52 protein-coding genes, 2 pseudogenes and 4 riboswitches (1 of these 58 running past the window's edge) are annotated in these 57,671 nt (G+C 39.9%); of the genes and pseudogenes, 38 read left to right on the top strand and 16 right to left on the bottom strand.

Annotation, left to right across the window (positions count from 1 at the left end):
* A riboswitch (PreQ1 riboswitch) is annotated at positions 1–2 on the bottom strand (it extends 43 nt beyond the left edge of the window).
* Positions 3–430: 428 nt separating this feature from the next.
* Positions 431–1,270 carry an SDR family oxidoreductase gene (locus tag J2S17_RS22705; protein ID WP_307478281.1) on the top strand — a complete coding sequence of 280 codons (840 nt, stop codon included), beginning with the start codon at positions 431–433 and terminating at the stop codon, positions 1,268–1,270.
* A gap of 49 nt (positions 1,271–1,319) precedes the next feature.
* On the opposite strand, the gene J2S17_RS22700 is transcribed toward J2S17_RS22705, so the two are convergent.
* Positions 1,320–2,213: a LysR family transcriptional regulator gene (locus J2S17_RS22700; RefSeq protein ID WP_307478280.1), complete on the bottom strand. Its 894-nt coding sequence runs from the start codon at positions 2,211–2,213 to the stop codon at positions 1,320–1,322.
* Between the two features lie 126 nt (positions 2,214–2,339).
* On the opposite strand from J2S17_RS22700, the gene J2S17_RS22695 reads away from it, so the two are divergent.
* From J2S17_RS22695 to J2S17_RS22685, 3 genes are all read left to right on the top strand, one after another.
* Complete coding sequence (locus J2S17_RS22695; protein ID WP_307478279.1) at positions 2,340–2,891, top strand: flavodoxin family protein; 552 nt, start codon at positions 2,340–2,342, stop codon at positions 2,889–2,891.
* A gap of 103 nt (positions 2,892–2,994) precedes the next feature.
* On the top strand, positions 2,995–3,420 hold the full coding sequence (locus tag J2S17_RS22690; RefSeq protein ID WP_307478278.1) for a UPF0715 family protein: 426 nt from the start codon (positions 2,995–2,997) through the stop codon (positions 3,418–3,420).
* 10 nt (positions 3,421–3,430) lie between these two features.
* The gene (locus J2S17_RS22685; protein ID WP_307478276.1) at positions 3,431–3,712 is read left to right on the top strand and encodes a MerR family transcriptional regulator; all 282 of its coding nucleotides are present in this window, start codon (positions 3,431–3,433) and stop codon (positions 3,710–3,712) included.
* 133 nt (positions 3,713–3,845) lie between these two features.
* Here J2S17_RS22685 and mgtE read toward each other — a convergent pair whose 3' ends face one another.
* A complete protein-coding gene (mgtE, locus tag J2S17_RS22680) occupies positions 3,846–5,192 on the bottom strand; it encodes a magnesium transporter (protein WP_307478275.1) in 1,347 nt (448 codons plus the stop codon).
* Between the two features lie 129 nt (positions 5,193–5,321).
* On the opposite strand from mgtE, the gene J2S17_RS22675 reads away from it, so the two are divergent.
* The 5 genes from J2S17_RS22675 (at position 5,322) to J2S17_RS22655 (ending at position 9,024) form a co-directional block, all read left to right on the top strand.
* Positions 5,322–5,696 carry a VOC family protein gene (locus J2S17_RS22675; protein ID WP_307478273.1) on the top strand — a complete coding sequence of 125 codons (375 nt, stop codon included), beginning with the start codon at positions 5,322–5,324 and terminating at the stop codon, positions 5,694–5,696.
* 36 nt (positions 5,697–5,732) lie between these two features.
* Positions 5,733–6,725 (top strand): acrylyl-CoA reductase family protein, encoded by a 993-nt coding sequence (locus J2S17_RS22670; protein ID WP_307478271.1) that lies wholly within the window; start codon positions 5,733–5,735, stop codon positions 6,723–6,725.
* A 481-nt stretch (positions 6,726–7,206) separates the two neighbouring features.
* On the top strand, positions 7,207–7,782 hold the full coding sequence (locus J2S17_RS22665) for a GNAT family N-acetyltransferase (protein ID WP_307478296.1): 576 nt from the start codon (positions 7,207–7,209) through the stop codon (positions 7,780–7,782).
* A gap of 39 nt (positions 7,783–7,821) precedes the next feature.
* Positions 7,822–8,340 (top strand): GNAT family N-acetyltransferase, encoded by a 519-nt coding sequence (locus J2S17_RS22660; RefSeq protein WP_307478269.1) that lies wholly within the window; start codon positions 7,822–7,824, stop codon positions 8,338–8,340.
* 39 nt (positions 8,341–8,379) lie between these two features.
* The gene (locus J2S17_RS22655) at positions 8,380–9,024 is read left to right on the top strand and encodes a hypothetical protein (RefSeq protein ID WP_307478267.1); all 645 of its coding nucleotides are present in this window, start codon (positions 8,380–8,382) and stop codon (positions 9,022–9,024) included.
* Positions 9,025–9,206: 182 nt separating this feature from the next.
* Here the strand turns inward: J2S17_RS22655 and mtnD are convergent, their stop codons facing one another.
* The 4 genes from mtnD to mtnW are packed head-to-tail and all read right to left on the bottom strand — an operon-like array spanning position 9,207 to position 12,236.
* On the bottom strand, positions 9,207–9,740 hold the full coding sequence (mtnD, locus tag J2S17_RS22650) for an acireductone dioxygenase (protein WP_307478266.1): 534 nt from the start codon (positions 9,738–9,740) through the stop codon (positions 9,207–9,209).
* A 2-nt stretch (positions 9,741–9,742) separates the two neighbouring features.
* Complete coding sequence (locus J2S17_RS22645) at positions 9,743–10,357, bottom strand: methylthioribulose 1-phosphate dehydratase (protein ID WP_307478264.1); 615 nt, start codon at positions 10,355–10,357, stop codon at positions 9,743–9,745.
* On the bottom strand, positions 10,354–11,016 hold the full coding sequence (locus J2S17_RS22640) for a 2-hydroxy-3-keto-5-methylthiopentenyl-1-phosphate phosphatase (protein WP_307478262.1): 663 nt from the start codon (positions 11,014–11,016) through the stop codon (positions 10,354–10,356). The genes J2S17_RS22645 and J2S17_RS22640 overlap by 4 nt, the downstream gene beginning before the upstream one ends.
* Entirely contained in the window at positions 11,016–12,236 is a 1,221-nt protein-coding gene (gene mtnW, locus J2S17_RS22635) for a 2,3-diketo-5-methylthiopentyl-1-phosphate enolase (protein ID WP_307478260.1), read from the bottom strand. Before mtnW ends, J2S17_RS22640 begins: the two co-directional genes overlap by 1 nt.
* Before the next feature lie 95 nt (positions 12,237–12,331).
* A riboswitch (SAM riboswitch) is annotated at positions 12,332–12,434 on the bottom strand.
* Positions 12,435–12,610: 176 nt separating this feature from the next.
* Positions 12,611–12,763: riboswitch (SAM riboswitch) on the top strand.
* Between the two features lie 190 nt (positions 12,764–12,953).
* Here mtnW and mtnK point away from each other — a divergent pair.
* From mtnK to J2S17_RS22565, 14 genes and pseudogenes are all read left to right on the top strand, one after another.
* The gene (gene mtnK / locus J2S17_RS22630; protein ID WP_307478258.1) at positions 12,954–14,144 is read left to right on the top strand and encodes an S-methyl-5-thioribose kinase; all 1,191 of its coding nucleotides are present in this window, start codon (positions 12,954–12,956) and stop codon (positions 14,142–14,144) included.
* Positions 14,141–15,202, top strand: coding sequence for an S-methyl-5-thioribose-1-phosphate isomerase (mtnA, locus tag J2S17_RS22625; protein ID WP_307478257.1), 1,062 nt, complete (start codon positions 14,141–14,143; stop codon positions 15,200–15,202). Before mtnK ends, mtnA begins: the two co-directional genes overlap by 4 nt.
* Positions 15,199–16,275 (top strand): sugar ABC transporter substrate-binding protein, encoded by a 1,077-nt coding sequence (locus tag J2S17_RS22620; protein ID WP_307478255.1) that lies wholly within the window; start codon positions 15,199–15,201, stop codon positions 16,273–16,275. The genes mtnA and J2S17_RS22620 overlap by 4 nt, the downstream gene beginning before the upstream one ends.
* 148 nt (positions 16,276–16,423) lie before the next feature.
* Entirely contained in the window at positions 16,424–17,965 is a 1,542-nt protein-coding gene (locus J2S17_RS22615; protein ID WP_307478253.1) for a sugar ABC transporter ATP-binding protein, read from the top strand.
* Positions 17,934–18,932, top strand: a complete 999-nt coding sequence (locus J2S17_RS22610) for an ABC transporter permease (protein ID WP_307478252.1) — start codon at positions 17,934–17,936, stop codon at positions 18,930–18,932. The genes J2S17_RS22615 and J2S17_RS22610 overlap by 32 nt, the downstream gene beginning before the upstream one ends.
* A gap of 215 nt (positions 18,933–19,147) precedes the next feature.
* A pseudogene (locus J2S17_RS22605) lies at positions 19,148–19,587 on the top strand (NUDIX domain-containing protein).
* 206 nt (positions 19,588–19,793) lie between these two features.
* On the top strand, positions 19,794–21,530 hold the full coding sequence (locus tag J2S17_RS22600; RefSeq protein ID WP_307478251.1) for a sigma-54 interaction domain-containing protein: 1,737 nt from the start codon (positions 19,794–19,796) through the stop codon (positions 21,528–21,530).
* 207 nt (positions 21,531–21,737) lie between these two features.
* Complete coding sequence (locus tag J2S17_RS22595; RefSeq protein WP_307478250.1) at positions 21,738–22,826, top strand: S-methyl thiohydantoin desulfurase family protein; 1,089 nt, start codon at positions 21,738–21,740, stop codon at positions 22,824–22,826.
* A gap of 1 nt (position 22,827) precedes the next feature.
* Positions 22,828–24,384 carry a hydantoinase/oxoprolinase N-terminal domain-containing protein gene (locus tag J2S17_RS22590; protein ID WP_307478249.1) on the top strand — a complete coding sequence of 519 codons (1,557 nt, stop codon included), beginning with the start codon at positions 22,828–22,830 and terminating at the stop codon, positions 24,382–24,384.
* 50 nt (positions 24,385–24,434) lie between these two features.
* Positions 24,435–24,608, top strand: coding sequence for a hypothetical protein (locus J2S17_RS22585; protein ID WP_307478248.1), 174 nt, complete (start codon positions 24,435–24,437; stop codon positions 24,606–24,608).
* Positions 24,593–25,156, top strand: a complete 564-nt coding sequence (locus J2S17_RS22580; RefSeq protein WP_307478295.1) for an aspartate/glutamate racemase family protein — start codon at positions 24,593–24,595, stop codon at positions 25,154–25,156. The genes J2S17_RS22585 and J2S17_RS22580 overlap by 16 nt, the downstream gene beginning before the upstream one ends.
* Before the next feature lie 58 nt (positions 25,157–25,214).
* The gene (locus tag J2S17_RS22575) at positions 25,215–26,525 is read left to right on the top strand and encodes a purine-cytosine permease family protein (protein ID WP_307478246.1); all 1,311 of its coding nucleotides are present in this window, start codon (positions 25,215–25,217) and stop codon (positions 26,523–26,525) included.
* 32 nt (positions 26,526–26,557) lie between these two features.
* Positions 26,558–27,652 carry an S-methyl thiohydantoin desulfurase family protein gene (locus J2S17_RS22570; RefSeq protein ID WP_307478245.1) on the top strand — a complete coding sequence of 365 codons (1,095 nt, stop codon included), beginning with the start codon at positions 26,558–26,560 and terminating at the stop codon, positions 27,650–27,652.
* Positions 27,652–29,235 (top strand): ROK family protein, encoded by a 1,584-nt coding sequence (locus J2S17_RS22565; RefSeq protein WP_307478244.1) that lies wholly within the window; start codon positions 27,652–27,654, stop codon positions 29,233–29,235. Before J2S17_RS22570 ends, J2S17_RS22565 begins: the two co-directional genes overlap by 1 nt.
* Positions 29,236–29,389: 154 nt before the next feature.
* Here the strand turns inward: J2S17_RS22565 and J2S17_RS22560 are convergent, their stop codons facing one another.
* The 3 genes from J2S17_RS22560 to sigV form a co-directional block, all read right to left on the bottom strand.
* A complete protein-coding gene (locus J2S17_RS22560; RefSeq protein ID WP_307478242.1) occupies positions 29,390–31,279 on the bottom strand; it encodes an acyltransferase family protein in 1,890 nt (629 codons plus the stop codon).
* A 346-nt stretch (positions 31,280–31,625) separates the two neighbouring features.
* Entirely contained in the window at positions 31,626–32,462 is an 837-nt protein-coding gene (rsiV, locus tag J2S17_RS22555; RefSeq protein WP_307478240.1) for an anti-sigma-V factor RsiV, read from the bottom strand.
* Positions 32,455–32,958, bottom strand: a complete 504-nt coding sequence (gene sigV / locus J2S17_RS22550) for an RNA polymerase sigma factor SigV (RefSeq protein ID WP_307478239.1) — start codon at positions 32,956–32,958, stop codon at positions 32,455–32,457. The genes rsiV and sigV overlap by 8 nt, the downstream gene beginning before the upstream one ends.
* Positions 32,959–33,122: 164 nt before the next feature.
* Between sigV and J2S17_RS22545 the strand changes: the two genes are divergently transcribed.
* From J2S17_RS22545 to J2S17_RS22535, 3 genes are read left to right on the top strand one after another with little or no spacing between them, the layout of a single operon-like run.
* On the top strand, positions 33,123–33,767 hold the full coding sequence (locus tag J2S17_RS22545; protein WP_307478238.1) for a Type 1 glutamine amidotransferase-like domain-containing protein: 645 nt from the start codon (positions 33,123–33,125) through the stop codon (positions 33,765–33,767).
* Between the two features lie 17 nt (positions 33,768–33,784).
* Positions 33,785–34,285 carry a GNAT family N-acetyltransferase gene (locus tag J2S17_RS22540; protein WP_307478237.1) on the top strand — a complete coding sequence of 167 codons (501 nt, stop codon included), beginning with the start codon at positions 33,785–33,787 and terminating at the stop codon, positions 34,283–34,285.
* 36 nt (positions 34,286–34,321) lie between these two features.
* The gene (locus J2S17_RS22535; RefSeq protein ID WP_307478235.1) at positions 34,322–34,975 is read left to right on the top strand and encodes a hypothetical protein; all 654 of its coding nucleotides are present in this window, start codon (positions 34,322–34,324) and stop codon (positions 34,973–34,975) included.
* Positions 34,976–35,773: 798 nt separating this feature from the next.
* Here the strand turns inward: J2S17_RS22535 and J2S17_RS22530 are convergent.
* From J2S17_RS22530 to J2S17_RS22520, 3 genes are all read right to left on the bottom strand, one after another.
* Positions 35,774–36,325, bottom strand: a complete 552-nt coding sequence (locus J2S17_RS22530; protein ID WP_307478234.1) for a YdhK family protein — start codon at positions 36,323–36,325, stop codon at positions 35,774–35,776.
* Between the two features lie 179 nt (positions 36,326–36,504).
* Positions 36,505–37,176, bottom strand: coding sequence for a response regulator transcription factor (locus tag J2S17_RS22525; protein ID WP_307478232.1), 672 nt, complete (start codon positions 37,174–37,176; stop codon positions 36,505–36,507).
* Positions 37,151–38,542: a sensor histidine kinase gene (locus tag J2S17_RS22520; RefSeq protein WP_307478230.1), complete on the bottom strand. Its 1,392-nt coding sequence runs from the start codon at positions 38,540–38,542 to the stop codon at positions 37,151–37,153. Before J2S17_RS22520 ends, J2S17_RS22525 begins: the two co-directional genes overlap by 26 nt.
* Positions 38,543–38,685: 143 nt before the next feature.
* On the opposite strand from J2S17_RS22520, the gene J2S17_RS22515 reads away from it, so the two are divergent.
* The 6 genes from J2S17_RS22515 to J2S17_RS22490 all read left to right on the top strand — a co-directional run bounded on the left by J2S17_RS22515 (position 38,686) and on the right by J2S17_RS22490 (position 44,284).
* Entirely contained in the window at positions 38,686–38,874 is a 189-nt protein-coding gene (locus J2S17_RS22515) for a hypothetical protein (protein ID WP_307478228.1), read from the top strand.
* Positions 38,875–39,032: 158 nt separating this feature from the next.
* Positions 39,033–39,815, top strand: coding sequence for a tyrosine-protein phosphatase (locus J2S17_RS22510; RefSeq protein WP_307478226.1), 783 nt, complete (start codon positions 39,033–39,035; stop codon positions 39,813–39,815).
* Positions 39,816–39,975: 160 nt separating this feature from the next.
* Positions 39,976–40,806 carry a glycerophosphodiester phosphodiesterase gene (locus tag J2S17_RS22505; RefSeq protein ID WP_307478224.1) on the top strand — a complete coding sequence of 277 codons (831 nt, stop codon included), beginning with the start codon at positions 39,976–39,978 and terminating at the stop codon, positions 40,804–40,806.
* Positions 40,807–40,879: 73 nt separating this feature from the next.
* Positions 40,880–42,172: a phytoene desaturase family protein gene (locus tag J2S17_RS22500; protein ID WP_307478223.1), complete on the top strand. Its 1,293-nt coding sequence runs from the start codon at positions 40,880–40,882 to the stop codon at positions 42,170–42,172.
* Positions 42,173–42,176: 4 nt separating this feature from the next.
* Positions 42,177–43,052 carry an RNA polymerase sigma-70 factor gene (locus J2S17_RS22495; protein WP_307478221.1) on the top strand — a complete coding sequence of 292 codons (876 nt, stop codon included), beginning with the start codon at positions 42,177–42,179 and terminating at the stop codon, positions 43,050–43,052.
* A 362-nt stretch (positions 43,053–43,414) separates the two neighbouring features.
* A complete protein-coding gene (locus J2S17_RS22490; RefSeq protein ID WP_307478219.1) occupies positions 43,415–44,284 on the top strand; it encodes a cation diffusion facilitator family transporter in 870 nt (289 codons plus the stop codon).
* A gap of 22 nt (positions 44,285–44,306) precedes the next feature.
* Here the strand turns inward: J2S17_RS22490 and J2S17_RS22485 are convergent.
* A pseudogene (locus J2S17_RS22485) lies at positions 44,307–44,882 on the bottom strand (DJ-1/PfpI family protein).
* 262 nt (positions 44,883–45,144) lie between these two features.
* A riboswitch (cyclic di-AMP (ydaO/yuaA leader) is annotated at positions 45,145–45,294 on the top strand.
* A 126-nt stretch (positions 45,295–45,420) separates the two neighbouring features.
* On the opposite strand from J2S17_RS22485, the gene J2S17_RS22480 reads away from it, so the two are divergent.
* The 3 genes from J2S17_RS22480 (at position 45,421) to J2S17_RS22470 (ending at position 50,381) form a co-directional block, all read left to right on the top strand.
* A complete protein-coding gene (locus tag J2S17_RS22480; protein WP_307478217.1) occupies positions 45,421–46,677 on the top strand; it encodes a cation:dicarboxylate symporter family transporter in 1,257 nt (418 codons plus the stop codon).
* A gap of 153 nt (positions 46,678–46,830) precedes the next feature.
* Positions 46,831–48,561, top strand: coding sequence for an ABC transporter ATP-binding protein (locus tag J2S17_RS22475; protein ID WP_307478216.1), 1,731 nt, complete (start codon positions 46,831–46,833; stop codon positions 48,559–48,561).
* On the top strand, positions 48,558–50,381 hold the full coding sequence (locus J2S17_RS22470) for an ABC transporter ATP-binding protein (RefSeq protein ID WP_307478214.1): 1,824 nt from the start codon (positions 48,558–48,560) through the stop codon (positions 50,379–50,381). Before J2S17_RS22475 ends, J2S17_RS22470 begins: the two co-directional genes overlap by 4 nt.
* Before the next feature lie 245 nt (positions 50,382–50,626).
* On the opposite strand, the gene J2S17_RS22465 is transcribed toward J2S17_RS22470, so the two are convergent.
* Positions 50,627–51,445, bottom strand: coding sequence for a cytochrome c oxidase assembly protein (locus J2S17_RS22465; protein ID WP_307478213.1), 819 nt, complete (start codon positions 51,443–51,445; stop codon positions 50,627–50,629).
* A complete protein-coding gene (locus J2S17_RS22460) occupies positions 51,432–51,944 on the bottom strand; it encodes a DUF2243 domain-containing protein (protein ID WP_307478212.1) in 513 nt (170 codons plus the stop codon). Before J2S17_RS22460 ends, J2S17_RS22465 begins: the two co-directional genes overlap by 14 nt.
* Before the next feature lie 153 nt (positions 51,945–52,097).
* On the opposite strand from J2S17_RS22460, the gene J2S17_RS22455 reads away from it, so the two are divergent.
* From J2S17_RS22455 to J2S17_RS22445, 3 genes are read left to right on the top strand one after another with little or no spacing between them, the layout of a single operon-like run.
* The gene (locus J2S17_RS22455) at positions 52,098–52,550 is read left to right on the top strand and encodes a MerR family transcriptional regulator (protein WP_370875103.1); all 453 of its coding nucleotides are present in this window, start codon (positions 52,098–52,100) and stop codon (positions 52,548–52,550) included.
* Positions 52,543–54,048 carry a class I adenylate-forming enzyme family protein gene (locus J2S17_RS22450; protein ID WP_307478211.1) on the top strand — a complete coding sequence of 502 codons (1,506 nt, stop codon included), beginning with the start codon at positions 52,543–52,545 and terminating at the stop codon, positions 54,046–54,048. Before J2S17_RS22455 ends, J2S17_RS22450 begins: the two co-directional genes overlap by 8 nt.
* Positions 54,045–55,721, top strand: coding sequence for an acyl-CoA dehydrogenase family protein (locus tag J2S17_RS22445; RefSeq protein WP_307478210.1), 1,677 nt, complete (start codon positions 54,045–54,047; stop codon positions 55,719–55,721). Before J2S17_RS22450 ends, J2S17_RS22445 begins: the two co-directional genes overlap by 4 nt.
* Before the next feature lie 211 nt (positions 55,722–55,932).
* On the opposite strand, the gene J2S17_RS22440 is transcribed toward J2S17_RS22445, so the two are convergent.
* The gene (locus J2S17_RS22440) at positions 55,933–57,387 is read right to left on the bottom strand and encodes a sigma-54 interaction domain-containing protein (RefSeq protein ID WP_307478209.1); all 1,455 of its coding nucleotides are present in this window, start codon (positions 57,385–57,387) and stop codon (positions 55,933–55,935) included.
* Positions 57,388–57,671 lie beyond the last annotated feature (284 nt).

Here is a 57,671-nt window from a genome sequence, read left to right as displayed (position 1 = left end):
GCAATGCGGAATTTTCTATGCAATTCGGATGTAATTATATCACAAATAAGGAGCAGTCGTAACCAAGATATATCTGAGTGATTCTCTATTACTGCTAATATATGAGAGTATGAAATTCCTATCAATCAGTTGATACATGAAGATACGATGTTTTACTCCATTAGGAATGGATAACAGCTATTAATCTCTAGGAAATTAAAAGACTTCTTTGCCATGAAAGGTGAATGGAGATGAAAGCAAAAAACTACCAAAATAATAGCTGAAAACTGTATACTAAGTCACAAGAATAACGAATCCATTTTGACCAATTATTTTCAAAATGGATTCTTTTTTTTACATATTTATAAAAAAGACTCACCATTCAATATAACTGAGATTATATATCATTTATTAAATATGAACTCTAAATTGAAAAGAAAGGAGCATATCTATGAACAAAAAACTGGCAATTGTAACAGGTGCTAATTCCGGTATGGGTCTGGCCACGGTTATTTCTCTAGCTAAAAAAGACATTCATGTCATTATGCTTTGCCGAAATGAAGAAAGAGGGGCGAATGCCTTGCAATTAGCTAAGAAGGAAAGCCAATCCGAACATATAGAGTTAATGATTGGTGATCTTGGATCGATTGCAAGCATCCATCGATTTGCAGAAACCTTTAAAGCAAAGTATGAGACGCTTGATATTTTAATCAATAATGCAGGCGTTGTTTCTTTAAAACGACAGCATACGAAGGACGGCTTTGAATCAATGCTTGGGGTAAATCATCTCGGACATTATTTGCTCACGCATTTATTGCTTGATCATTTGAAGGCCACACAAGATGGAAGAGTGATCGTTGTATCTTCTGGCGCCCATAAGTGGGGGAAAATCGACTTTAACGATCCTTACTTTGACAAAGGATATAATGTTATGAAGGGGTATGGCCGCTCTAAACTTGCCAACGTTTTATTTGCCAGAGGATTGGCCAAACGGCTGGAAGGCACATCTGTTACTGTAAATGCGTTACATCCTGGGGCTGTTGCAACAAATATCGGTGTCGACAGGAATACAGGGTTCGGAAAGAATATCATTAAGCTCCTAGTGCCATTTTTCAGAACTCCAGAAAAAGGAGCAGCCACAGCTGTGTTTCTTGCAACTAATCCAGATGTTAAAGGCGTTTCCGGTGCTTATTTTTACAATGAAAAAGAGGTGCCGATATCTAATCTTGCAGGGGATGATGAGTTGGTAGAGCGTTTCTGGACTTGGAGCAAAGAACAAGTAGGTTTGTGAAGATAGAAGAGAGTGGAACTTGTCCACCCACTTTTCTTCATCTCTGGCATCAATGGGATTTAAATGTGTCTCGTGTCAAATCAATAAATGCCTGTAATGGGGGAGTCATTGATTTATCCTTGTGCCAAGCGATTTGAGTAAAGATTGGCAAGTAGATTCCGCGCCATTGCAGTTCTTCCATTACTCGGCTCTTCAATTCTTTATCAATGGCCATTGCTGGCAGTAAAGCAATACCCAACCCTGCTATGACACATTGTTTGATGGCTTCTATACTAACAAATTCAAATTTATTTAATGGGTAAACCTCTGCTGATCGAAAGGTATCTTCAAATAGAGTACGGTAAGAGCATCCTGTTTCAGTTAGCAAAAGTGTCTCTTGCTCCAAGTCTTTGGGACATACACTATTCTGTAGAACCAATGGATGATCAGGAGAAGCAATCAATTTCATCTCTTCTTGCACAAGAGTCTCTAATCTTAATCCTTTTTCTGGTTTCGAGATGTCCATAATGAAGGCGAAGTCGAGGGAGCCCTCCATTAGCTGCTGTCTTGCCATTTCATCAGAATGAGCAGGCTTGAATATGACTTTAACATTAGGAAACCGCTTTTTGAACGCTTTAAGTATGGGAGGAAGGCGATAAGTGCATTGACTTTCTTGGGCTCCGATTGTAAGTGTCCCAGACGTCGCTTTATCACCACTAACAGCCAGCTTTGCCTCTTCATTCAACATAATTATTTTATCAGCATATAGCCTATACTTACTTCCTGCCTCAGTCAAAACGAGTCTTTTCCCTAGTCTTTCGAATAAGGGGGTTCCAAGTTCGGTTTCAAGACTTTTGATTTGAGCTGTCACACTCGATTGCGCAAAATTTAACATCTTAGCTGTTTGCGTGAAATTTAAACTATCGGCAGCCGTTTTGAAAGTGATTAACTGTTTAATCTCCATTTCCACTCTCCTAAATCGTTTTTTGCGATCAATGCAATCGGAATAATCAGTTTTAATGATGATTGGTTATATTATAAAATAGGAAGTAGCTACTTATCAAGTCAGTCTTAAATGGAGGAATGAACCATGTCTATTGCAGTGATTTACGGTGGAACCCGTCCGGATGGAAATACTGAAACTTTAACGAAGGAATCTGTACAAGGGCTGGAAGTGGAGGAAATTCATCTTAAGGATTATTTCATTGAACCAATAGTAGATCAGCGTCATACATCTGAAGGGTTTCAAGAAGTAAAAGATGATTATAACGCTCTCATTGATCGCATTCTTAAGCATGATGTAATTATTTTTTCTACCCCAATCTATTGGTATAGCATGACAGGAAGAATGAAAAACTTTGTTGATCGATGGTCCCAGACATTAAGGGATCCAAAGTATACTGATTTTAAAGATCAATTATCTAGAAAAGAAGCGTATGTGATAGCTGTAGGTGGGGATCAACCATTGATGAAAGGCTTGCCAATGATCCAGCAATTCCATTATATCTTTGATTTTATAGGGCTGCCGTTTGCAGGATATATCATCGGAGAAGGCAATAAGCCAGGTGACATCTTGCAGGATCAAAAAGCACTCATTGCGGCAGAGCAACTTCGTAAGAAATTGAAAGAGGTCATATCTTGAGAGTGGATCTAATCCACTCTCTTTTTTATGTTATATCAAAGACATACAAACTAAAGTAAAATAAAGGGAAAAAGTATTCGTATCGTAAAAGGAGGTGATGGTTTTGGGAAATTTGAATATGAAAGCATCTCATGTTAGCGATGTGATACCGTATTATTTCATAAGCCTGTTGTTAACAAGCATTTCTTATTCTTTTGTTCTCAGCTTTTGGAATGGAGATACAAATTGGGGTATGGCAGGTGTTGTTTTTTACTCTTTGTTTGGCATGATTCCATTTCTAATTTTCGCAGTACCGATACAGGTGATTCTTAATAAAAAGCCGAAAAAGTTTAACTTCCTTTATCTAATTGTTTATTTATTCTTTGCCCTAATAGGTATAATCATTCTTTATTTGTTCTATAATGATTCGTTTAATGTGGAAATACTACGAGAAGCATACTATTATAAATTAATCATCTCAGCAGCAGTAATTTTCTGGCTGTGGGATTCAGTGTTTTTACAAAAAGAGAACCATGTATTCCATAGGTGAAATAGAAGCAATGCTGGGTGTTAGCGCAGCCGCGTTAAGATATTATGAGAAGGAAGGAATGATTCCAGAGGGGGCTCGGGATGAACAAGGCAGAAGGGAATATAAGGCTGAACAAATCGAGTATATTCAGGTGATATTAATGTTAAGAAGAACGGGAATGAGCGTGGACGAATTGAAGAATGTCGTTAAGATCATTGAAAAAGGTGATGAAGCAAAGGGAGAAAGAGTGGTATTTATGCTGGAGCATAAGAAAAAAATCGAGGAGCAAATCGCCGTTTTGATTTGCATTTAGAGGGTGTAATTCGAGCCATTGCGATGTATGAAGTATTGGAAATGAAGAAGGATCCTTTTTCGTGAAAAAGGATATTCCTGTCTTCTAATTAAACCAATATTTTTAACACAAGGATAGATCAATTTATCTATCCTTACGTCAATTGTGCAATAAATGCGCTGGCTATGCCAAAGTAGATAAGTAACGATAAGATATCGTTAATCGTTGTAATCAGAGGACCCGAAGCAATCGCCGGATCAACATTCAATTTGTATAATAACAGTGGAATGATTGTTCCGGTAAGCGTACCGATGATTAAAGTGATGAGCAATGAGCTTCCGACAACAAGTCCTAATGTAAAGCTGCCTTGCCAAAAATAAGCGATGATCGAGATCAAGAATCCGCAGATCGCTCCAATAATAATACCCACCCAAAGCTCCCTCATGACAAGCTTAAGAGATTGCTTAAAGTTCAAGTCTTGTGAAATTAACCCCCGTACAACCACTGCTAACGATTGTGTCCCGGTATTCCCAGTCATACCCGCAATCATCGGCATAAAAAAGGAGAGGGCTATGACCTGTTCAATCGTTGATGAGAAACCATCTATAATACTGCCTGATATGAGTCCGATAAATAATAATAAAATCAGCCAGGGCAACCGGCGGAATGCCGCAATATATGATTTTGTATTAAAATCTATCGCTTTACCGGATGCTGATAATTTTTCAATATCTTCATTCGCTTCCTGAATAATAACATCAAGAATATCATCAACCGTAATGATTCCAACTAAGGTATGATCATCTTCAACCACTGGAATCGACACAAAGTCATAGCGCCCAATTATTTTTGCCACTTCTTCCTGATCTGTATTTACATCCACTGTTACAACTCTGCTATACATAATATCGCCAATTTTGTCTTGAAGATCACTTAATAATAAATCTTTATATGAAATGACACCGACAAGCTTCTTTTCCTCGTCGATAATATACAGGTAGTTGAGGTATTCAGCCAACTCGGCGAATGCCTTCAGCTTATCAACTGCTTCTCTTACGGTATAATGCTGCGGAATCCACACAAACCGATTGTTCATGATGCGCCCGGCTGTTTCAGGTGTATAATTCATTAAAATGTGAACGATCTCAGATTCTTCTTTTTTCATTTCTGAGATGAGCTCATCTACAATTTCAGGATCCAGAGTGGACAAGATGGATGCCAGTTTATCATTCTCCATTAAATCGAGAATTTTCGTTGATTTTTCTACTCCTAGCTTATGTAATACCTCTAATTGCTCCTCTTGATTCAGTTCTGGAATAAGGTCTGTTAATTGTTCAATCGTTAAATATAGAAGGAACTTATTTTTATTTTTACTCGGTAAATGTGTATATTGATAAGCCATATCATAAGGCTGCAATTCACTCATGATATCCTGAAAGCTTTTGCGGCCTCCATCCCTTAACGATTGGATGATAACAAGCCTCACTTCTTCTTCTGTCATGGCTGGCACTCCCTTCGTGAAACAATGTATTTTATTATTCCCTTTAATGAAGAGAAATTAACTATTTTTAAAAGGAAAAAGTGATGAGGTGGAGAATTCAATAGTTATGAGAAAGAAGGAGGAGTTTTTGTGAAACGATCTCCAGTTAAAAATAAAATCGGTGGAGTGTTTATTCCTGTTAAAAATATTGAAAAAGCGAGAGAATGGTATAGTAAGATGCTGGGCTTGGAAGGCGGAGAAGTGTATTTTGGTCACTTATTCGCTGCGGAAATGAAAGGCAGCGCAGGGCTCATTCTCGATACGATGCCAAAATGGAGGGATCATCAAGGTGCGGTTCCTGCTTATCAAACACCAGCCATTCAGTTTGTAACTGATGACTTAGAAGCCTCCTATCAATTCATGAAAGACAATGAAGTCCAGCTTGTGACCGAAATTGAAGATGATTTTTACTTTGTATTTAAGGATCCAGATGGAAATATGCTGATGGTTTGCAGAGAGATGTAAGGGTATCTTTCAGAAAAAGGGAAGGGAGTTTTAATAATGAGCCAATCATTTAAAGCTTTAGTGGTTGATAAACAAGAGGAACAATTTTCAGTAGAAATTAAAAAACGACAAATAAGCGATTTACCTCAAGGAGAAGTCCTGATTCAAGTGAAATATTCAGGTGTGAATTATAAAGATAGTCTTGCGGGGATACCGGACGGGAATATCGTAACAAGCTACCCAATGATCCCTGGAATTGACCTAGCTGGAGTAGTCGTTTCATCAGACGATCCCAAATTCAAAGAAGGCGATGAAGTCATTGCAACGAGCTATGAAATTGGAGTATCACGCGACGGGGGTTACAGTGAGTATGCCCGTATACCAGCTAATTGGGTTATACCGCTACCACAAGGTCTAACACTGAAAGAAACGATGATTATTGGAACAGCAGGACTAACCGCTGCATTATCTGTCCTACGTCTAGAAGAAAACGGCGCAGCCCCCGATAAAGGAAAGATGCTAGTAACCGGTGCTACGGGTGGAGTCGGCAGTTTCGCCGTATCGATTCTTTCATCAAGAGGCTACGCTGTAGAAGCGAGCACAGGGAAAGAGATGGAAAAAGATTACTTATTAAAACTCGGTGCAACAACGGTAATCCCACGCGAAGAGGTCTTTGACGGAAAAATAAGAGCGCTAGGCAAGCAAAAATGGGCAGCAGCAATAGATCCAGTTGGCGGTGAACCTCTCGCAGCCTTATTAAGTCAAATGGATTATGGCGGTTCAGTTGCTGTGAGCGGATTAACAGCCGGAACAAAGCTCCCATCTTCGGTTTTTCCATTTATATTAAGAGGAGTCAACCTGCTCGGTATTGATTCAGTCTATTGCCCAATGGAGACGCGCTTAAGAGCATGGGAGTTATTAGCAAGTGAGTTTAAACCAGCAAATCTAGAAGATTTAGTTTTCAAGGAAGTAGAGCTAAACGAGTTGCCAGCAGTGTTGCCAACCTTGCTAAAAGGAGAAGCACGCGGAAGAATATTAGTGAAAATCTGATAATATAGGGCGGTGAGCAAGCAGTGCTTTCCGCCTTTTATGTATGCCTTCTAAAAAAGAGGTTCCGCCATGTATATCGGCGATTTTTAATGATATATCGGCAAAAAAATCAATATATCAGCGATTTGTTCAATTATATCAGCGAAAATCAATCTTGCGCTAAAAAATGTGTAAATAGAGATCAGGAGATGAAGAAATAGCTGATAAAAACAGAGAAAAAGCACTTTGAAAACAAAGACAGCATCTAAAAAAGAAGCTTGAGTAATTAAATCGGCGATTATTAAGATATATCGGCGAAAAAATCAATATATCAGCGATTTTTTAAATATATCAGCGATAATCAGATGATATCAGCGAAGACCAATTTCACATCGCAAGAACATCCTAATATTGTAAAATCATGCCGCAGAATCAACTGCCATACAGCAAACCCAAGCAATTTCTATATCACCAAAACTTCACATTTTCCAAAAGGAGGAACATCATTTTGAAGCTTGAAACAGAGAGGCTGATCCTTCGTCTTTATACGTATGATGATTATGAGAATTGGTATACTCAGCATGATTGCCGTCTGCCTTCACAATATCAATATGATGATGGACGGCCGGCAAATATATCCTCTTACACAGAAGTTTGCTTTAATGAACAAGTCAGACGATGGCAAGAATTAGCCAAGGCGGATGAGTTATATCAGCTTGGCATTTTTCGCAAGGAGGATGGTGTACATATAGGGAAAATTGAGCTTTATAGAATCTTGCGTATGGATTATCAATGGGCAATGATGGGCTATTCCATCCATAACCAATTCTGGAAAAATGGCTATGCAACTGAGAGTGTTAAGGCAGCGGTACAGGCCGCTTTTACCGATATGGGCTTTCATCGCATCGAGCTTCATATTAATGTCGATAACGAGCCTTCCATCCGTCTGGCGGAGAAAACGGGTTTTCAATATGAATCCACAAGAAAGCAATTTTTGTTTGAACATGGTAGGTGGAGTGATTTCTTGGTTTATTATCAGAATCGTGATGACGACAGCAGTTATCAAGGTGACAGTTAGGCGTCTGGAATTAAGCAACCAATTATGAGGTGAGTTATCTTGGAAACCATTCGAATCGTTACAAAAAGATTGAAATTTCGTAATATGCGTTTGGATGATGCTGCAAACTTAATGGAGATTTTTACGGATCCAGAGGCGATGAAGTATTATCCGTCAACGAAAGATGAATCACGGACGTTGGAATGGATAGAATGGACATTAGCCAATTATGCAAACCATGGGGTTGGTCTGTGGATAGTGGAAGATAGGGAAACAGGTGAATTTCTCGGTCAATGTGGGATTGTTCCTCAAGTAGTAGATGATATTACACAGATGGAGATTGGCTATTTATTTAAAAGAAGTGAGTGGGGAAATGGATATGCTACAGAAGCTGCGTCCGCATGCAAAAAGTATGGCTTTGAAACATTGACACTGGACAAAATAATTTCTTTGCCTGATGTGGAAAATATCCCGTCTTGCAAGGTGGCTGAAAGAATTGGGATGAAGGTGGAAAAGACAATTTTTAAGTGGGGAAAAGATGTGCATGTGTATTCTATCGTGAAGTCGGAGTATAATTGACTACAGCGCAAGCACATTTTGATAAAGAGAGGTCTAAGGATGAGCAAGCAAATCAAGATATTAATTGGTGTTTTTGCCGTCTTCGCGGCAATTGTCTTATTTATAGTCGTTTCTTTTAATATGGCAATGAAACCGGATAAAGAAAAAGAAGTAAAAGCATGGAACCAAGCCGATCAATATTTAAAAGAAAACTTTGGAAGCCAATTTGTCTTATATGATACATTATTTGATAATCTGGGGAATTTCGAATTTGAATATGCCGCAAAGGTTCTAGATGAAGAAAGCAAAACAGAGTTCCTTGTGTATTACGATGAAGAAACAGATCAAATGGTCGATACGTATACCGTTGATCGCTGGGAAAATGATATTGAAAAGGAAATTGGCCCGCATCTTAATGGGGAATTTGCGGAGTTAAAAGACCTTTTTGTCTTCATGGATAGTGATGATGTGAAGGGGCTGGAGATTGATCCTAATAATCATGATAGCTATAAGGATCACCAGATTTCACCTACTGTACGAATCACCATTCCACGAAAGAAACAGGAAGCGGATGAAGAGCTTTTTAATGAATTTATCACCTTTTTGCAAAATGACGATGTGATGGAGCACGGGACGATTATAGTCGCTTATATTGCTGGGAATGGCGTAATATTAGAAGATAATGAATGGGTGAAAGAGTTTTAAAAGCTATTCGCCTTTTACGCCGTTTTCGAAGCTTGTTAATATTGATGAACTATCGATCAGATTCCCATTGAATGGTTGCTGGTTTGCCAGTCAAGAATGGTCTGTATCGAGCGATTTTTTAAATGAATTAAAAGCTCACATAAAAAAAGCGAACCCACCAGGATTCGCTTTTTCCCTTAAAACTATGCCTGTGCTTCTTCCTTCTCATACACAGGAACCCAGCCTTCAGGTGTGACAAACAAGCGGACAGCAACCACTTTACGATCATCTGAAAGAGTGAAGTAGTGGCGTGTGTTTTCAGGTACTGAGATTAAGTCGCCTGGATCAAGGTGGACCTCGAAGAAACGATCATCGCTTCCTTGGATAATGAAGACGCCATGGCCGCTGGCAATAAACCGGACTTCATCGTCTGTATGGTGATGCTCTCTTTTGAAATTCTTCAATAATTCGTCCAGATTTGGATTGGAATCGGATAGGGAAATGATATCTGCCGCTTCATATCCGCGACGTTCAGAAATTGTTTTGATTTCTGTTGAAAAAGTGTCAAGGATCGCTTGTTTCTCTTCTTCTGATAGATCATATTTCTCGCGCAGATTATCACCAAGCTTTGCAATTTCCCAGTTTTCATAAATAACTTCTTGTTTTTCTAAAAACGCTGCTACGTCTTTTTGTTCTGAAATAACTTCTCCATTGTCCTGAAATTTAATGATAGCCACTGTTAAATTCCTCCCTTAATTTTTAATAAAGTAACTTTATATTGAAATAAAAACTCACACGCTTCTAAGAGTTTCTTTGCTTCCAAGCCGGTTCTTCCCCAAACAGTGATGCCGTGATTGCGGATGAGAACGGCACCATAATCAGCTATGATATATTCCTTGAAGGATGCGGCAAGCTTTGGTATATCAGCATAATTTGGAATGATGGGAATAGTGAGAATATCATCCTCACCCCACATCCCAAATGCTTTTATTAATTCCTGGTGCTGGAACTGGATTTGACCATCGGCTGCGTATAACTCGGAGATGACATTGTTGGCAATAGTATGCACATGTAGACTGCACCCGGCGGAGGTGCTTCCATATACTGCACAATGAAGCAGTGTTTCCGCTGATGGCTTCAGTGCTGTTTCTTCTGCTGCCACTCCCTTGTGATCTACTAATAGAAAATCCTCAGATGTTCGCTTTCTTTTATCTTTTCCACTGGCTGTTACAAGGAAGGTCTGTTCATTTACCTTCATTGATAAATTGCCGCTTGTGCCCATGAACCAATCACGTGCTGCCAGCTCATCCTTAATATCAGCGAGTTCATTCCATTTCTTATTAAACAGGCTCATGACTTCGTTACCAGCAGTCCTTCAATGTATTCAATACAATCATAAAAGTCATTAAATGGTTTGAAAGGGATGTTTTCTTCCTCGCATTTTTTTATGAGAAAATCCCTTGCTAGCACGGCATCTGCCATCTTTGCTGCTTCCAGGTCAGTAATCGAATCGCCTATGACAATATTATAGCTTTCTTCATTCGACTGTTTTCTAATAACCGACGGCTTACAACAGCCACAGCCCTGGGATGTACATTGCTCATCACATTGGTGTGGATAATGAATGTGAATAGAGTCACCGGAGAAATCAGCTTCGTTGCAGTAAACTTTTTCAAACGGCCCATAAGGCTCGAGTACTGGATATAAAAAGAAATCGATTCCGCCGCTTACAATATAAAGAGGAATCTGATGTTCCTTTGTATAAGAAACAAATTGTGAAAATCCATTACGAATCTCTGCATTCTCTAGTACAAAGGAGATGATTTCCTCCTTTTTTTCAGTAGAAAGAAGGGAGAATAATTGGCGGACCCCTTCTTTAATTGTGATTTGTTGGCCTAGTATTTTCTTCTTGAGCTCTTCGGCTTCTTGCGGGCCAAAATTCTCCATAATCTGAACGATGTTGTCACTATTCGTAATTGTGCCATCAAAATCACAAAAAATAATCGGTTTCATTATTTACCTCCCCATAAAGAAATGGCAGTGCCTAGTTCAGGACAATTTTCTGCAGCGTCTGCTAATGTCTCTCCGTTAATGGCAGCCGAAACCGCTTGGCGGAAAGCCCTTCCGCCACCTGCTGCACCGTCCGGATGTCCGTGTACCCCTCCGCCTGCATTCATCACACTGTCTATCCCGAAATCATGCAAAAGCTGAGGGACAAGCCCTGGATGGATACCAGCTGAAGGAACAGGAAAAGTCTCTTGCAATACATTTTCTTCGGTCAAGCTTTTCGCTATGCAGAGAGTGTGGGATTTCTCCATTGCTACAGAACCATATGGTGATGGGAACAAGGAAAAGTCAGCTCCAGCTATACGTACAAGCTTGCCGAGTGCGAGCGCAGCTGATAAACCATAGAAATGTGATGATGTAAAACTCCCGCTGAAGGCTGGATGTGCCATTAACGGTAAGTCTACTTGATTATCTTCGGCAAGTTCCTGTAATGCATCAAGTCCGTATGTATGGACATTAAACAGGAGAGCGTCTGCGCCGAGGTCCTTTGCAAGTCTTGCCTTACCTCGGAGTTCAGATGTTCGGCCTGTTAAATTGACGGCATATAAAGTCCTGTGACCGGTTTCTTCATATACATTTTGCAGTATTTTTTTCCCTTGAATGATTCTTTCTGTAAAAGGAGTGAGAGGATTGTCGAATAATATCTCATCATCCTTAACTAAATCGACACCGCCTAAAGCCTGTTGTTTTAGCTGTTCCTTTAAAAATTCTATATCACGGCCAATGACACCTTTAAATATACTCATAGTCAGCGGACGATTATACACATCTATCAAACTTCTAATTCCTTTAATGCCGAATCGTGGGCCGGGAAAGTTTCGTAAATACTCTTCATCAAACGCTAAATCTTGTAACTTTACCTCGCCATCTAAAGAAAGCTTTCCAAATACGGTTGTTAAAATAGCTGGAAGATCTGCAGAAAAATTGACAACTGGGTAAGCAACTTTTACTTCTGCTTTGACTTCACCATATCTATTAGGATGCTCGTCATCATAAAATTCCTGAACAGATACGACCCGTCCTTTATGCTTTTTTAATTGTTCTTGATCGAGTAATGGCAAGTCTGTCCAAGAGCCAATCGTTAAACCAAGCGCTATGCCCTCTGCTTTTTTTTCGAGTGTTCCCGGTCTGCCGAAAACTTGATAAGAAGCGATGATTTCGCTCATATGATGACCTCCTTAGCTGTTCATGCGTTTTTGCCTAAAAAGGCAATAAAAAAACCCTCTTCAAATAAGAAGAGGGTGATTGCTCACGAACCAACTTCTTATCCATCAGCATAAAGCTGCAAGAATTAGCACCGTGTTCATAATGAATCGGTTGCCGGGTTTCATCGGGCTCGTCCCTCCACCTGCTCTTGATAAGAAAAAAAAAACAATTATCGTTTTAAATTTGCACACCTGTATTATTGCATCGGCACCGCAAATCTGTCAACAGTGAATTTTCAGAGTTCCAAAAAATCTTTTAAAAAAATCGTTGACAGCCATGAGGAAATGGTGCTAGTATTTTTCCTAGAAAACAACATTTGAATAGTTACTTAATACTCTTATCAAGAGCTGGTGGAGGGAAATTTGGCCCGATGAAGCCCAGCAACCGACCGTAATATCGTTGTGAAACGAGGCGCAAGTATTTGCGCCTGAATTTAAGGCACGGTGCTAATTCCATTCAGAAAGATTATTTTTCTGAGAGATAAGAGGCGACGATATTATACGATTGCCTCTTTCTCATGAAAGAGGCTTTTTAGCGTCTATTTCGCCTCTGTCACATCGCAATTGGGGATCGGATCTTTGGCCATACGCTCCAACGGTTCTTGCTCCTTTTGCTCGGTGACTATGTATTTATGAGAATATGAAAATAATAAATTCATGATAAAGGGAGTGACCGGCATGGCGATTTTAGAAAAGAAAATATACGTAGGGCTAACGGAAGAAACGGCTATACAACTTGTGAAGGAATTGGCGTTTTTTCCCATCCATGCAGAATTAACAGCAAAGGAAATTGGCGACGGGAACTTGAATTACGTATTTCGGATTACAGATCAAGAGGGTGGAAAAAGTCTCATTATTAAGCAGGCACTACCATACGCGAAGGTCGTTGGGGAGAGTTGGCCGCTTACATTAAAGCGCTCAAAGATTGAAGCGGATGCGCTCATAAAGCATGGTGAATTTGTTCCATTACTCGTTCCGAAGGTTTATGAAACAGATGAAGATTTGGCTATTACAATCATGGAAGACTTGTCTCATTTGAAAATTGCTAGAACAGGTCTGATAGAAGGGGAGAACTATCCTAAGCTAGCAAGAGATATCGGTGAATATATAGCTAAAACACTATTTTACACATCTGACTTCGCTCTTCATCCATTTGAAAAGAAACGCTTAGTTGCGGCTTTTTCAAACCCTGAGCTATGCAAAATAACTGAGGATCTTGTGTTTACAGATCCATTCTTTGATATCGATACGAATGATTTTGAGCCAGAGCTTCAAAGCGATGTGGAGGCCATTTGGGGTAATACAGCTTTACAGATTGAAGCAGCAAAAATAAAGTATTCATTCTTAACTGAGGCAGAAGCACTTCTTCACGGTGACCTACATACAGGCAGTATCTTTGCTAGTGAAGAAGAAACTAAGGTGATTGATCCTGAGTTTGCTTTCTATGGTCCAATTGGGTTCGATCTTGGATTATTTATAGCTAACCTGGTTTTCCAATCAATTGTTAGAGACGGTGAGCAAAAAGAATATATTTTAAACCAAATAGAGGAGACTTGGCAAGTGTTTTATTCAGTATTTTCGGAATTATGGGAAAAAGAGGGAGTTGATCCTTTCACAAAGGTATCTGGGTATAAAGAATCGTTTTTACAGAAGATTTTCAATGATGCTGTTGCTTTTACTGGATGTGAGTTGATTAGACGAACGATTGGACTTTCCCATGTGAAGGATTTAGATGGAATAGAAGATAAAGAGATACGTTTAGCGGCTAAGCGCAAAACGTTAGAATTAGGCACTAGTCTTATTTTGCGAAAATCTGATATCCAAGAAATCAAGGGATTCATTTCAGCTATAAAGGAGCATACAGCATGAGTATACCAACACCAATTAAATGGGAGAATGACAATCTAATCATTTTAGATCAGCAACAGCTTCCCCATGAAATAGTGTACATCACATTAGAAACGATCGAGGATGTATTTGATGCGATTGTCACATTAAAGGTGAGAGGGGCGCCTGCCATTGGTATTGCTGCTGCGTATGGTTTGGCGCTGGCAGCAAAAAAGCACGATGGAAGACTTTTAGAATCCTTTCATCTGCGCCTTCATGAGGATTATTTATATTTAGCAGGATCGCGTCCGACAGCAGTCAATCTATTCTGGGCGCTCGATCGTCTGATGAATAAAGTAGAAGCAGTTGAATCAGTGCTAGAAGCAATTGCCCTGCTTGAAAAAGAAGCAGTTGCCATTCACGAAGAGGATGAAAAGACCTGTGAACAGATAGGAAACTATGCTCTTTCTTTACTAAATGATAAAACAAGAGTCATGACGATCTGCAATGCAGGGACGATTGCCACTGCTAAATATGGCACAGCGCTAGCGCCCTTTCACATAGGAGCTGAAAAAGGCAAAAAATTTGAAGTTTATGCTTGTGAAACAAGGCCAGTGCTGCAAGGTTCAAGGCTTACTGTTTGGGAGCTGCAGCAGTCTGATGTTGATGTGACTCTAATCACTGATAGTATGGCAGCCCATACGATTCAAGCGAAGGGAGTTGAAGCAATCATTGTCGGCGCTGACCGTATTGCTGAAAACGGAGATACTGCAAATAAAATTGGCACGCTCAATTTGGCCATTTTAGCTAAGGAATATGGCATTCCCTTTTATGTTGCAGCACCAACCACCACTTTTGATTTAACAATTGAAAGCGGAAAGGGAATTCCGATTGAAGAAAGAAAGGCAGAGGAGATTACAACGATTGCAGGACAATCAGTAGCTCCCGAAGGAACAAAAGTGTTTAACCCCGCCTTTGATGTGACCCCGTCAGCGTTGATAACAGCGATTATTACAGAAAAGGGAATCGTGAACCAAGCTGATTATATAAATATTAAAAGTTTAGTAGGCAGACAAGCTGGAGAGGAAGTAGAAGCATGAAAAAGAAAGGTTCTATCATATTAGTTGCATTACTATCATTATTACTCATATTAACAGGGTGCCAGCCGAAAAGCGCTGGAACAGAAGCGAAAGAAACACCGTCAGCGGAAAAAGCGGAGCATCCATTAGCAAATAAAAAAATTGCAATCATTATGCAAATCAATCTGGGGACATTCTCAGCACAGTATATTGAAGGGGTAAAAGAACAGGTTGAGAAGTTTGGAGGCACAGTTCAAGTATTTACATCTGAAGGTGATTTGGCAAAAATGGCTTCCAATTTAGATGCAGCTATCAACCAAAAATTCGATGGGATTTTGATCGATCATGGAACGAAGGAAGCACTAACAAAAGGGGTTGAAAAAGCGCTTGATGCAGATATTCCAGTTGTGGTATTTGATGCAGATATCGATTTAGAGGGTGTACCAGTTCTGCAGCAAGGCGATCAAGCAATGGCAGAAATGACATTGCAAAAATTAGCAGATGACGCTGGCGGAGAAGCGAATATCGTTAAAATCTGGGTAGCAGGCTTCGCACCAATGGAAAGACGCCAAGTCGCATATGAGCAATTTTTGAAAGATAATCAAGGAATAAAAGAAGTGGCAGCATTCGGAGCAGCGACTGATAATACGGCACTAGATACGCAATCACAAATGGAAGCATTGTTAAAGCAATATCCAAATGAAGGTGAGATAACGGCGGTATGGGCTGCTTGGGATGAATTTGCCAAAGGCGCCGTCCGTGCCCTTGAACAAGCAGGAAGAACAGATATTAAAGTATACGGTATTGACATGAGTGATGAGGATTTGCAACTGATTCAAAAGGAAAACAGTTCATGGCAAGCAACAGCTGCTGTTGATCCGAAAGATATAGGTCGCATTCAAGTCCGATATTTATTCCAGAAAATTAATGGGGAAGCACCTGAGGATAAGGTCACTCTTGAGCCTGTCTTTGTCGAGAAGGATAAGCTTCCAGCAGAAGCAATTACAACCAATGACCTTCATGAATATATTGATGGCTGGGGAGCAAGTGAACAAGGATACTCTGATGCATTAAAAGAATTAGAGAGCAAATAAAAGCGGGTGACGGCATTTAAGGCGGCAGCTGAATTATGTCGCTAAGAAAGCCTGAGCATGGTGACTTTTTAAAGCCGACTAAGAAGGGAACGAATCCTCCTTCTTGCCGGCTTATCTTTATTAAACAACATAATTTGGGGGTGATACGATGCAAACAAATCATATTCTTGAGATGGCAGGAATCCATAAGAAATTCGGTCGAGTAAACGCGCTCACAGATGCTTCTTTCACTTTAAAGAATGGCGAGGTACATGCGCTTCTAGGGGCAAATGGTGCAGGTAAAAGCACATTGATGAAGATCCTATCAGGCCTCTACAAACAGGATGATGGAGATCTCTTTATTGATGGAGAAAAGGTAAGCTTCAATCACCCGAAGGATGCAAAGGAGAATGGGGTGTATTGCGTTTACCAGGAGGTGGATACAGCTATTGTTCCTGAGTTATCAACTGCTGAGAATATTATGCTCGACACTTTTGCATCAGGCAAGAATATCTGGGTATCCAAACGGAAGTTAGAAGAAAAAGCAAAAGAGGTTTTATTCGCATTACAGGCAGGACATATCAATGTAAGAAAGCAGGCGTTAGAGCTTACTTTGGCTGAAAAACAACTAGTACTCATTGCAAGAGCACTCGTTCATTCTGCGAAATTAATCATTTTTGACGAGCCGACTGCGCCGTTATCTGTCTTTGAAGCGGAACGGCTCTTTAAAGTAATGAATCAATTAAAGGATCAAGGAGTTGGCTGTATTTTTATCACGCATCGTTTACCAGAAGTATTTGAAGTTTGTGATACGGTCACTGTTATGCGTGATGGAAAACATGTGTTTTTCGCAAAGGTAGAGGAAACAAACCAAGAGCAGTTAGTGGAAAAGATGCTTGGAACTTCATTTGAAAATGTAATAGAAAGAAGAGAGAAAAAGCTCGGTGAACAACTCATAGAATGTACGAATTTAAAAGAAGGTAGAAAGTTAAATGGTATCAACTTCGCTGTTCATAAGGGAGAAATTATCGGTGTTGCAGGCCTTGTGGGAGCAGGAAAAACAGAGCTAGCCAAAACCATTGCAGGTGTGACGCCAGCATCTTCCGGAACTATCAAGATTAAAGGAAAAAAAGTAACCATTTATCATCCGCAAGCAGCGATAGAACAAGGTGTCGTCCTTGTGCCAGAGGAAAGGCGGAAAGAAGGTCTTTTCATTCATGAATCTCTGCGAAAAAATGCTACCTTTCCAAATTTAAAAAAGTTTTCTAAGGCATCTTTTATTAGAAAAAATGAAGAAACGAATTTTGCTTTAAAAATGATAGGTGCACTGCAAATAAAAACGAACAGTACGGAAACCACATTGAATCATTTAAGCGGTGGAAATCAGCAGAAAGTTGCAATTGGAAAATGGATGTCCGTTGATGCTTCCATTTACTTATTTGATGAACCGACGAAAGGCGTCGATATTGGGGCGAAGAAAGATATCTTTAAATTGATTGCTGATCTTGCTAATGAAGGGAAAGGTGTGATTTACTTTTCCAGTGAAATTCATGAGCTCCTGGCGATCTGTGATCGCATCCTAGTCATGTATGACGGTCAAGTCGTAAAAGAATTCTCACATGAAGAAGCCACTCAGGAGAAGATCTTGCTTTATGCCAGCGGGGGAAAGGAAGAACAAAATGAAAGAGAAAAGCATCCAGTTCTTATTTAAATATGGTGCGATTGCACTGCTAGCGGTTATTATCATTTACTTTTCAACAGTCAGTCCTTCGTTTTTAACGTATGGCAACTTTAGTGATATATTGAGATCTATTTCCATTGTGACAGTGCTAGCACTTGGCGTGACATTTACCCTTGTAGTAAATGGATTTGATCTATCCGTCGGTTCAACCATGTCGTTGTCTACAGTTGTAACTGCTTCACTAATGGTTTGGTATGATATGCCGTTGTGGTTAGTGATAATTCTGCCGATCCTAGTCGGGGCAGCAGTCGGTTTATTCAATACTTTCTTAATTGTTGTTATCGGGATTCCAGATTTATTGGCGACACTAAGTTCGATGTATATTATCGCTGGTCTTCATCGTACCTATACAGAAGGCTATTCCATCTATAATCATATGCCTCTGACTTCCGGGGGAACCGCAATCGGCGAGTTATCCGATGCCTTTCTCTGGATTGGTCAAGGACAGCTGGCGGGATTGCCTGTACCAGTGTGGATTATGCTGCTATTAATTCTCATCTCTTATTTAATATTAAACCATACGAGATGGGGAAGAGTGCTCTATATGACAGGTGGAAATGAAGAAGCGGCCACATTATCAGGTGTAAAAGTGAAGAAAGTGAAATGTGCCGCATATGTCGTTTCTGGTATTTTCGCTTCAATCGCCGGCATTTTATTTACAGCTAGGGTAGGTTCAGGGCAAATAGATGCAGGTGCCCCCCTTTTAATGGAAGCTGTTGCTGCCGTATTTGTCGGATATTCTGTCCTTGGTGCAGGCAAGCCAAACGCCGTTGGAACATTTTTTGGTGCAGCCGTTATCGGCATTTTACTTAATGGTCTAACAATCTTAAATTTGCCATACTATGCTTTTGATATTGTAAAAGGCTCCGTACTTGTCCTCGCATTAGCAGTCACCTATGTTTATGCGAAAAATCGCATGTCATCAAGCGGTGGTTGATACAGCTGGCTGAACACGTTAGAATTGTAGAAGAACTTGAAAACTGCAGCTAGGGTTCCGCATGATTAATGGTCTGTGACCGAGGGCTGCATCTTTTACAAATGTAAGAGGCACCTATTGACATAAAAGGTCCGAGGGGAAAGGTTCAGTGTGTTTGCTGCGCACTGATTTCTTTTTCCTTGGACCTTAGCTTTTTAAGGGGGTACCACGATTAAATGAAAAAAATAGATGATATTCAAGCAGCCATTTCTGTTGTTATATTTGATGAGCAAGGCAGGGTTCTTCTGCAAAAGCGAGCGGATGCTAACCTTTGGGGAATTCCTTCTGGCCATATCGAAAAGGGAGAAACAATCGCAGATGCTGCCATAAGAGAAGTAAAAGAGGAAACGAATTTAGAAATAAATATTAAAAAGCTTATCGGCATCTACTCTGATCCGGAATCACAAGTATTTGAATATCCAACTGAGAAACGGTTCATTTTATTACTACATGCTTTTTAGCAGAGGTGACAGGCGGAAAGCTTCGCTTAAATGATGAAGAATCAGTTGATCTGCAGTATTTCCCGATTGATCAGCTACCCGATGCAATGATAAATCTGCATCCTTGCTGGTTGGAGGATGCGTTGAGTGAAGGGGAAAAGGCGTTTATTCGATGAAGAGTTAACACTCCTTTTATGCAGATAGATTTGTTTAGCACTTAGATCTGCTCAAAGCTGCCTCCTGTTTTCGGATAGGAAGGTGGCTTTTGCTTTACGGAGATATTAAATGCATTCAACGCTTCATTGCAACAAAGCGCTAAAAGGCAGATGATGATTTGCTATAATAATAATTAATTAATATTCTTATAAAAGTGGTGATTCTATTGTTAAAAAAGATCGATATTGGAGTTTTGATTGAGATTGCCACAAGATTTTTTCAAAAATACCCCGTGACATGTGAAGTATTTTTCAATGATATTGCTTCTGATATTGTGCCAGGAAGTTGTCCGATTGCAACGAAGGTGAGAAAAACAGGCATGGTTGTTAAGGTGACAAGTAAAGCTGATCAATCCACATGTCAAACCTGCGCTTTACGTTCAACTTGTCCAATTGGGTCAGCCTGCTTTGCTCCAATCTTGTATAAACAAAGAGTCATAGGGTTTATTGTCATAACATCCAAAACGGAAAAGGCAGATTGGCTGGTTGGCAATATGGGCGAGATAGAAGAGCAGTTAGATTTATGCAGTGGATATATTAGTATGAAGTTGGAAAATGATGAGTTAAAAATGGAGAATAGTCAATTTATAGAGGAAATGAACGGTTTTTTTACTTTTGTTCGTGATCCCTTGCTGCTAGTTGGAAGAGACGGAATGATTCATAATATAAGTCAAGGGTTAAGCAATATATTAGCAAAAAGTAAAACGGAAATAGTAGGAATGACCTTCAATCAGGTTTTTAAAGACTCCGACTGGTTAAAAATAAGGAGAATTGCTGGACAAGGTGAACTTGAAATCTCATTAGAAGGAAAGAAAAAGAAGGAAAACTATTTGGCGAAGGTAAAATCAATTACATCAGATGGACAAGTGATTTCATATCTTATTCAATTCATTCCTATTTTAGATAACATAGAACGAATGGCTCAAAATAAGGTGCTTTATTCATTTAACGATATAAAAGGGACAAGTCATGCGATTCAAAGCGTCATTGAGGTGGCGAAGAGAGTGGCACCGAGTGACTCATCAATCTTGCTAAGAGGTGAGAGCGGCACCGGTAAAGAGATTTTTGCTCAATCGATCCATCAAGAAAGCGCTAGAAAAGATGGCCCTTTTATAGCGTTAAATTGTGCGGCAATTCCTGAGAATCTATTAGAAAGTGAACTGTTTGGACATGTGAAGGGATCCTTTACTGGTTCAAATGCAAATAGGGCTGGAAGGTTTGAGCTTGCAAATGGCGGGACCATCTTTTTAGATGAAATTGGAGATCTTACGCTACCTTTACAGGCAAAGCTTCTGAGAGTGGTTCAAGAAAGGAAAATTGAAAGAGTGGGAGATACAAAGAGTACACCAGTGGATGTGCGTATCATTACGGCAACGCATCGTAATTTGGAAGAGCTTGTATCTCAAGGGGAATTCCGCGGAGATTTATATTATCGGCTAAATGTCATTCCAATCACGATTCCTCCTTTAAGAGAGAGGAAAGAAGATATTCCTTTACTAGTGGAATACTTCTTGAAGTCATTTTCAAAGCAGTTATCGAGGTCACCTAAGCGACTATCGAAGGATGTTTACGAAATATTGCTTCATTATCACTGGATGGGAAATATTAGAGAACTGCAAAATGTAGTTCATCATTTTGTTCAGCTTGAGATAGGCGATTTAGTTACAGTTAAAAGCCTTCCACAAAGTTTGGGTAATCCGTATTCTGAAAATCCATTTGTTTATCAACAAAGCCCTATGGAAAAGTTAACAAATAATAATCGTCAAGCAACAGAAAAAGATGAGATTATAAAGCTTTTAGATCAATTTGGTCGTGATACAACTGGCAAAAGAAGAGTGGCAGAAAAGATGAAAATCAGTCTGCCGACCTTGTATAGGAGAATAAATAAATTACGAATAAAATGATAGAAGGTTAAAAAAATGAGAAAAGATGAGAAAGATTGAGAAATATAATGATTTGAATGAAATTCTTAAACAGAGTGCCGTTCTAATTCTCATATTATTCTCACTTTTGTTGAAAACGAAAATTGGAAAAACCATTCTCCTCTAGCTTGAGGAGTTTTTCTTTTTTGGCACGTTTCTTGCAAATTATTTTAGAAAGGGGAAGACAAAATGACATGGAACATTAAGAAACAAGATATTCCAGCAATCTCCCTGGGAGCAAATCTTTTATCCTGTGGCGGTGGAGGTGATACGACATCAGTTGAAGCGTTGCTTATGTCTATTCTGAGCGAAGAAGATGTAATCGAGGTAAAAACAGTTGCTGATTTAAGTGATGAGTGGGTTGTATCTGTAGGTATTATGGGTTCGACTGTACTATTTAATGAAGATATTCCGAGTGGGGACGAAGGACATCAAGCTCTATTAACATATGAATCGGTTTCTAATAAAAAAGCAGGAGCACTTATTTCTATAGAAATAGGAGGGGTCAACGCTTTAGCGCCGCTTGTCATTGCGAATCAAACGAAACTGCCTGTCATAGATGGTGATGGAATGGGCCGTGCCTTCCCAGAATTATTTATGACGAGTTTCCATCTAGCGGGAATTTCATTATCACCGGTAGTTTTAAAGACGCATGATTTCAATATGGTGATTGATGAGAATGACGATGTGTTTAAGACCACTGAAAAAGCGAAAGCATTCACGAAGACAAACGGTGGTCATTCACATACGATTGGCTATGGTTCAACAGGAAAACGGATGAAAACCGCCATGCTTCCAGGTACATTAAATTTGGCATTGAGATTAGGCAAAATCATAAAGCGAAACACGGATGTCGACGAAATGCTTAGTCATATTCGTTTAGCATTCGAAAACTCCATTTATGGTATGCCAAAAGTTATTCTACGGGGTGTTGTTTCAGATGTTCACCGATGGTTTGAAAATGAGGCGATCATTGGAAAGCTTGAGGTGGATGGACGTTCTGCGTTTACTAATAGAAGAATTGAAGTAGAGTTTAAAAACGAATTTATTTCAATTAAGGAAGATCAGTATATTTGCACCGCACCAGATCTCATTCTTTTGCTAAATGCACAAAGCTTAATCCCTTATAGCGTAGTAGAAGTTCAAGCGGGTCTTTCTGTAGTAGTATTGGCTATCCCGGCACCAAATGCACTTCGTACAACAGATATGTTAGAACTAGTTGGTCCTAAAACCTATCAGTTGTCATGTCCTTATCAACCTTTTGAAGGAGAGGGTTAATATGAGACTGGGAATTGATGTGGGTGGCACAAATACAGATGCTGTAGTAGTGAATGATGAAGGCAAATTATTTTCGTGGGCTAAACATTTAACAACTGTTGATATTATTTCTGGCATTCATACGGCAGCCAGCGAGGCATTAAGTGAGGCAAATATTCAGCCGGAGAATATAACCGGTGTTTTTTTAGGTACTACTCATGTGGTAAATGCGCTCTTTCATCCGCGTCAATTAGCTAAAACAGCTTTGGTGAGAATAGTAAAAAGACCATCTGCAATTAAACCAGGATTACAATGGCCTGATCATCTAAAAAAATATATCAAGAAAATTTATCAATTGAGAAGCAACAATCACTATACTGGTTCAAAAAATAATATAGATATCCCAGTGGTTGAGCAATTAAAAGACATAATTGCAGATATCGAGAATGAAGGAATTCAATCGATTTGTATTGTAGGATCTTTTTCACCTTTATATGAAAGCGAAGAGGTTGAAGTTCAACAAAAAATCAGAGAATATTTCCCGTATATCCCTATTACAATGTCACATGAAATTGGCAGTACGGGATTTCTGGAAAGAGAAAATGCTTCACTATTGAACGCCATCCTATCTTCAGTGATACGAGAAGCGATGGTATCCATAGCTGAGTTGTTTAAGCAATTGAGATTAGAGTGTCCTTATTGGTTAACGCAAAATGATGGCTCATTAATGGAAATTAAAGATGCAATGAATTATCCGATTCTTACAATTGGATCAGGGGTAACCAATAGCTTGCGAGGCGCGGCCATTTTAAGTAAGTTGCAATGTTGCATAGTTGTTGACGTAGGAGGCAGTACGATTGATATCGGTAGAATCATCAATGGTCACCCAGAAGCATCTGTAGGTCCTAGTACAATTCTAAATATTCCGGTGAATGTGAGAATGCCAAGAATTGAATCCCTCCCGTATGGTGGTGGGAGTCTTATATCTATGAAAGACGGTGCAATAGATATAGAGGATACGATTGCCAGCGATATTGAACATGACGGAATGGCTTGGGGTGGAGAGTGTTGGACTCTCACTGATTCATTTCTAAAGGTTTTTCCGGAGTCATTTAATGATGAGAAAATTTCGATGAATGAATTGGAGCAGCTTTCCGCTGTTGACTGCCGAAAAGTGATTAGTAGAGTTTCTAAAGAAATGAAGGATTGTATAGCTAGGCTGCAATTGAAGAACGAAGAACTCCCTGTAGTGCTTGTAGGAGGAGGAAGTCCCTTACTTGCGGAACAAGTCTTCGGCAAATACGAAAAGATCTATCATCCAGCAGGTTATCCAATATGCAATGCATTAGGGGCTTGCTTTGCTCCGTTAAGTGCAGAAATTGATAAGGTATTTTGGCTAAATAATAAAACAAAGCAAGAGGAAGTAGCTAAAGCAAAGAATTCGATCATCGAAGAGCTGCGCTTAAAAGGAGCTACCAAAGAAAGTATTCGATTGATTTCTGTTGAGGAGTTTCCGTTCGATTACCTAAAAGGAGACGTTTTAAGAATACGGATAAAGGGCCTAGGTGAAATAAAATAAGGCATCATGATATACACCTAACGAAACTATAAAACAGGAGTGTATGATGTATGAAAATTAAAGTAATCGCACCAATCATATCTGATATTTTTAACGATGAAATGATGAATGAATTCTCCAGCTATGTGAGTCCGCAAACTGAAATAGGTGTAGCTAATTTAGAATATGGACCTGCTTCTGTTGAAAGTGAATATGATGAAGTTTATGTATCCCCAACTTTTTAGAGAAAGCGGAGGAAGCTCAAGAGGAGGGATATGACGGTGTAATAAGCAATTGCTTCGGTGATCCAGGGGTGAAGCCCGCAAGAGAGATATTAGATATCCCGGTAATTGGTCCGTGTGAAGCATCCTTGCTTATTACAAGTTCGCTTGCAAAATCTTTTTCAGTAGTAACGGTTCTGCCAAATGTCATCTCAATGATAGAAAACATTAGCAAAACAACACGGGTATCAGGAAATTTAGCTAGTGTAAGGTACGTGAACATCCCGGTGTTGGAGGTTCATGAGAAAGAAAGGTTGAAGACAGCTTTGTACGATGAAATGGTGAAAGCTATCCAAGAAGATAAGGCTCATGCTCTTATTTTAGGGTGTACAGGCTTTATGGGAGTTGCAGCAGAGCTTCAAGATCGCTTAAAGAAAAACGGCTATGACGTGCCTGTGATAGATCCAGCTTTTGCTGCAACAAAATTGCTTGAAAGTCTCATTTCCATGGGAGTGAAGCAAAGTCGGTTAACATATATGATAACTCCTTCAAAACAAAGAGTAAAAAGTTAAATTTGCACCATCCTGCAATAAAGGAAGTTAAAAATAATAATATCCAGGGGTGGAGAAGATGGCGAATAAAGAAAGTATAGGGGATGACTACTCGCTTACAAGGGTACCGCAATCAGCCAGGCAATCTTTGTGGAGTATCACAATTATTCGTGTGGGTGCGTTAGCGACGATTTCACAATTTATTTTAGGAGCAGCATTAGGATACGGAATGACTTTTTGGCAAGCGTTTTGGGCGACCTTCCTAGGTAGCATCATTCTTCAGGTGATAGGATTTCTTTTAGGGTATGCCGGTGCAAGGGAAGGTCTTTCCACTAGCCTTTTAGCGCGCTGGACAGGGTTTGGCCGTCATGGGTCTAGCATTATCGGAGCAGTGATAGCCATTTCTTGTATTGGTTGGTTTGGTGTACAGAATTCAGTATTTGCTGAAGGGATTGTACAAGCTACGAATGGAGCAGTTTCACTGCCAGTTGTTGCAACTTTTACTGGACTTGGTGTAACCATTCTGGTGATCTTTGGTTTCAAAATATTGAGCATTACTGCATCGATTACTGTACCTTTGTTTTTATTAGCTGTTAGTGTAGGAATTTACCAAGTCTTTCAAGGTCATACCTTAACCGATTTAATCGGAACAGCGCCTGCTGGTGAGCCTTTAACAATTGGTGTAGCAGCGACAATGGTAGCAGGAGGATTTATTATTGGTGCAGTAATCACTCCTGACTTTAGCCGTTTTGCTAAGAGCGGGAAAGATGTATTTTGGATGACGACAATAGGCCTCTTAGTTGGTGAGCTTGGCATCAATTTGATCGCCGTCTTAATGGCACTTGCGGCAAGAACAAGCGACGTTGCCAGTATCATGATGCAGACAGCTGGCTGGTTAGGTGTTTTAGTTGTTGTATTATCCACTGTTAAAATTAATAACTTGAATTTATATTCTTCATCTCTCGGGTTTACTAATATTTTCGATTCTGTCTTTAAGATTAAATTAAGTCGGGGAAAAGTAACTCTGGCAATTGGAGTAATAGGAACCGTTCTTTCTGTCCTTGGAATATTAGAGCGTTTTACTGAATTCCTTGTATTACTTGGCGTCTTAGTTCCACCGGTTGCTGGAATTATGGTTGTAGACTACTTTATTTTAAAAACTCATCGAAAAGCACTTGATGAAAGCAGAGAGAAAGGAACACTGCCGCCAAATACTGAGAAAATGAGTATGGTTACAATCATTGCTTGGGTGATTGGGTTCTTGGCTGGCTACTTTATCACGTTCGGCATTCCTTCAATCAACTCTTTAATTATGAGTGCTTTAATATATTACGTCGGAAAGAGAATAGAAACGGCTGGGAAGAGCAATATTCAGTCAAATGTAGCATAAAAATAATTGGAATATTCGGAGGTATTTGGCATATGAGAAAAATCGGCAAACAAGAGATTGAAGATATGGCAATTGGAGCGGCACTTCTCGGCACGGGGGGCGGGGGAGATCCGTATATCGGAAAGCTCATGGCATTACAAGCAATAGAAGAGTATGGAGAAGTCACACTTCTGGATGCAGATGAAGTTCCTGATGACGCTTTAGTCGTACCCTCCTCAATGATGGGTGCACCGACAGTGATGCTTGAAAAAGCACCAAGTGGTGAAGAGGCTATCTTGGCTTTTAAACAATTAGAAGAATATTTAGGGAAGAAGATATATGGAACGTTCCCGATTGAGGCAGGCGGGGTGAATTCTATGATTCCATTTGCTTTGGCAGCAAGATTGGGGTTGCCTGTCATTGATGTAGACGGAATGGGTAGGGCCTTTCCAGAACTGCAAATGGTCACGTTTTATTTGGATGGAGTATCTGCAACCCCTGCGATTATTGCTGATGAAAAAGGAAATACTGCTTTGTTAACGACAATCGATAATGTATGGACAGAGAGGATTGCCAGAGCAGCTACGATTCAAATGGGTGGATCAGTAATGAATGCAATGTACTCTATGCAAGGGAAAAACCTAAAGGAAAGTGGCATCACAAATATTTTGAAGCTGGAAGAGGATATTGGCAGGTCGATTAGACTGGCAAAAGAAAACAACGTTAACCCAATTGAAAAAGTATTAGAGACAACAGGCGGCTTTGAATTATTCAAAGGAAAAGTAAGTGATATTAATCGAAAAACAGAAACGGGATTTGCAAGGGGGATTGCCACTTTTGAAGGGCTTAATGATTATAAGGGTGAGTCCCTTGAGCTTCGGTTTCAAAATGAACACTTAATTGCACAAACAGAACATCGACTTCTTTGTGTAACTCCAGATTTAATTGCTGTTTTAGATGCTGAAACAGGCTTGCCGATTACAACTGAGGGGATTAGATATGGAGCCCGCTGTGTTGTAATCGGAATCCCGTGTCATCCGAAATGGAGGACTAAAAAGGGTATTCAAACAGTAGGTCCTAAATACTTCGGCTATGATGTGGACTATATTCCAGTAGAAGATTTAGCAATAAAAGGAGTGATAATATAATGGGTATATACAGAATCGGGATCGATGTTGGCGGCACTCATACAGATGCTGTCCTCTTAGATCAAAACAATCAAGTACTTTCAGAAACAAAATCATCTACCACTGAAGATGTCGCGACAGGCATTTATAATGCGATGCATAAAATCATTGCCGACGCAAAGGTGCCCCGTGAGGAAGTAAAATATGCAATGCTGGGCACTACCCATTGTACGAATGCGATTGTTGAAAGAAAAAGATTGAATAAAATTGCTGTTGTCAGAATAGGTGCTCCTGCAACGTTAGCTGTGAAGCCGCTGATAGGTGTTCCGAATGACCTTCGAGAAGAATTAGGCAAGCACGTATATATCGTTCGTGGCGGTCATGAGTTTGATGGAAGGGAAATCGTCAGTCTGGATGAAAAACATCTGTATGAGATTGCGGATAAAATAAAGGGGAAAGTTGATTCAATTGCAATTACATCTGTATTTTCTCCTGTTTCTCAAGCACATGAAGGAAGAGCTGGAGAAATTTTCAAAGAGATATTGGGAGAAGATTTGGCGATATCCTTATCATCGGAAATAGGCTCTGTAGGATTGCTCGAAAGGGAAAATGCGACGATTCTAAACGCTTCTGTAGTAAATGTGGCTAAAACAGCAGCTGATGGTTTTATTAACGCTTTGAAAAATGAAGGCATCGAAGCAAAGGTATTCTTCGGCCAAAATGATGGGACATTAATGTCTGTAGAATATGCAGTGAAATACCCGATCTTTACAGTAGCATGCGGACCAACCAATTCTTTAAGGGGCGCTTCGTATTTAAGTAATTTATCCGATGCCATCGTTGTTGATGTTGGAGGGACTACTTCAGATATTGGCGTATTAGTGCAGTCATTCCCTAGGGAATCTTCATTAGCGGTAGAAATTGGGGGAGCAAGAACAAACTTCCGTATGCCTGATCTTATTTCAATCGGTCTTGGTGGTGGGACGATTGTCAGAATACAGGATGACGGAACTTTCACTATTGGCCCAGATAGCGTCGGCTATCGTTTGCCTGAGAAAAGCTTAATCTTTGGCGGGGACACTTTAACCACAACAGATGTCGCTGTAGCTTTAAATAAGGTAAATCTTGGTGAAGCTAGTAAGGTGAGACACCTAAATAAAGAGTTACTGGAAAAAGTCTATCAAAGAATGGTAGAGCTTGTTGAAGAAGCTGTAGACAAAATGAAAACAAGTTCAGATCCAGTACCAGTTATTCTAGTAGGAGGGGGTAGCATCCTTCTTCCCGAAAAATTAAACGGTGCATCCGAGGTCATCCGTCCGGAACACTCGGGTGTTGCCAATGCCATCGGCTCAGCAATTTCACAAGTAAGCGGACAAGTAGAAAAGATCTATGCATTAGATGAAGTGGGCAGAGAGAAGGCAATGGAAGCAGCGAAAGAACAAGCCAAAGCTGAGGCAATCAATGCAGGAGCTGACCCTGAGAGCTTGGTTATTGTGGATATTGAGGATGTGCCGCTTGCTTATTTGCCAGGAAATGCAACTAGAATAAGGGTGAAAGCAGCAGGAGAACTAGTACAAGAAGAAAAAGACGCATTAACAATATAAAGATGAAAAAAGTCCCCGGATAAGGGACTTTTATTTGTTAGAAAAAAATTATGCAGTTTAACAGGAAATTGAGGTTTTCTTCAAAAACTAAATTTATCGAAAACAAATAACAGTAATTTATGTATCATCGGGTTTTTGTTTCAAAAAGCGATTTTTATTTATTTACACTCTCATCCATCGACTTTTCAATTAAATTCGTTAATGCCTTTATACCAGTTGGGCCAACGTGGACGCCATCAGAACCGAAATATTCAGGGTGGTTCATCCCTTCACTGTGCCAATCGATTAAAGTAATATGGTCATTTTCCTCTGCTTTTTCAAATAGTGAATCATTAACCTTTGATTCCCAAGGACGTGGGACTCTTGTATTGACAAGATAGATATCTGCACTAGAAAAAGATTGCAGCAGAATGTCTAAATTCTCATCAGTGAAATATCCATTTGTACCAAGCATGAGAATGACTGCATGGTTCGGTTGGTTGTATTGCGCATAGTTTGGCGCAATTTGAATAGCTTCGTAAACTTGGCGACCCACTTTTGCATCAATGGTGATGTTAGGGAATTTCTCCTGCATACTAGAAGCAATATCTAGCATTACTGAATCCCCAATTGCGAGAAAACCAGAGTAATAGTCGGTAGCGGTAGTAAATTCTTCCTCGGGCTCTTCCGTCCTTTCTACCTGTTCCGGCTCTTCTTCTGGTAAAGGCTCATTTTTCTCCAGTGGAAGCTCCTTTTCCGCAGTTTCCTTCTTCGGCAAGTCATCTTTTAAGATTTGATTCTCCTGATTGATGACGACTTCTGTTGGACGATCACTTTTTGATTCTTCACCTTTAACAACTCCAGTCATTCCAGCAATAAAAATAAGGAAGACAAGCGGCAAGAAAGTAGCGGCTATTTTTCGATTAAGGGAAAAGGTTTTCCACTTTAAAGGATCGATTGATTTATACTTTTTGAAAAATTCCTTGAAGCCCTCTTTGCGAATAGGCTGCTCAATATAGCGATAGGATAACTCAGCGATGATGAAAGTGGCAGTTAATTGTATAGCAACTCGCCATAAAACTGGGGTTCCCAACTCATGAACAGGTGTCGTTAATACAATGATTGGATAATGCCATAAATAAATGCCATAGGATCTTGATCCAATCCATTTCAGCGGCTCCCAAGAGAGCCATTTCCCTAATAAACTGGCAGGATGACAGACACAAGCAATAAGAACAGCGGCAATGAGTGCGATAAGGAACATACCGCCCCTATATAGAAAAGCATCATATTCATCGACAAACGCTATACATAAAATAAGAATACCGACAGCGGCGAAGCTTGATAGATTTAAATTAAAGCTCAAACGACTAGAAACCTTTTTAACTGACAATCGCCTCATTGGCCATACTAGAGCTAGCCAGCAACCGATTAATAGCTCAAAGGAACGGGTATCTGTCCCGTAGTAGACACGGCTTGGATCAGCACCAGGCTGATAGAGAATAGCCATTAGCAAGGCAGAAGCAATTGCACTTATAAAAATTAATTTTGTGAGTGTACTGCGTTTTTTGAAAAGATAAAATCCAGCTGCAAGCACAAGCGGCCAAAGTAAATAAAACTGTTCTTCTATTGCAAGCGACCAAAGGTTTTTCAAAGGTGATGGTGCCCCGAAGCTATCAAAATATGAAACATCATGAAAAATGAACCACCAGTTGCTTGCATAAAAAATAGAAGCAATCGCATCGCTACGAACTGTGGTTAAAAGCTCCTGGTTAAAAAGTACGACCCATACGAAGGTAACAAAAATCATGGCATAGGATGCTGGAAGGAGCCGGCGTGCACGTCCCAGCCAGAACTTGCTTAAGTTTAACTTAAAGGGCTGATTTTTATCAGGGAGTAACGTAGAGGTGATTAGATATCCTGATAGGACGAAAAAGAGATTGACCCCAAGAAAGCCTCCAGTGGCCCAACTAAAGTTAAAATGGTAAGCGATGACAGCAAGCACAGCGAATGCTCTAAGTCCATCCAATCCGGGGATATAATGGCTCCGGGGCGTTTTCTTCATATGTATTTCCTCCAATAGATTATGCAAATTCTTCATGCTGAATCGAATGAAAAGATCCATGCCTTCTATAAAGCTTCTCAGCACTATAGACGTGCGAGCCTCACAAATTAGTTTCAATTTATATGTAAAAAAATCAGATTAATTTTCCTATAAATAAGCACTGCAATTATTAATTTTATACTTGTTGGATGTAGATTTGGATAGGAGAAAAGGATGATATAACGTGATTTTGAGTCCTATTTCTTAGTGTTCATTAAAGTGTCATTATTTAGAGTGATGGGGATAGGCCAAATAGAAAAAAAGGAGACCCTGCAACTTTAGCAAAATCCCCTTTATGATCATATAATTATTTCACATACCGATCACCAACAAGCAGGCTTTCAATCACATCGGTTGGAATTTCGAACTCCACTGCCCCCATATATCCTGGAGCCACTTCGTATTCATTGAATGAAATGACGAGTTTACGGTCTTTACTAATATAAAATGACTGGTCAGCAGTTATTTTTGTGAAAGGGTCCATATCATCTTCTGCAATCCAATATATTTTACTATCATCAGCTTCCATCTGCTGTGTCATTTGGGCTTTAATATTTTCGCTTATGGCTGTTAGATATTGATTATTGTTAAATAAGCTTTGAAGTGTAACTAAAGCCTCATTCTCTTTATCAATGGTTATATATTGATTTTCTGTATAACCAGAGGCCTGCGCTTTAAAAGTGCTAAGCTGAATGGACAACAGCTCTGGTGTTTCGATCATCACTTTATAATCGCTTTCAATGGCTAAATGACCTTCGGAATTTGTAAACTCTTCATAAAGCTTTTGGCTTTGGTCGATATAGGACTGATTCAAATTGTCTTCAAGGGTTTTATTTTCTAGACCTGATATCGCAGGGGTTTTCACGTCAATACTTGAATGGTTATTTTCCTCTTTGATTTCATTAAAAGTAATAACCTCGACAATTTCTTTTACTATAGGAATTTTAGACATGGATTCGGCAGCAGCAGGACTTAGGTTAACTGTCGCTGTGAATAAAATAGCGGCGGCGGCGGCTGTTGCAGACCAAACAAATCTTGGCTTCCTTTTTTCTGGCTTCAAGGTGCTGGCTACGATTTTATCCAGCTCAACTGGGATAGGAACATCCTTGTATTCTTTTTTCAATCTTTTTAAATGTTCATTCATGCGCCTTATTCTCCTCTGTGAGTGTGATTCGTAAAAGCTTTAAGCCACGGTAGATTCTCGTCTTCACTGTGCTTATGTTTTCATCCACAATTTCTGCGATTTCTTCCATCTTTAAGTCTTCAAAGTAACGAAGAGTAATTACTGTTTTATATTGAACAGGCAGATCTTCTAACGCTTGCTGCAAATCAAAATTTTCGTAATCATCCTCTTTGCCATTGCTCAAAAATTCTATTACACCATCATCTGCAACAGTTAGCCTTTTGTGTTTTCTTAAAAAATCTAAAGCTGTACGTACAACAATCTTGTAGAACCAGCTTTTTATTGCGTGAGGATTTTGAATCGTATCAATGGACATAAGTGCTTTCTTAATTGAATCCTGCACAATGTCCAATGCATCCTCCTGATTTTTCACATAACTATAAGCTAAGCGATAAAAGTCTTCCTTATGATCATTTACAATGGTGACGAAGCGTGCATGCACATCATTTTTTTTCATTACCTCTAGGAGCTCCTTTATAAAAAAATCCTTTGTAAACGGTGTTACAACCTTTAGACGTACCGCTCATATTAAAAAGTTTGCACGTGATTCAATTTTTTCATTTACTTTTTTCCTGTTTCTTAATATAATTACCAAAAAATAGATATAAAGGTGGGGATTGGATGGACCAACATCTATTTCTTTTTGGAGGCAGTCTACCATTCGGAGAGGAATTCGGTAAGACATACGCTGAACTGTCTTCGAGAAGTGAGGGAAGCGTCGTCATCTTATGTTTAGATAGAGAAGGTTGGGAAAGTTACATGCCGATCTATCGGAATATTCTTGAATCCAATGGTATTGAGCATTTTAGCTATGTTCTGTTATCTCATAGGCCCTCACCATCAGATCTTAAGCTATTATCTGATTGTTCCGGAATCATTATTTGTGGAGGGAATACGGAGCGATATAGAGCTTATATAGTAGATACACCAATTGGAGAAGTAATCAAAGAAAGATATAAGGAAGGTATACCAGTTGCTGGTTTTTCTGCCGGTGCCTTAATTACTCCTGAGCATTGTGTGATTTCACCAAGGGATAACGAGCAAGAAGAGCAGCTTTTTTTACAGGGATTGGGTTTCATAAAGGGATGTGTCTTAAGCGCTCATTTTACAAAGTGGGATGAAGAGGAAAATATAAAGAAGGCAATGGATTTAACCGGCACCTCCATTGGCTACGGATTAGATGATGAAGCAAGTATTTATTTTAAGAATGGCCAACTTGCTTCTATTGAAGGAGAAGGGATTCATTATTTTAAGATGATTGTATAACAACGGAGGAAAATATCATGCATATAAGAGAGGCAATAGTGGGAGATGGAGAGAATCTAGCAATCCTAATCAAGCAGGTGGAAGCCCAGTCGGAGTATATGCTAATGGAAGCTGGAGAAAGGAAGCTATCAGTTGAACAACAGCAGAAAATGATTGATAGATTTAATCGGTCAGGGAATTCGGCAATATTGCTGGCTGAGACTGATGAGCAGCAATTAGTCGGATATATCATTATTGTCGGAGGCACAGCAAAAAGAACCTTGCATTCTGCTTATCTAGTTGTTGGGATTTTAAAAGATTATTGCGGAATGGGGGTTGGCACAAGTCTGTTTCAACATTTAGATCAATGGGCTCGTGAAAAAGAGTTATCCAGGCTTGAGCTGACCGTCGTGACAGAAAATGAAGCAGCCGTTTCACTTTATAAAAAATCAGGATTTGATATAGAAGGGGTGAAAAGGGGTTCATTTGTAAAGGATGGAGAATTTTTTGATGAGTATTATATGGGGAAACTAATATGATGCGGTGAGTATTTTATGAAGGAGGGATTCTAAAACTTGATTAAAGATATAAGATATTTTGTGATCGCGATTTCAATATTTCTACTATTGATTATTCTCAACTTGCCTTTTCCCAATGAATATCCTCTAATAGAGCACGTGCTAATAAACTTAAACCTTCCGACAAGGGTAGGAACAGGTATATATGTTAGTGGCCTTATTTCAATTTGTTTATTACTTTTCTCTCTCTATTTTATAAGCAAAGGATTAAAAAGGTTTCATTTTATTGCTTTTGTTATCATGTTTGTCCTTGTAGGTTGGTTGCCACCGGCAGCTGTTGAATCTTATCAAAAAACGGTGGCTTCTGGTATAGATGCAGTTGTTTTTAATCATAACGAAAGCGAATGTCATATTGAATTGATTGATGATACAACATTGAATGGCCAATGCAAGCTTTCATTACAAAATTTTGGAAAAGAGGACATAGAATTATCACTTTTGCTGGATGATAGATATTCAAATGGCGCACCTATCACTATAGCCTCTCTGATAAACGAAGCTGGACCATTTTCTATCAAACTAAAAGGGCAGCAGGATGAAGTGTTTTTCATTGATATAAATATAAATGCAGCAGATAGAGATTATATTGTGGGCAGGTCGGATATGGTGAATATAGTAATAGAAGTAGACGGAGGACAGCGGTGGCTATGAGAGGGGAGAAGGAATGAAGACAGAGATAAGGCGTCCTCTACCTTCAATTTTCTGCCTACTTACTGCCGCTTTTACTCTTTATTTTAGCCAGATTAGGAGTTAACTAGATTGCTCAACTAGTGCCCTGACACCCCGAAAAAAGAGCAAAGGGTAAACTAGATTGCTAAACTTGTGCCCAAACACGCCGAAAAAAGAGCAAAGGGTAAACTAGATTGCTCAACTAGTTCCCGAGCACGCCGAAAAAAGAACAAAGGGTAAACTAGATTGCTAAACTAATGCCCTGACACGCCGAAAAAAGAGCAAAGGGTAAACTAGATTGCTCAACTAGTGCCCGAACACGTCGAAAAAAGAGCAAAGGGTAAACTAGATTGCTCAACTAGTGCCTCAGCACGCCGAAAAAAGAACAAAGGGTAAACTAGATTGCTCAACTAGTGCCCGAACACGTCGAAAAAAGAGCAAAGGGTAAACTAGATTGCTCAACTAGTGCCCTGACACGCCGAAAAAAGAGCAAAGGGTAAACTAGATTGCTCAACTAGTGCCCCGAACACGCCGAAAAAAGAGCAAAGGGTAAACTAGATTGCTCAACTAGTGCCCGAGCACGCCGAAAAAAGAACAAAGGGTAAACTAGATTGCTCAACTAGTGCCCATCTGCAATATTCAAATACTATCCAGGTACAAACCAGATCAAACTAATCCACGATCAACAAGATTTCCATGCTCCCCGACCGCTAGTCCAAACAGCTAACAAACAATTAATCCAAAACCAAGTCACAAAAAAAAGGCTACGAACCGCAGCCTTTATTTCACAGCCTCCAACTCATCTTCAGTAACCCATTTATGATTTGTTACCTCTTCGCCGCCATTCGTAGGCGTGTAATCAATCATATAAACGGTTGTTGTCTCTGCAGACACGATTTCAACAGTTGCGCCCTCCATACCTTTCATATGAGCTGCATCGGTTTCAATTTCTGTTCCTGGTTCGAGTGGTTCTTCTCCTGCATCAGGTATTTCCTCATGTATGATCCATTTATGATCTTCTACTTTTTCACTGCCGTTCGTTGGAGAATAGGATATGACATAAGCAATTGTGTCATATGCCCCGACAATAGTTGCCTCTGCGCCTTCCATGCCTTCCATATGACCATCTTTAATCAGTGCCGTACTGCCGACTTTATATGTTGGATTTTCAGCTTCGGTTAATCCATCTGGAATCTCACCTGAGCTTGAGTGATCCATTTCTGCATGGTCTTCGTTTTCATTTTTTGGTTTGGCGTTCTCTTGATTTTCTGAGCAAGCAGATAAAGTGAATGCTGCTGCAATTGAGATAATGCCTAAGGCAAATTTATTCATAGTTCATTCTACTCCCTTTTCGAATTTCCTTCATTATAATGAGAAAGTTTGCAGAAATTATGAAGGAAGTGCTGATAGGTTTTAAATTTGCCAATTTTAACTAGGATTATAACAATTTCTTTTGACTAAAAGAGATATTGCAGATTTTGGTATTGACCGTTTATTTCCTTAAAAACGACCTAACTTGCCCATTTATAGCCAATCCCCCATACCGTAAGCAAATACTCGTCAGCTGGGAAGCCTGCTTGGCGAAGCTTTTCTCTCAGGTTGCGTACATGAGAATCAATGGTACGATCTTCAATGGATACACCATACCCCCAGGCTGAGGAAATCAAATGCTCCCGGGTGAACACCTTGTTAGGGTGCTTTAAGAATAATTCCATCATAGCGAATTCCTTTGGGGTAGAGGGAATCGTCTCATTATCAAATAGGAGTTCAAAGGAATTCCTTTTTAGGGTTAATCCTTTAAAGGTTAACGTTTCTTCTTCTTGTTTCCCGCGTCTTAGAACGGCCTCTATTCTAGCGGCGAGTTCGTGTTCGTCAAAGGGCTTTAAGATATAATCATCTGCACCGATTCTTAATCCCTTTACAATATCAGGCTTGTCGCTTTTGGCGGTGAGCATAATAATTGGAATATCCCAGTAGGTTTTGATTTCCTTACAAGCTTGCCAGCCGTCAGTTTCCGGCATCATCACATCTAATAGAATTAAGTCTGCATGATTATTTTCTAAGAACGTAAAAGCTTTTGCAGCCGAGCTTGTCTTTATGCATTGGTATCCCATTGGCGTTAAGTATAAGGAAAGTAAGTCCAGCATTCTTTCTTCATCATCCACGAGTAAGATCGTCTTCATTTAGTAAAGCTCCTTCCAATCGTATGTCAAGTTGCGTACCTTTTCCCATATCGCTCTCAAGTGTTATGGTGCCTCCATGAGCAGTAATAAGCTCTTTTACAATGGCAAGTCCCATTCCTGAACCGCCTGAGGCTCTTGTTCGTGATTTTTCCACACGATAAAATCTGTTAAACAAATGGGGAAGATCCTCAGCTGGAATACCTTTTCCGGTGTCTTTGATGATTATATGAACGTCTTGATCGTTGATATGAACGGTTAATTCAGTAAATGTTCCCGATTTAGAGTATTTCAGTGCATTATCTAAAAGGTTATAAAGAATCTGCTCAAGTCTTGCAGGGTCAGCCAGTACATAAAGCTTCGTTGGGCAATGGACTATAAGCTTCATCTTTTTTTCTTGAAAGGCTGGTGTGAGTTTTTGTTCGATTCTTCTGATGAAGTCTGGTAAATCGATTGGTTCCTTATGAATCACGAATGAATTATTATCAATTTTTGCAAGGTCAAATAGATCCGTGACTAAATCAGATAAGCGCTTGGTTTCTTCCGTAATGATATTTAAGTAATTTCTACGTTCTCCCGGGGTAAGATTTCGGTTCTGAACAATATCAGCATACCCTTTAATATAAGTGAGTGGTGTGCGAAGTTCATGAGAAATGCTAGCGAGAAAGTCGGATCGTTCTTTTCTTAAGTAATTGAGATCATTGGCGAGTAATTGAATTGATTTGGAGAGTTCGCCAAGTTCATCATTTCCTGTTTTCGGGAGGGTGACGGAAAAATCGCCTTTGCTTATTTTTGCTGTGGCTGCCTTCATTTTATTTAGAGGCTTCACAAGTCCTTTGGATAAAATAATAATGATGGCAATCGTGAGTGCAACCGCTATTAGACCGGTAATAAGGAAGTGTTTATTGAGACGATCAATCAGGGCATGAATGGAGTCAGTGTTTTGAAACATATAGACGTACCCGGCATGTTGCCCTTGAATGGGACTTACTGTGGCAATATAGGCTTCGTCCTTCCAATGTTCTTCAACAATTATTCCTTCTCTTGGAATATCAGTAGAGCTCTCCTTAATATACTTTTCAACTGATTGAGGCGGTAAAGACGTATCGAGTACATTCTTGTTTTTGTCAGTAACAACGACATCCGTATTTGCCTCAGATTCCATTAAGGCAACATGGGAAAGGGTCATCTGATCAAAGTTCTTCTCAAGAATATCACGGTGGGAATTGCCTCTTGCCTGCAAGGCGATGAGCTCTTCCTCTACCCGAGAATCAACGAGCGCTGAATGGAGGAAAAAGAACATGGAAACCTCCAAGCCGAAAATAATTAAAAAGAAGACTAATCCGAGTTTAATTGATAGTTTTTTCATCTAATCACCCAACCCTTTTACTTCCTTCTATTATATTTGAAAGTTGTGGAGATTGTATGCAGGACACCGGAATAATACAAGATGTCGTAAACATAGTTTGTAATATAGTGCTAAATTGAGGCTTCCGAAAGGGGCTGATTCATTTGTACAGAAAGAGAAATAAATTTACTCCACTGATTCTTATACTCGGAGCTTTTCTTGGCATATTTATTCTTGTGAGCGTTTTTAAAAATACAAATGTATATGTTGTATATCGTGTTGGTCTAGGAACAATTTTTATTACAGGTATCACTTTTTTGGCGATTGTTATTTTGTTTTTGAAAGGAAGATAAATTGGCGGTTTAATAGTAGAGTTGTGCAATCCAGTGATAAGATAAAGCTGGACAGTGCACAATTCATTTTTTTTTCAGGACAAGCCTTATTGTATGTTAGAATCTACATAACCCGAAAGCGATTTCATAATGAATGAAAATTAGAGGAGTAATAATGAATGATTGATATAATGGAAAAATTTGATGGTGTTTATAATTTTAGAGATTTAGGCGGTCTAGAAACAGAGAACGGGCAGAGAATGAGAAATGGTGTTTTATTTAGATCGGATGAATTATCTCGCCTATCTCCACGTGATATTGCTAAAATTAATGAATTAGATATTAAGATGATTTGTGACTTAAGGACGGCTTCAGAACAGAAATCGAAGCCAAGCAGAATTAAAGCGAACAGCGGAATACAGCTTGTTCATGTGTCTATTAATGATAAGAGCTGGGAAATCACGCATATGGATTTCTTTAAATTTATGATGAGTAAATCATCATCTATTGATTTTGAAGTCATTATGAAGGATATGTATCAGTATATGGCCTTTGATTGTCAAAATGAAATCAAGCGGATGTTTGAGCTTTTAGCTAATGAGAAGAATCTCCCTGCTCTTATTCATTGCACCGGTGGTAAGGATCGGACAGGATTTATTTCTTCGTTATTACAAATGTCTGTTGGTGTTCCATACGAAGCAGTAACAAAACAGTATTTGCATTCAAATGAGCTGATTGGACCAAGAATGAAGAAAATGGAGAATACACTCAAATGGATTACCTTATTCCGTTTAACTCCGGAAAAGCTAAAGCCTGTACTTGAGGTTCGCCAAGAATATTTGGATCATGCCTATTCAAAAATCTTTGCAAAATACGATACCATTCACGACTATCTTCGTGAAGAATGTCATATTAGCGATGAAACCTTGCACAACGTAAAGGAAGCTCTTATTGAAGACTAGCGTTTACCCAACTATGTTCCTAATGGTTTTGTAAAAAAATCCATGAGGAAGGAACTGAATTTTTTTACTATTCTATAAAATTTCTACATGTATAGCCCACACTGGCTACATATTTCTTTAATATCATTTCTATGAGGACAAATAATAGGAGATGATGAGAATGAAAAAAGCTATGCTGGTTGGTTCTGCACTTGCAATGACATTAATTTTCACCCCGTTTCAAGAGGGATTTGCCAAGGGACCTGATGATGGGCATTCTAAAAAGATCGCAAATATTGCTCATCGAGGCGCGTCAGGCTATGCACCGGAAAATACGATTGCCGCATTTGATAAGGCTTTTCAGATGAAAGCAGATTATATCGAAATCGATGTTCAGCGCAGCAAGGATGGGGAACTGGTCGTTATTCACGATACAACTGTTGATCGGACGACAGATGGAACAGGCAATGTGAAAGACTTATCCTTTGCTGAGATGAACCAACTTGATGCTGGTAGCTGGATGGGCGAGCAATTCTCTGGTGAAAAAATTCCTACCTTTGATGAAGTACTGGATCGTTATCGCGGCAAAATTGGCATTCTTATTGAACTCAAATCTCCTGAACTTTACCCTGGAATAGAAGAGCAAGTAACACAGAAATTGAAAAAACGTAATATGGATAAACCGAAAAATGAAAAGATCATTGTTCAGTCATTTAATTTTGAGTCAATGAAGAAAATAGATAAGATGCTGCCAAGAGTACCGATTGGTGTACTAACTTCTAATGCCAAGGACACGTCTGAAGCTGCGCTTAAAGAGTTCTCTAAGTACGCCGATTATTTCAATCCGAGCTATGGGCTTGTCAATAAGGAGCTTGTTGATCTTGTTCATATGAACGGAATGAAAATTCAATCATGGACAGTTCGCACCCCTGAAGCAGCACAATTCCTTCTGGAAATGAAAGTTGACGGTATCATTACAGATTACCCTGACTATGTAAAACCGAAAAAATAATTTCTGGTAAATGTCACAAAAACCCCTTCTGATTCGTTTTGATTACATAAAACGATTCAGGAGGGATTTTTTTATGGATAAGATTGATGTGGTTATTGTTGGGGGAGGATTAGCTGGTCTTGTAGCAGCGAATTATTTAGTAAGCGGCGGGAAAAAAGTCGTCTTACTTGAGAAATCTAATCGCCAAGGTGGCAGAGCGATAACCAATAATAAAAATGGAGTATTGATGAATTTAGGTGCGCATGCGATATATCTAGGTGGTGAGGCAGCAGCGACTTTTAAGGATTTTGGCTTAGCCATTCCCGGTCAGCATGCGGTTACATCGATCCAAGGAATATGGAAGAATGATACCGTTGCGATTCCAACCAGCCTGTCTACTATCATGTCATCTTCATTATTAACATGGAAAGGCAGAGTTGATTATGCCAAGCTCATGTTAAGACTGATGAAGCTTCGTATTGAGTCAATCCGGGCAATCAACTTATCTGACTGGGCTGAAGGAGAAATCAAAGATCCAATGGTCAGACATATCTTTTATGCATTATGCCGATTAACCACCTATATTCATGCCCCCGAACTGCAGCTAGCAAGGCCAGTTTTAAAACAAATAAAGAGGTCATTGAAGAGTGGTGTCATCTATGTTGATGGTGGCTGGGATACTCTGATTCAAATGCTAAGAAAGCGTGCCGTTGATGCTGGATTAAAAATCGTTCTGGATAAAAAGGTAATTGAAATTGAGCCTTTGATTGACCATCAGATAATTAAATGTTCAGATGGAGCGGCTTTTTATGCGGCTGACTGTCTGATGGCTGTACCTCCAACAGCGGCTTATAAAATGTTGAAGGGAGCGGAGCGATCGTCACTAAGGATATGGAAAGAACAAGCCATTCCTGTAACCGCCGCTTGTCTGGACTTAGGGATAAAATCACTGCCGCAGCCTGACAATCAATTTGCTATCGGGCTGGACCAGGCAGTATTTTTCACGAATCAATCAAGGGCAGCAAAATTGAGTCAAAATGGTACATCGGTGGTAAGTGTTACAAAGTATCATAAGGTAAATCAAAAAGAGAAATTTGCAACAGGTGACGATGAGTTGAAAGCGGTGATGAATATCCTTCATCCAGGCTGGGAAGAAGTGGTAGAGGAAAAGCAATATCTATCTAATATCACAGTCACATTTGACTTCCCGCATGTGAAGAGAAAACAGCTGCCTGGTCCTTCTATTCCAGAAATGAATGGAATATATATTGCAGGAGATTGGGCAGGGCATGATGAAATGCTAGCAGACGCAGCCGCAGCCAGTGGAAAACGTGCAGCCATTGATATTCTTAATTCCAACCAAGCAGAACAAAGGAAAGAAGGGTGAAAAATTGGATACAGGACAGCTCTTTGAATCTTATCGACCGCTTCTCTTTTCAATAGCTTATCGTATGACAGGAAGTGTAATGGATGCGGAAGACCTCGTTCAAGACGCATTCTTGACTTTTGAGCAAAAGCGCCTTGAAGAATCAATTAATAATGAAAAGGCCTATTTATGTAAAATAGTTACAAATAAATCGATAGATAAACTTCGTTCAGCGGCTCATCAGCGTGAGGTTTATATAGGAGAATGGCTTCCTGAACCATTAGTCAATATAAAAGAGGAACCATCAAATATATATATGGAAAAGGAATCGATATCAGTCGCTTATTTGCTGCTACTGCAGCAGCTGTCGGAGTCTGAGAGGGCCATTTTTCTGCTTCGTGAGGTGTTTCAATATAGTTATGATGAAATGAGCAGAATGTTAGATAAAACGCCAGCAAACTGCCGGCAAATCTTCCATCGTTCCAAGAAAAGCATAGTTGGAAACAACTTTGCTCCATCCACACTTAATTTTTTTGACATGAAAAGAAATGTAGAAATGTTTACATTAGCCTTGCAACAGGGGAATATTGCACAAATGATGGAATTAATGAAAAGCGACGCAATCTATATTGCAGACGGTGGTGGAAAAGTTTTATCTGCCCTCAAACCTATTTATTCTGCTCAAAGAATTGTGTCATTATTTACAAGCATTATTAAGCAGATGTCTCCTGACCAGAAGCTTGAATTCCATATAGTAAACGGAAATCCTGGAATAGTGATTACAAATAATGAATCAGTAGAATATGTACTATCATTTGAATTTGAAGATGCGAAAATTGCTCGTGTATACATGGTATCTAATCCAGATAAACTGATGCATTTGAACTTAAATGATAAGTAGAGTTCAGACGGGATATTGAAAATATAAAAAGTGATAAATAAAAAAGTCTAATCAAGTAGGTCTTCGTTTGCTCTCTATCTTTCCGCTTTCGCTCAACTTTATGTTAGAAGAAGAGACTCTTCTCTTTTTTTCAATAATATGAAGAGATTTTGGATACATTATGTGGGAGGCATGAGAACGTGTAAATGATTTTTGACAAGGTAAACACCAACTTATCTGCTTACCGAAAAACAAATGAATGTTTGCCCCCTTCAACTTTTTTTTATAGTGGCTATTTAGATTCGGTTTGGCAAAAAGGTTGCTGTAGACCCACTCAAAGTTCAATTGCTATGATAATTAGGTAGTAATTGGAGGTAGGGGCTATGGATGAAAAAAAATACAAAAATTTGAAATTGGGTGAGCGGGGAGCAAAGTTGAGCATCCTCGTCTATGTCCTATTATCTTGTTTTAAACTAATCGCTGCTTACTTTACAGGTTCAGCGGCATTAAAGGCGGACGGGCTGAATAATGTAACGGATATTATTGCGTCGATTGCAGTGCTTGTAGGGCTGAGAATATCGCAACGTCCACCGGATAGTGATCATAAATATGGTCATTGGAAAAGCGAAGCCATTGCTTCACTCATCGCAGCGATTATTATGTTTGCGGTCGGTGCAGAAGTTTTAATGGGGGCATTCTCCTCATTATTTGGTGAAAGCAATGAAGCGCCGAATATTTTTGCCGGTTATGTAGCGCTTATTTCTGCTGTCATAATGTATGGGGTATATCGTTATAATAAAAATTTGGCGAAGAAAATCAATAGCAACTCTCTTATGGCAGTTGCTGCAGATAATCGTTCTGATGCCTTAGTAAGTATCGGTGCTGCGATCGGGATATTTGGCTCGCAGTTAAATTTACCATGGCTAGACCCTGTAACTGCCATCATTGTTGGTTTACTTATTGTAAGAACAGCATGGGAAATCTTTAGTGATGCTACACATCAGCTGACAGATGGATTTGATCAAGAAAAAATTGAGGAATATGAAGAAACCGTTGAGCAAATAGATGGAGTGAAAAGTATAAAAGAAATTAAGGGAAGACTATATGGAAATAATATAGTTGTTGATATTGTCATTTGTGTAGAAGGTACATTGGATATCAATAAAGCGCATGATCTTGCTACCCTTGTAGAAGAAAAGCTGATCAATCAACATGATGTCTATGATGTTCATGTCCATGTGGAGCCAGCTTAAAAAGATTGACGTGTGAAGTGATTCACACGTCAATTTCATATTCCATGCGTCGAGCGGTCTTCTGTGCTGTCTCCTTCCCAAGTAAACGTGCGATTAAATGGAATGACATATTGATGCCGGCTGAAATACCCCCGGAAGTTAAAAATCTACCCTCATCAACAAATTTAACATCCCGAACGACAGATATCTTGGTCGAGGAATATCCATCCAATGGGTCGTCGCTTTTTTAACATTTAGAAGATCTGCTTCTGCAAGTAAGAGGGCTCCAGTACAAACAGATGTCATAAAAGAAGCATTTTTATTTTGTTTTCTAATCCATTTGATCGTTTGTTTATTATGTATTTCAATCTCTTCTGCGCCATTACCCCCTGGGATGATGACAATATCAAGTGACGGATGGTTAGCAAAACTATAGTCAGGCTGTACTTTTAATCCATTTCTAGCGGAAACCATTTTTCCGTTCTTAGAGATTGTTTTTACATGAATGGCCTTATCCTTGTTTTTGGATATTGTAAGTGAAAAAACCTCAAATTGGTCCTGCAAAGTCGAGTACTTCTATATCATTAAAAAGGAAAATTCCTACCGTTAATTGCTTCATTTCCAATCACCTCTATTGTTTAAAAGAGCAGACCTCCAATGGATTCCCTTCTAAATCCTCGAATTTAAACCATAAAAAATTTCCGCATTTTATCTCTCTTTTTAGAATCACAATCTGATTGCGTTTTTAAGTCAATATAGTTTCACTTTTGAGAAATATCCAGTAATCCATACTTTTCTTCCAATATTGGATTTCCTCTTTAAGTTACTCCCACTTTGTAACCATTTACAAGTTAATTATTTTAATATATTATTCTTGAGTAATTGTTTTTCCGCTTAATCTTAAGTTAGAACGGGGGACCCAAATCTTGAGGCCATTGCCTCTGGGGTGAATTTATTGAAAAATGAAAGGGCCTTATTTTCCTGAGGTCCTAACCCGACAGCTAACCTCGTCAGCGTCTTAGAGGGAATAATATGTACATTATTCCGCTGTCAAAGACACCATTTGTGTCTTTTTTTATGCGGAAAACCACCTGGTAATATTTCCCTTTCCGAGACTTTCTTTTTCAGCATGACATTATAGAAGGTGAGGAATTGAAATGAAAAGACTTAGTTTAGCCAGCCAAATTTTTATTGGCCTTATTCTTGGTATTATCGTGGGAGCGATCTTCTTTGGAAGTCCTACCGCAGCTGCTTATTTACAGCCAATCGGTGATGTTTTCTTACGCTTAATCAAAATGATTGTCGTTCCAATCGTTGTTGCAAGTATTATCGTTGCGGTTGCGGGCGTAGGAGATATTAAACAGCTCGGAAAAATTGGCGGTAAAACACTGCTCTATTTTGAAATAGTAACTACAATTGCAATAATAGTAGGAATTGTTGCAGCGAACCTTATTCAGCCAGGTAATGGTGTGAATATGAGTGAGTTAGATAAAACGGATATCGGCAGTTATGTAGAAACGGCTGAAACTACAGAAAGCAAGTCACTTGTTGATACACTAGTCGGGATCGTTCCAACGAACCCAATTGCTGCAGTAGCAGAAGGGGACATGCTTGCTATCATTTTCTTTTCTTTAGTTTTTGGATTAGGTATTTCAGCGATTGGAGAAAAAGGGAAGCCAGTTCTTGCTTTTTTCCAAGGGACTGCAGATGCCATGTTTTATGTTACTAACCAAATTATGAAGTTTGCTCCTTTCGGCGTATTTGCTTTAATTGGAGTGACAGTTTCTAAATTTGGACTATCTTCATTAATACCGCTTGGAAAATTGGTGCTGGCTGTGTATGGCACAATGATTTTCTTTGTTATCGTAGTCCTTGGTTTGATTGCAAAGCTGGCAGGCTACAGCATTTTTAAATTAATTAAGGTTTTAAAAGATGAACTGCTACTCGCTTTTTCAACTGCCAGTTCAGAAACCGTATTGCCAAGAATCATGACTAAAGTTGAAAAGTTAGGTTGCCCGAAGCATATTTCATCATTCGTTATTCCTACGGGTTACTCGTTTAACTTAGATGGTTCCACTTTGTACCAAGCACTTGCCGCTATATTTATTGCGCAAATGTATGGCATTGATATGTCTATTGGAGAACAAATTTCGCTCATGCTAGTATTGATGGTCACTTCAAAAGGAATTGCCGGTGTGCCAGGCGTATCGTTTGTCGTGCTGTTAGCAACTTTAGGTACAGTTGGATTGCCTATAGAAGGATTGGCGTTTATCGCTGGTATTGACCGTATCCTTGATATGGGCCGTACAGCAGTAAATGTGGTGGGTAATTCTCTTGCAGCCATTGTCATTTCTAAATGGGAAGGCCAGTTTAATCCAGTCAATGATATCGAAAGTATAAGTAAAGCATCGTAAAGCAAAAGCTGCCCTATGGGAATTCTTCCTAAAGGGCAGTTTTTTGTTATATACCACTATCTTTTTCGAAAAAAATACTGTCAACCCTTAAATAAAGGTTTAAAATAGATGAATCTGAAAAATTGATTTTTGAATGGAAAGCGGGATCAAAGGATGCAGTCTTTTAAAATGTTATTGGCTTATATTAAGCCTTATTGGTTCTTGGCTTTGATCGGTCCACTCTTGATGTTTGTTGAGGTAGCGATGGATTTGCTTCAGCCTACAATCATGCAGCATATGATCGATGGTGGTATTGCTAATGGAGATACTGGTTTGACAGTGAGAATGGGTCTGTTAATGATTGGGACAGCTATCATCGGTTTGATCGGCGGGATAGGCTGTTCAATCTATAGTACGAGAGCAGCTGTCCATTTTTCAACAGATTTGCGGAAGGATGTATTTCGGAAGATTGAGAAGTTTTCCAGTGAAAATGTGGATCGATTTGGAACTGGGAAATTAATAACGATAGTAACAAATGATATTACATCATTGCAAAGAGCAGTGATGCTGACTTTGAAGATTTTTGTTAGGGGCCCATTACTCTTTATTGGAAGTATAGTAATCGTCTTTTTTACTGCAAGGGAGCTCTTTCCTATTCTAGCTGTTGCTGTACCGATTCTTATTGTGATTATTATCTTTTTTACGAGAAAATCGGGTGTGCTTTTTAAAGCGGTTCAGGAAGCAATTGATCGAGTGAACACAAGGCTTCAGGAAAACCTTGCCGGGATGAGAGTGGTTAAGGCCTTTGGAAGGCAAGGATTCGAAAAAGGGAAGTTTGCTGGTGCCAATGACAATTTGACAAAGGTAAATATTTCAGCAGAACAGCTTCTGGCTTTAATGATGCCAATCCTGTTATTCGTTGTCAATGTCGGGATCGTCGCAGCGCTTTGGCTGGGGGCGATAAAGGTTGATAATGGCGCAATCCAAGTAGGAGTCATTCTTGCCTTCATCAATTATTTAACAATCATCATGAATGGGTTAATGTCCAGCAGTCATGTGCTGATGATGATCACTCGCGCTTTTCCTTCTGCTGATCGCGTGCAGGAAGTGCTGACTGCGAAAATTGATATTGAAGATGTACCTGAAGAAGGAGAAGGAAAGCGAATATCAGGTGATTTGGATTTCCAGAATGTTTATTACAGCTATAGCAAAAATGGAGAATATGTACTGAAGGGTCTTTCTTTCAAAGTGAAAAAAGGAGAGACATTAGGGGTAATTGGATCAACTGGAAGTGGGAAATCAACACTCTCCAAATTAGTGCCAAGGCTTTTTGATGTCGATTCAGGAAGAATCTTAATTGACGGCCGGGATATTAAAGACTATCGACTGGCAGATCTTCGTGCGGGGATTGGTGTAGTTACACAGCGGGCGACATTATTTTCCGGGACGATTAAATCCAATGTACTTGACGGAAAGCCGGATGCAATTGCAGGAGAGATTGAAGCGGCAACTGATGCCGCTTGTGCAAGTGAGTTTATACATAGATTCGATGATGGTGCAGATCATTCGATTTCTCAAGGAGGACATAATCTCTCCGGTGGTCAGAGGCAAAGGATATCAATGGCAAGGGCTTTTGTACGAAAGCCGTCAATACTCATTCTGGATGATTCGACTTCTGCTGTTGATGCGCTCTCAGAGTCGGCAATCCAATCAACCTTGCGGGAGCGATATTCAGATTCAACAAAGCTAATTATTTCTTCAAAAATATCTTCTATTAAAGAAGCCAATCAAATCATCGTTCTAGAAGATGGTGAGATTGTAGGCAGAGGAACACATGAAGAACTGCTGAAAACGAGTTTCGTTTATCAAGAGATATATGTCACTCAAGGGGGGACGGTCGGATGAGTGCTCAGAAGCACAGTAGCGAACAGCCGCAGAAATCATTGAATTTTGGCCGTGGCCCAAACCGTTTTGGCGGTCCAATTGTGAAGCCCAAAGATCGAAAGGGAACGATTAAAAGAATTTGGGCATATATGAAAAAGCAAAAGACAGCCATGGTGCTTGCGATTGTTTTGGTGTTCATTTCAACTGTCCTTAGTTTAATAGGGCCCTATTTAATCGGTGTAATAATGGATGAATACATTATTCCTAAAGATATTAACGGTACGATTAGGATGGGAGGGCTGCTCGCTGCAGTTTATGCGGGAGCAGCATTGATAGCCTGGCTGCAATCTTATGTGATGGTTCGGGTGTCATTAAAGACAATTCAAAAGATGCGCCAAGACTTATTTGATCATTTTCAAAGACTATCATTGCGGTTTTTCGATAGGCGGACTCAAGGGGAGTTAATGAGCCGTGTGACGAATGACATTGAAAATTTGAATGCGGCATTAAGTCAAAGTGTCATTCAGATTTTTTCATCAGTATTGACGATCGTCGGTGTCATCTTCGCGATGCTGATGTTGAACTGGGTGCTGGCAATCGTTACATTGATTGTCATCCCAATGATGTTCTATGCAACGAATAAGATTATTACTTATAGCAGCAGTAATTTTATCAAAAGACAGCGGGATTTAGGAGAAATGAACGGAACGGTTGAGGAAGCAATCTCAGGTCTGGAGGTTATTACCTTATATGGTAAAGAAGATGCGGTGTTTGAGAAGTTTTCTGTAGAGAATGAAAGATTAAGAAAATCAGCAATGATGGCTGAAATTTCGTCAGGGTTTCTGGGGCCAGTAAATAACTTTATCAATAATTTAGGACTGGCGCTAGTGATCTTTGCCGGGGCGATATTAGCAATTAACGAGATGGCAACGATAGGCATCATTGCTGCATTCGTAACCTATGCTCGCCAGTTTTACCGTCCAATCAACCAAATGTCCAACTTGATCAATACGTTTCAGTCAGCCATTGCTGGAGCGGAGCGGGTATTTGAAATTATGGATGAAAAGCCTGATTTGGAAAGTCGGGAAGGTGCATTGGAAGTGGATTCATTTAAAGGAGATGTGCAATTAGTTCATGTTTCTTTCGGATATGAAGAAGAGAAACCTGTTTTGCAGAATATAAATTTTTCAGTGCGAGCAGGAGAAACCGTTGCTTTAGTCGGTCCTACAGGGTCTGGAAAAACAACGATTATCAATTTGCTTTCTCGGTTTTATGATGTAAATGTCGGGGAGATTAAGATTGATGGACGGAATATACAAGACTACCATATTCGGTCGCTTCGTTCGAAGATTGGGATTGTGCTGCAAGAAACCTATTTATTTTCGGGTACGATTATGGATAACATCCGATATGGCCGCTTGGATGCGAGTGATGAAGAGGTTGTTAATGCAGCTAAGCTTGCCTCTGCAGATGGATTTATTAAACATTTGCCTGCTAAATATGAGACAAGACTCGAGCCTGGTGGAGGCAACTTGAGTCAAGGTCAAAAACAGCTCATCGCCATCGCCCGTGCGATGCTCGCAGATTCAGATATACTAATTCTTGACGAAGCCACATCCAGTATCGATACAAGAACAGAGATAGAAATTCAAAAGGGACTGGCCACATTGACTGAAGGAAAAACAACCTTCATCATCGCCCACCGTCTCAAAACAATCGAACAAGCAGACACCATCATCGTCATCAAAGACGGCCGCATGATCGAAAAAGGCACCCACCAACAACTCCTTCACCAGCAAGGAGTCTACCAAAACATGCACGCCCAGCAATTTTCGATGTAGCGGGTGGGGGGAGGGAAATATAGGTGCCTGTCACCTCCATATTTCTACAAATATCGACAAATTGAAGTAATTACTTCTGGAATGATCGGAAAAGACAAGCAACGATATCGCTGCTTGTCTTTTTATTGAGATGAGTTTCATAGAGAGTTTTTTACTAGTTGTATGTGTGAGTATGTTTGCATCCGCATAGTTAGAGGATTCATTCTACAATGGAATGTCTTTTTCATTAATTGATTTTACACTTTTTATTGCTGGTCCATACTTGCTTCTATTCGAGGCCGGGTTGCTTTGAACCATTGCAGGCAAAGGATGAAAATGATAATGATATCGATAGCATCTCCGCCATAATACATGAGCATCCCTCCGAGTTCTGCTTGTTCCAAGGGCACACCATAAGGTGGATGAGCGTAAATGTACTTAGATAGAATGCTATGTCCGGCTAATGCCAGAATCAAAACGGCAGCACGGTATAAAAAAGATCTGCGATGAGGTATCGGATCAATATAAACGATTGAAACCGTGAATAAATAGCCGGCAAGAAATACATGTGCATGAACGATTAGATGAACAACGATACTTTCATGCATAAGTGAGTATAAGTCAGTAGTGTAAAGGAGCCAAAGTCCTCCAATATTAAGGAAGGATGCGATGATGGGATTAGTAAGCATTCGTGCTGGCCAGCTCCTTAAAAACTTTGTCAACCGTCTAGCCCGTGGGACGCTAAGTGTGCGCAGTATAAGTGTCATCGGTGCTGCCAGTACCATAAATAAGGGGGCAAGCATACCCAAGAGCAAATGGGCGAGCATGTGAGCCGAGAAATCCAAATGTGCGCGAGCGGCTAAAGGACCAGCAATAGAAAATACAGCGAAGTAAACTCCTAAGACCCAGAAAACAGTCCGATGTAGTGGCCATGATTTGTAGCGTCTGTTGGAAAAGGTGGTGGCAAGTATATACAATATTAAGGCCAATATAAAGGGTAAGGCTAAAATCACCTGAGGAATGATCCAAGCAACAGAATCTACATAAGTCACGTCATTATGCTGAATATGATTATGAATGTTCATGTGAAGCCGTCTTTCCCGATTGTTTTCTGTTTTGAGTACGAACAGCGAGGATGCCTGCTGTAATCATCAAGATCGCTAGAGCATTCCATATCAGGTCGTAGATAAAAATATTTTCCACATAACGAATCTGATGTATTTGCATTAGTTTGTGCTGAATTATACCATCATATAATTGGAATCCTCCTGCTCCAAGCAACATGCCCCCCACCCATCTTGTACTCCATAAAGCGTTGCGCCGCCGAAGATCAGCAAACATAAACAACGCGGCAATAGTTGCAAACCAACTAAAAGCATGAAACAGACCATCTGAAATGAGTCCAATATCCGTCGTAGATTTGTCGTAAAAATGGTGCCACCGCAATAGTTGATGAAAAATCGTTTCATCAATAAAGGCTGCCAGGCCAATTCCAAATAGAGCCCCAGACCATGAATTTCGACCTGAATAAGCATAGCGATTTTTATTATTTGGATTATCTTGGTTTCCATTTTCAATAGCCATTTATTTCTCCTTTATTAATATTTTCTACTATTTTTACATGTAGAGTTCCCTTTAGACTGCTAAATTAACCGTACAAATATAGCTTGCCGTATGGAAAAGTACCTATTTCGATCTTTCCTCTAAAAAATATACCCTTACTTAATCAATTAATTATTGAAGTTAACGTTAACGTCAATTGTATACTTAGAATATATACAGGGGGGTGAAGGACAGCTGAAGACGATTAGCCAAATCGCTGCAGATTTTGATGTGACGACAAGAACGATCCGTTATTATGAAGAGCTTGGGTTGATTTCATCAGAGCGGACGGAAGGGAATCAGCGGATTTATTCCAAGAAGGAATATGTGAAACTGAAGCTCGTTTTTCGCGGGAAACGCTATGGATTTTCCCTGGAGGAAATCAAGGAAATGGTTTTATTATTTGATAGAGACCGTACAGGCGTTGCACAGCTAGAGCGGACAATAAGTTACGGGGATCAGCGTCTGAAGCAAATCGATATGAAAATATCAGAGCTGGTGGAAATGAAAGAAGAGCTCATTTCATTAAGGGGAAGTTTCGCCAAAAAGTTAAAACAAATAAATGAAGAGAGGGATAGCGATGAATAGTTCTCAATTAATCACCCGTAACGCTCGAAAATATCCAAATACTGAAGCGATTATCAGTTCACAAGGTCATTACACCTATGCGCAATTGGAGCAAAAGATAAATCAATTTGCCCATGCGTTGAGAAATTCCGGAGTTGTTCAAGGTGACAGGGTCTGCCTATATATGCCGAATACACCTGAGTTTGTAATCAGTTATTTTGCCATCCAAAGGATTGGTGGAATTGTTGTTCCGGTCAATGCAAAATTCAAGCTGGATGAAGTCCAGTTCGTCATCAATCATGCTGAAGCAAAATGCTTAATCGTACATGAGATGAGCTTCCCTGCCGTTGAGGCCATTGAAAAAGTAGATGTGAAAATTAAGACAGGAGAGTCGATTGATGGCTGGAATGGTTTTGAGTTATTAATTGAAAGCTCCTCTGACGATGAAATCAATTGTCTAGCTGATGAAGATGACCTGAGCACAATCTTATATACATCTGGTACAACAGGAGATCCGAAGGGAGTTCTTTTCAGCTATCGCAATATCTTAACGGTTGCCCAAATGATTGCGGTGGAGATGGAGGTTAAACCTGAAAGCAGGATGCTGATCATGATGCCGCTTACACATTCTGCCCCACTTCATTTATTTTTGATGGCTGGAATGGTAGTGGGAGCATCTGTCGTGCTGACGCCGACATTTACACCAGACTTGCTTTTGAAAGCGGTTTCTTTTTATAAAACAACACATTTCTTTGGTGCACCAGTTGCCTATCTATTGACTGCTGCTCAACCAGCATTGAAGGACCATGATCTTTCATCAATGAAATGGTGGGTGTACGGCGGTGCACCACTTGCTAAAGAACAAATCGAATTCATATCACAGCAATTCTGTACTGATCGTCTTACTTGTGTTTATGGTCTGACAGAAGCAGGACCGAGCGGATCAATCCTGCTTCCAGAAGAGCATGGGGAAAAGACCGGAAGCATCGGCAAACGAGCTCCGCTTCATACCGAACTCCGAATTGTAGATGAATACGGTGAAAATGTTCCGGTGGGGGAAGTCGGTGAAATTGTGCTATTAGGTGAAGGAAATATGGTCGGCTATTATAAAGATGAAGAGCTGACAAAGGAAACCTATATAGGCAAGTGGTTGAAGACAGGGGATTTGGCAAGGCGCGATGAAGATGGCTATTTATGGGTCGTTGATCGGAAAAAGGACGTTATTATTTCTGGAGGGGTAAATATTTATCCAAAAGAGATAGAAGACTTGCTAGTAAAATACGAAGGAATACAGGAGGCTGCGGTGGTAGGAATGCCGCATGAAGAATGGGGAGAAACAGTTATAGCCTTTTTCGTTGCTTCAGAAAAAGTGGAACCGGAAGCTTTGAGTAGCTATTTGCGTTTGCACATCGCAAAATATAAAATTCCCCGAGTCTTTGAACAGGTAGATATGCTCCCGCGCAATGCGTCAGGAAAAATATTAAAAAGAGCCTTAAAAGAAAGGGTGAACCAGGCATGAAGGTACTAAAAGAGTCTGCGGAAAAAAGTGAATATTCCGCTAACTTTTTCACGGGTGATGAAACGCTTATGAGAATTCTAAAGGAAAAACTGCCGCATGATTTTTATGAATATGCTGTAGAACAATTAATGGATTACGGGAAAAAATGCGCGAACGAAATTGATAAGCGCGCCAAGTTTACCGACCGTGACGGGCAGCCAGTGCTAAAACGCTATGATAAATATGGAGAAGAAGTGTCAGAGGTTTGGGTGAACGAGGGATATGAAAAAACAGTAGAAGAATCATATAGAACCGGGATGGTTGGATATGTGCATAAAGAGATACCTGAGCTGAACGAAAAAGGAAACTATCTATACAGCTTCTCTTTAGGATATCTAGTTTCACAGACTGATCCGGGTTTTTATTGTCCTGTGACACTGACAATGGCAACCGCTTATCTTTTGGATCATTATGCAGATGATGAGGTGAAAAAGCGATTCCTGCCGCATGTTTGTGCAACAGGAGAAATGGAATTATATGAAGGAGCGACCTTCCTGACAGAAAGGCAGGGCGGATCGGATGTTGGAGCAAACGTAGTAAAGGCGGTGCAGGCTGGGGACCATTACCGCTTGTATGGTGAAAAGTATTTTGCGTCAAATGCTGGCAGATGCGGTGTCGCAATGGTGTTGGCAAGACGTGAAGGTGCGCCGGAAGGAACGAAGGGACTCACATTGTTTGCCGTTCCGTGGAATGGGGAGGACGGTAAGCCGAACCAACTTCATGTCCGTCGCCTTAAAGATAAGCTAGGCGTGAGGTCCGTGCCATCAGGCGAAGTGGAGTTTGATGGCGCGATTGCCTATGTGGTAGGAGACGAAACAAGAGGTTTTTATTATATGATGGAAGCGTTGAACTTATCGAGGATTTGTAATGCCGTGGCATCCATCGGTATCATGAAGCGCGCATATCAGGAGGCCAGACAATATGCGGAAGCGCGCCATGCGTTTGGCCAAAGTCTGCTGCAGTTACCGATGATAAAACAAACTTTATCTAGGTTGCAGGCAAAGCTTGAAGTGGAGGTCGCTGCTGTATTTGACTTAATCACTCTTTATGACAAAGTAGCTGCAGGAGAAGCATCGGAAATGGAAGTCATTCTCCATCGTCTCTATATTGCGATTTTGAAAAAAGAAACTGCCGAAACCGCCATCCACTTTACCCATGAAGCCATTGAAATGCATGGAGGAAACGGCTATATAGAGGATTTCGTTACTCCTAGATTATTGAGAGATGCCCAGGTCTTGACTGTCTGGGAGGGTACAGCTAATGTATTGGGCCAAGAACTCATCCGCTTAGTGAACAAATTCTCAGCGCATGAGCTGTTCATCGAGGCAATGGCAGATAGATTAGAGGCATTGCAGCCATGCGAAACCAATGAAATTGTCAGTGGTGAGCTAAACCTATTAGCTGCACAGCTGCAGGAGTATGCAGCCTCAGAAGCGATAATACAGCAGCTGGAAGCCAAACCGCTCATGCAAAAACTGGCCTATCTGTACGAAAGCATCGTCGCATTAGAATGGGCAGAGAGATATGGCGGCAAATATGAAGCCATCGCACAAATCTACATCGAAACAACATGGAAAACCAACCAATTCGGAAAAAAACAAAAATCCGTAGAACTGGCTGAACGTGTCTTATAAACAGCGGTGCCTGTCACCGCCATCATTCGACAAACAAAAAATATATTCATAACAAAACCCCTTGCTGTATCTGAGATCAACAAGGGATTCTATATTTTATCTTATTGAAATTTTTGTCGAATCTTGGAGGTGACAGGCACCCAAATGGCACCCAAATGGCACCCAAATGGCACCCAAATGGCACCCAAACCGCGCTCAAACGCACCCAATTCTACAGTTTATGCTTTTTAATACGATATTGCAGGTTTTGTCTGCTCATGCCCAGGGTTTTGGCTGTTTTGGTGATGTTGAATTGGTTTTGGGTTAGGGAGTTTTTGATGTAGATGTATTCGGCGTCATCCAGATATTGTGCAAGTGATTTGAGCTCGCTCTTCATCCTGTTACCTGTTTCCCTTCTTCCACCGCTTCCTTGTTCTTCTATCAACATTGACCTTGCTTCCACTTCACCAAAGCTATCGTCGTGATCATCGCCAAGCAAGTGAAGCTTATGTCGAAAATGATTCGGCAAATGATGGAAAGTAATGATATCCTCATAGTCAATCAAGTTCATCGCGCCTTCAATCATATGTTCAAGCTCACGAACGTTCCCGGGCCACTCATGGTAGACAAGTTTTTGCTGGACTAGCTCGTCGACATTCTGCACATTCATCCCAAACCGTTCGTTATACTTATCAATGAAGAAGTGAATCAGTTCATGTATATCACTTTGCCTCTCCCGCAAAGGAGGAATGAACAATGAAACGACACTTAAACGATAATATAAATCCTTTCGAAGTCGTCCTCCAGCAATCGCATCAATCGGATCTTCATTGATTGTTGCAATAATACGGACATCAACAGAACGGTCTTGAGTATCGCCGACCCTTCGCACCGTTTTTTCCTGCAGCACGCGCAAAAGCTTTGCCTGCAAGGAGGGATTCAACGAGTTAATTTCATCGAGCAGCAATGTTCCGCCCTCTGCTTGTTCAAACAATCCTGGCCGTTCAATCGCCCCAGTAAATGCTCCTTTTTTGGTACCAAATAGTAAGCCCTCAATTAGACTATCTGGCATGGCCGCGCAATTCTGTGAAATAAAGGGACCGGAAGACCGCTGGCTCCCATTATGAATACTTTGGGCAAAAAGCTCTTTACCAGTGCCCGTTTCTCCGATAATCAGCACCGAGGAGCTTGTCCTGGTCGCCCGTTTGCTTGCATCAATTACATCTGCTATTTGTCGGCTGCTGCCAATAATACTATCAAAAGTATAACGGGTGTCCCCGCGCTTATTCATGTTTTCCCGTATCAATTTCTCCAACCTTGTTACGTCTCTGGCAATCTCCATTGCTCCAATTCTTACATCATTGTTCACAATAGGAATGGTGTGGTTAATAGTCGTGATTTCCTGTCCCTGATTATTATAGTAAGTTTGCTTAGCGTTAGCGATTTTCGTACCCTTTGCAAGCACCTCCAGCAAACGGCTATCTTCATTATGTTCGAAGGAAAAAACATCGCGAAGGCTTTTATTTAAAACTTCTTCTGCTTTCATATCTTCAATTTCAGCCATTTTGCGATTATAGATGACGGTTGTCCCAGCCTCATCGACTACATGTACACCGGCATCAATTTCATCCAAAATCCGATGGAAAAAGATATTCATCACTTCAATATCGCTACTAGTATCAGACATATAATAATCTCCTTATAAAATAATCTCCTTTCATTATAGTGAATGCAATAATTTTTTGCATCATCACTGCAAAAATATTTTTCTATTAGAAAAAATAATTTGCACACAAGATAAGCAAAATACACTCAATTCATATTTTTGAAAATTGGCATGATATTTGCAATAATATAAAATAGATGCAATAAAACGAAAAGGGAGGAATTAATAATGGTACAGCCATATAAACATGAACCTTTTACAGATTTTTCAATTGAAGAGAATCGGAACGGATATTTGCAAGGATT

Origin of the sequence: Cytobacillus purgationiresistens, assembly GCF_030813235.1 — a bacterium.
Classification (GTDB): Bacteria; Bacillota; Bacilli; order Bacillales; family Cytobacillaceae; genus Cytobacillus; species Cytobacillus purgationiresistens.
Note: the sequence above shows the minus strand (reverse complement) of the source record. Positions and strands in the feature narration are given on the sequence as shown.

Coding starts and splice junctions, on each gene's coding strand:
- J2S17_RS22705 (WP_307478281.1), top strand. CDS start 431: ATGAACAAAAAACTGGCAATTGTAACAGGTGCTAATTCCGGTATGGGT.
- J2S17_RS22700 (WP_307478280.1), bottom strand. CDS start 2,213: ATGGAGATTAAACAGTTAATCACTTTCAAAACGGCTGCCGATAGTTTA.
- J2S17_RS22695 (WP_307478279.1), top strand. CDS start 2,340: ATGTCTATTGCAGTGATTTACGGTGGAACCCGTCCGGATGGAAATACT.
- J2S17_RS22685 (WP_307478276.1), top strand. CDS start 3,431: ATGCTGGGTGTTAGCGCAGCCGCGTTAAGATATTATGAGAAGGAAGGA.
- mgtE (WP_307478275.1), bottom strand. CDS start 5,192: ATGACAGAAGAAGAAGTGAGGCTTGTTATCATCCAATCGTTAAGGGAT.
- J2S17_RS22670 (WP_307478271.1), top strand. CDS start 5,733: ATGAGCCAATCATTTAAAGCTTTAGTGGTTGATAAACAAGAGGAACAA.
- J2S17_RS22655 (WP_307478267.1), top strand. CDS start 8,380: ATGAGCAAGCAAATCAAGATATTAATTGGTGTTTTTGCCGTCTTCGCG.
- J2S17_RS22645 (WP_307478264.1), bottom strand. CDS start 10,357: ATGAGCCTGTTTAATAAGAAATGGAATGAACTCGCTGATATTAAGGAT.
- J2S17_RS22640 (WP_307478262.1), bottom strand. CDS start 11,016: ATGAAACCGATTATTTTTTGTGATTTTGATGGCACAATTACGAATAGT.
- mtnW (WP_307478260.1), bottom strand. CDS start 12,236: ATGAGCGAAATCATCGCTTCTTATCAAGTTTTCGGCAGACCGGGAACA.
- mtnK (WP_307478258.1), top strand. CDS start 12,954: ATGGCGATTTTAGAAAAGAAAATATACGTAGGGCTAACGGAAGAAACG.
- mtnA (WP_307478257.1), top strand. CDS start 14,141: ATGAGTATACCAACACCAATTAAATGGGAGAATGACAATCTAATCATT.
- J2S17_RS22620 (WP_307478255.1), top strand. CDS start 15,199: ATGAAAAAGAAAGGTTCTATCATATTAGTTGCATTACTATCATTATTA.
- J2S17_RS22615 (WP_307478253.1), top strand. CDS start 16,424: ATGCAAACAAATCATATTCTTGAGATGGCAGGAATCCATAAGAAATTC.
- J2S17_RS22610 (WP_307478252.1), top strand. CDS start 17,934: ATGAAAGAGAAAAGCATCCAGTTCTTATTTAAATATGGTGCGATTGCA.
- J2S17_RS22595 (WP_307478250.1), top strand. CDS start 21,738: ATGACATGGAACATTAAGAAACAAGATATTCCAGCAATCTCCCTGGGA.
- J2S17_RS22590 (WP_307478249.1), top strand. CDS start 22,828: ATGAGACTGGGAATTGATGTGGGTGGCACAAATACAGATGCTGTAGTA.
- J2S17_RS22585 (WP_307478248.1), top strand. CDS start 24,435: ATGAAAATTAAAGTAATCGCACCAATCATATCTGATATTTTTAACGAT.
- J2S17_RS22575 (WP_307478246.1), top strand. CDS start 25,215: ATGGCGAATAAAGAAAGTATAGGGGATGACTACTCGCTTACAAGGGTA.
- J2S17_RS22570 (WP_307478245.1), top strand. CDS start 26,558: ATGAGAAAAATCGGCAAACAAGAGATTGAAGATATGGCAATTGGAGCG.
- J2S17_RS22565 (WP_307478244.1), top strand. CDS start 27,652: ATGGGTATATACAGAATCGGGATCGATGTTGGCGGCACTCATACAGAT.
- J2S17_RS22560 (WP_307478242.1), bottom strand. CDS start 31,279: ATGAAGAAAACGCCCCGGAGCCATTATATCCCCGGATTGGATGGACTT.
- rsiV (WP_307478240.1), bottom strand. CDS start 32,462: ATGAATGAACATTTAAAAAGATTGAAAAAAGAATACAAGGATGTTCCT.
- sigV (WP_307478239.1), bottom strand. CDS start 32,958: ATGAAAAAAAATGATGTGCATGCACGCTTCGTCACCATTGTAAATGAT.
- J2S17_RS22545 (WP_307478238.1), top strand. CDS start 33,123: ATGGACCAACATCTATTTCTTTTTGGAGGCAGTCTACCATTCGGAGAG.
- J2S17_RS22540 (WP_307478237.1), top strand. CDS start 33,785: ATGCATATAAGAGAGGCAATAGTGGGAGATGGAGAGAATCTAGCAATC.
- J2S17_RS22530 (WP_307478234.1), bottom strand. CDS start 36,325: ATGAATAAATTTGCCTTAGGCATTATCTCAATTGCAGCAGCATTCACT.
- J2S17_RS22525 (WP_307478232.1), bottom strand. CDS start 37,176: ATGAAGACGATCTTACTCGTGGATGATGAAGAAAGAATGCTGGACTTA.
- J2S17_RS22520 (WP_307478230.1), bottom strand. CDS start 38,542: ATGAAAAAACTATCAATTAAACTCGGATTAGTCTTCTTTTTAATTATT.
- J2S17_RS22510 (WP_307478226.1), top strand. CDS start 39,033: ATGATTGATATAATGGAAAAATTTGATGGTGTTTATAATTTTAGAGAT.
- J2S17_RS22505 (WP_307478224.1), top strand. CDS start 39,976: ATGAAAAAAGCTATGCTGGTTGGTTCTGCACTTGCAATGACATTAATT.
- J2S17_RS22500 (WP_307478223.1), top strand. CDS start 40,880: ATGGATAAGATTGATGTGGTTATTGTTGGGGGAGGATTAGCTGGTCTT.
- J2S17_RS22490 (WP_307478219.1), top strand. CDS start 43,415: ATGGATGAAAAAAAATACAAAAATTTGAAATTGGGTGAGCGGGGAGCA.
- J2S17_RS22480 (WP_307478217.1), top strand. CDS start 45,421: ATGAAAAGACTTAGTTTAGCCAGCCAAATTTTTATTGGCCTTATTCTT.
- J2S17_RS22475 (WP_307478216.1), top strand. CDS start 46,831: ATGCAGTCTTTTAAAATGTTATTGGCTTATATTAAGCCTTATTGGTTC.
- J2S17_RS22470 (WP_307478214.1), top strand. CDS start 48,558: ATGAGTGCTCAGAAGCACAGTAGCGAACAGCCGCAGAAATCATTGAAT.
- J2S17_RS22465 (WP_307478213.1), bottom strand. CDS start 51,445: ATGAACATTCATAATCATATTCAGCATAATGACGTGACTTATGTAGAT.
- J2S17_RS22460 (WP_307478212.1), bottom strand. CDS start 51,944: ATGGCTATTGAAAATGGAAACCAAGATAATCCAAATAATAAAAATCGC.
- J2S17_RS22450 (WP_307478211.1), top strand. CDS start 52,543: ATGAATAGTTCTCAATTAATCACCCGTAACGCTCGAAAATATCCAAAT.
- J2S17_RS22445 (WP_307478210.1), top strand. CDS start 54,045: ATGAAGGTACTAAAAGAGTCTGCGGAAAAAAGTGAATATTCCGCTAAC.
- J2S17_RS22440 (WP_307478209.1), bottom strand. CDS start 57,387: ATGTCTGATACTAGTAGCGATATTGAAGTGATGAATATCTTTTTCCAT.